50 protein-coding genes, 1 tRNA gene and 2 pseudogenes (1 of these 53 cut by a window edge) are annotated in these 56,785 nt (G+C 67.7%); 24 read left to right on the top strand and 29 right to left on the bottom strand.

Annotated features, from left to right (window positions below; genetic code table 11):
* From alaS to LA521A_RS06375, 5 genes are all read right to left on the bottom strand, one after another.
* On the bottom strand, positions 1-449 hold the start of the coding sequence (alaS, locus tag LA521A_RS06395) for an alanine--tRNA ligase (RefSeq protein WP_281781481.1). Its footprint begins 2,185 nt before the window's first position; the window shows 449 of its 2,634 coding nt (coding positions 1-449); its start codon is at positions 447-449; its stop codon lies off the left edge, out of view.
* A gap of 324 nt (positions 450-773) precedes the next feature.
* On the bottom strand, positions 774-1,280 hold the full coding sequence (gene recX / locus LA521A_RS06390) for a recombination regulator RecX (protein WP_281781480.1): 507 nt from the start codon (positions 1,278-1,280) through the stop codon (positions 774-776).
* Positions 1,281-1,320: 40 nt separating this feature from the next.
* A complete protein-coding gene (gene recA / locus LA521A_RS06385) occupies positions 1,321-2,358 on the bottom strand; it encodes a recombinase RecA (RefSeq protein ID WP_281781479.1) in 1,038 nt (345 codons plus the stop codon).
* A 242-nt stretch (positions 2,359-2,600) separates the two neighbouring features.
* Positions 2,601-3,257 carry a transcriptional repressor LexA gene (gene lexA / locus LA521A_RS06380; RefSeq protein WP_281781478.1) on the bottom strand — a complete coding sequence of 219 codons (657 nt, stop codon included), beginning with the start codon at positions 3,255-3,257 and terminating at the stop codon, positions 2,601-2,603.
* Positions 3,258-3,332: 75 nt separating this feature from the next.
* Positions 3,333-3,833, bottom strand: a complete 501-nt coding sequence (locus LA521A_RS06375; protein ID WP_281781477.1) for a CinA family protein — start codon at positions 3,831-3,833, stop codon at positions 3,333-3,335.
* A gap of 128 nt (positions 3,834-3,961) precedes the next feature.
* On the opposite strand from LA521A_RS06375, the gene mutS reads away from it, so the two are divergent.
* From mutS to LA521A_RS06360, 3 genes are all read left to right on the top strand, one after another.
* A complete protein-coding gene (gene mutS / locus LA521A_RS06370; RefSeq protein WP_281781476.1) occupies positions 3,962-6,538 on the top strand; it encodes a DNA mismatch repair protein MutS in 2,577 nt (858 codons plus the stop codon).
* A 444-nt stretch (positions 6,539-6,982) separates the two neighbouring features.
* Complete coding sequence (locus tag LA521A_RS06365; protein WP_281781475.1) at positions 6,983-8,500, top strand: catalase; 1,518 nt, start codon at positions 6,983-6,985, stop codon at positions 8,498-8,500.
* A 142-nt stretch (positions 8,501-8,642) separates the two neighbouring features.
* Complete coding sequence (locus LA521A_RS06360; RefSeq protein WP_281781474.1) at positions 8,643-9,254, top strand: DUF937 domain-containing protein; 612 nt, start codon at positions 8,643-8,645, stop codon at positions 9,252-9,254.
* Between the two features lie 22 nt (positions 9,255-9,276).
* Here LA521A_RS06360 and LA521A_RS06355 read toward each other — a convergent pair whose 3' ends face one another.
* Positions 9,277-9,687: an Hsp15 family ribosome-associated heat shock protein gene (locus tag LA521A_RS06355; protein WP_281781473.1), complete on the bottom strand. Its 411-nt coding sequence runs from the start codon at positions 9,685-9,687 to the stop codon at positions 9,277-9,279.
* A gap of 153 nt (positions 9,688-9,840) precedes the next feature.
* Between LA521A_RS06355 and LA521A_RS06350 the strand changes: the two genes are divergently transcribed.
* Positions 9,841-11,307 carry an MATE family efflux transporter gene (locus LA521A_RS06350; protein ID WP_281781472.1) on the top strand — a complete coding sequence of 489 codons (1,467 nt, stop codon included), beginning with the start codon at positions 9,841-9,843 and terminating at the stop codon, positions 11,305-11,307.
* A 9-nt stretch (positions 11,308-11,316) separates the two neighbouring features.
* On the opposite strand, the gene LA521A_RS06345 is transcribed toward LA521A_RS06350, so the two are convergent.
* The 6 genes from LA521A_RS06345 to ffh all read right to left on the bottom strand — a co-directional run bounded on the left by LA521A_RS06345 (position 11,317) and on the right by ffh (position 16,359).
* Positions 11,317-12,291 (bottom strand): Mut7-C RNAse domain-containing protein, encoded by a 975-nt coding sequence (locus LA521A_RS06345; RefSeq protein ID WP_281781471.1) that lies wholly within the window; start codon positions 12,289-12,291, stop codon positions 11,317-11,319.
* A 169-nt stretch (positions 12,292-12,460) separates the two neighbouring features.
* Positions 12,461-12,856: a 50S ribosomal protein L19 gene (rplS, locus tag LA521A_RS06340; RefSeq protein ID WP_281781470.1), complete on the bottom strand. Its 396-nt coding sequence runs from the start codon at positions 12,854-12,856 to the stop codon at positions 12,461-12,463.
* A gap of 83 nt (positions 12,857-12,939) precedes the next feature.
* Positions 12,940-13,767: a tRNA (guanosine(37)-N1)-methyltransferase TrmD gene (gene trmD, locus LA521A_RS06335; protein WP_281781469.1), complete on the bottom strand. Its 828-nt coding sequence runs from the start codon at positions 13,765-13,767 to the stop codon at positions 12,940-12,942.
* Positions 13,768-13,893: 126 nt separating this feature from the next.
* Complete coding sequence (gene rimM, locus LA521A_RS06330) at positions 13,894-14,433, bottom strand: ribosome maturation factor RimM (protein ID WP_281781468.1); 540 nt, start codon at positions 14,431-14,433, stop codon at positions 13,894-13,896.
* Positions 14,434-14,468: 35 nt separating this feature from the next.
* Positions 14,469-14,726 (bottom strand): 30S ribosomal protein S16, encoded by a 258-nt coding sequence (gene rpsP / locus LA521A_RS06325; protein WP_115840765.1) that lies wholly within the window; start codon positions 14,724-14,726, stop codon positions 14,469-14,471.
* Between the two features lie 265 nt (positions 14,727-14,991).
* Entirely contained in the window at positions 14,992-16,359 is a 1,368-nt protein-coding gene (gene ffh / locus LA521A_RS06320; protein WP_281781467.1) for a signal recognition particle protein, read from the bottom strand.
* 118 nt (positions 16,360-16,477) lie between these two features.
* On the opposite strand from ffh, the gene LA521A_RS06315 reads away from it, so the two are divergent.
* The 8 genes from LA521A_RS06315 to LA521A_RS06280 all read left to right on the top strand — a co-directional run bounded on the left by LA521A_RS06315 (position 16,478) and on the right by LA521A_RS06280 (position 24,461).
* Complete coding sequence (locus tag LA521A_RS06315) at positions 16,478-17,269, top strand: cytochrome C assembly family protein (protein ID WP_281781466.1); 792 nt, start codon at positions 16,478-16,480, stop codon at positions 17,267-17,269.
* 100 nt (positions 17,270-17,369) lie between these two features.
* Complete coding sequence (locus tag LA521A_RS06310) at positions 17,370-17,828, top strand: MarR family winged helix-turn-helix transcriptional regulator (RefSeq protein ID WP_281781465.1); 459 nt, start codon at positions 17,370-17,372, stop codon at positions 17,826-17,828.
* Positions 17,829-17,872: 44 nt separating this feature from the next.
* On the top strand, positions 17,873-19,336 hold the full coding sequence (locus LA521A_RS06305) for an efflux transporter outer membrane subunit (RefSeq protein WP_281781464.1): 1,464 nt from the start codon (positions 17,873-17,875) through the stop codon (positions 19,334-19,336).
* The gene (locus LA521A_RS06300) at positions 19,333-20,532 is read left to right on the top strand and encodes an HlyD family secretion protein (protein ID WP_281781463.1); all 1,200 of its coding nucleotides are present in this window, start codon (positions 19,333-19,335) and stop codon (positions 20,530-20,532) included. The genes LA521A_RS06305 and LA521A_RS06300 overlap by 4 nt, the downstream gene beginning before the upstream one ends.
* A gap of 205 nt (positions 20,533-20,737) precedes the next feature.
* Entirely contained in the window at positions 20,738-22,294 is a 1,557-nt protein-coding gene (locus tag LA521A_RS06295; protein WP_281782036.1) for a DHA2 family efflux MFS transporter permease subunit, read from the top strand.
* Positions 22,295-22,551: 257 nt separating this feature from the next.
* Entirely contained in the window at positions 22,552-23,403 is an 852-nt protein-coding gene (gene purU / locus LA521A_RS06290; protein WP_281781462.1) for a formyltetrahydrofolate deformylase, read from the top strand.
* Between the two features lie 50 nt (positions 23,404-23,453).
* Positions 23,454-23,900, top strand: a complete 447-nt coding sequence (locus LA521A_RS06285; RefSeq protein ID WP_281781461.1) for a hypothetical protein — start codon at positions 23,454-23,456, stop codon at positions 23,898-23,900.
* Between the two features lie 75 nt (positions 23,901-23,975).
* Positions 23,976-24,461: a hypothetical protein gene (locus tag LA521A_RS06280; protein ID WP_281781460.1), complete on the top strand. Its 486-nt coding sequence runs from the start codon at positions 23,976-23,978 to the stop codon at positions 24,459-24,461.
* A 10-nt stretch (positions 24,462-24,471) separates the two neighbouring features.
* Here the strand turns inward: LA521A_RS06280 and radA are convergent, their stop codons facing one another.
* The 9 genes and pseudogenes from radA to murJ form a co-directional block, all read right to left on the bottom strand.
* Positions 24,472-25,872, bottom strand: coding sequence for a DNA repair protein RadA (radA, locus tag LA521A_RS06275; RefSeq protein ID WP_281781459.1), 1,401 nt, complete (start codon positions 25,870-25,872; stop codon positions 24,472-24,474).
* A 73-nt stretch (positions 25,873-25,945) separates the two neighbouring features.
* Complete coding sequence (locus tag LA521A_RS06270; protein WP_281781458.1) at positions 25,946-26,233, bottom strand: hypothetical protein; 288 nt, start codon at positions 26,231-26,233, stop codon at positions 25,946-25,948.
* A gap of 455 nt (positions 26,234-26,688) precedes the next feature.
* Positions 26,689-27,180 (bottom strand): annotated as a pseudogene (locus LA521A_RS06265) (pyridoxamine 5'-phosphate oxidase family protein); the annotation flags it as partial.
* A 134-nt stretch (positions 27,181-27,314) separates the two neighbouring features.
* A tRNA-Thr gene (locus LA521A_RS06260) sits at positions 27,315-27,390 on the bottom strand.
* A 96-nt stretch (positions 27,391-27,486) separates the two neighbouring features.
* Complete coding sequence (ispH, locus tag LA521A_RS06255; protein ID WP_281781457.1) at positions 27,487-28,437, bottom strand: 4-hydroxy-3-methylbut-2-enyl diphosphate reductase; 951 nt, start codon at positions 28,435-28,437, stop codon at positions 27,487-27,489.
* A 10-nt stretch (positions 28,438-28,447) separates the two neighbouring features.
* On the bottom strand, positions 28,448-28,954 hold the full coding sequence (gene lspA, locus LA521A_RS06250) for a signal peptidase II (RefSeq protein ID WP_281781456.1): 507 nt from the start codon (positions 28,952-28,954) through the stop codon (positions 28,448-28,450).
* Positions 28,954-31,767 carry an isoleucine--tRNA ligase gene (gene ileS, locus LA521A_RS06245; RefSeq protein WP_281782035.1) on the bottom strand — a complete coding sequence of 938 codons (2,814 nt, stop codon included), beginning with the start codon at positions 31,765-31,767 and terminating at the stop codon, positions 28,954-28,956. Before ileS ends, lspA begins: the two co-directional genes overlap by 1 nt.
* Before the next feature lie 72 nt (positions 31,768-31,839).
* A complete protein-coding gene (locus LA521A_RS06240) occupies positions 31,840-32,790 on the bottom strand; it encodes a bifunctional riboflavin kinase/FAD synthetase (protein WP_281781455.1) in 951 nt (316 codons plus the stop codon).
* 54 nt (positions 32,791-32,844) lie between these two features.
* Complete coding sequence (gene murJ, locus LA521A_RS06235) at positions 32,845-34,437, bottom strand: murein biosynthesis integral membrane protein MurJ (protein WP_281782034.1); 1,593 nt, start codon at positions 34,435-34,437, stop codon at positions 32,845-32,847.
* 137 nt (positions 34,438-34,574) lie between these two features.
* On the opposite strand from murJ, the gene rpsT reads away from it, so the two are divergent.
* Positions 34,575-34,844 carry a 30S ribosomal protein S20 gene (rpsT, locus tag LA521A_RS06230; RefSeq protein ID WP_115840781.1) on the top strand — a complete coding sequence of 90 codons (270 nt, stop codon included), beginning with the start codon at positions 34,575-34,577 and terminating at the stop codon, positions 34,842-34,844.
* Between the two features lie 121 nt (positions 34,845-34,965).
* Here the strand turns inward: rpsT and obgE are convergent, their stop codons facing one another.
* The 3 genes from obgE to rplU all read right to left on the bottom strand — a co-directional run bounded on the left by obgE (position 34,966) and on the right by rplU (position 36,823).
* Positions 34,966-36,051, bottom strand: a complete 1,086-nt coding sequence (gene obgE, locus LA521A_RS06225; RefSeq protein ID WP_281781454.1) for a GTPase ObgE — start codon at positions 36,049-36,051, stop codon at positions 34,966-34,968.
* A 192-nt stretch (positions 36,052-36,243) separates the two neighbouring features.
* Entirely contained in the window at positions 36,244-36,498 is a 255-nt protein-coding gene (gene rpmA, locus LA521A_RS06220; protein WP_115840783.1) for a 50S ribosomal protein L27, read from the bottom strand.
* A 16-nt stretch (positions 36,499-36,514) separates the two neighbouring features.
* Complete coding sequence (gene rplU, locus LA521A_RS06215) at positions 36,515-36,823, bottom strand: 50S ribosomal protein L21 (RefSeq protein ID WP_281781453.1); 309 nt, start codon at positions 36,821-36,823, stop codon at positions 36,515-36,517.
* A gap of 642 nt (positions 36,824-37,465) precedes the next feature.
* Between rplU and LA521A_RS06210 the strand changes: the two genes are divergently transcribed.
* The 4 genes from LA521A_RS06210 to LA521A_RS06195 all read left to right on the top strand — a co-directional run bounded on the left by LA521A_RS06210 (position 37,466) and on the right by LA521A_RS06195 (position 44,239).
* Positions 37,466-39,544: a S8 family peptidase gene (locus LA521A_RS06210; protein WP_281781452.1), complete on the top strand. Its 2,079-nt coding sequence runs from the start codon at positions 37,466-37,468 to the stop codon at positions 39,542-39,544.
* A gap of 78 nt (positions 39,545-39,622) precedes the next feature.
* Positions 39,623-40,480: an OmpA family protein gene (locus LA521A_RS06205; RefSeq protein ID WP_281781451.1), complete on the top strand. Its 858-nt coding sequence runs from the start codon at positions 39,623-39,625 to the stop codon at positions 40,478-40,480.
* 241 nt (positions 40,481-40,721) lie between these two features.
* Entirely contained in the window at positions 40,722-43,715 is a 2,994-nt protein-coding gene (uvrA, locus tag LA521A_RS06200; RefSeq protein ID WP_281781450.1) for an excinuclease ABC subunit UvrA, read from the top strand.
* Between the two features lie 137 nt (positions 43,716-43,852).
* Entirely contained in the window at positions 43,853-44,239 is a 387-nt protein-coding gene (locus LA521A_RS06195; RefSeq protein WP_281782033.1) for an acyl-CoA thioesterase, read from the top strand.
* A gap of 211 nt (positions 44,240-44,450) precedes the next feature.
* Here LA521A_RS06195 and LA521A_RS06190 read toward each other — a convergent pair whose 3' ends face one another.
* A complete protein-coding gene (locus LA521A_RS06190) occupies positions 44,451-44,873 on the bottom strand; it encodes a copper chaperone PCu(A)C (RefSeq protein WP_281782032.1) in 423 nt (140 codons plus the stop codon).
* 116 nt (positions 44,874-44,989) lie between these two features.
* On the opposite strand from LA521A_RS06190, the gene LA521A_RS06185 reads away from it, so the two are divergent.
* Positions 44,990-45,763 (top strand): enoyl-CoA hydratase/isomerase family protein, encoded by a 774-nt coding sequence (locus tag LA521A_RS06185; protein WP_281781449.1) that lies wholly within the window; start codon positions 44,990-44,992, stop codon positions 45,761-45,763.
* A gap of 89 nt (positions 45,764-45,852) precedes the next feature.
* On the opposite strand, the gene LA521A_RS06180 is transcribed toward LA521A_RS06185, so the two are convergent.
* From LA521A_RS06180 to LA521A_RS06165, 4 genes and pseudogenes are all read right to left on the bottom strand, one after another.
* Complete coding sequence (locus tag LA521A_RS06180; protein ID WP_281781448.1) at positions 45,853-47,187, bottom strand: substrate-binding domain-containing protein; 1,335 nt, start codon at positions 47,185-47,187, stop codon at positions 45,853-45,855.
* Between the two features lie 110 nt (positions 47,188-47,297).
* Positions 47,298-48,161: a sulfurtransferase gene (locus LA521A_RS06175; protein ID WP_281781447.1), complete on the bottom strand. Its 864-nt coding sequence runs from the start codon at positions 48,159-48,161 to the stop codon at positions 47,298-47,300.
* Positions 48,158-48,975, bottom strand: a pseudogene (locus tag LA521A_RS06170) (CoA pyrophosphatase). The gene LA521A_RS06175 and the pseudogene LA521A_RS06170 overlap by 4 nt, the downstream one beginning before the upstream one ends.
* 330 nt (positions 48,976-49,305) lie before the next feature.
* Positions 49,306-49,989 carry an FKBP-type peptidyl-prolyl cis-trans isomerase N-terminal domain-containing protein gene (locus tag LA521A_RS06165; RefSeq protein WP_281781446.1) on the bottom strand — a complete coding sequence of 228 codons (684 nt, stop codon included), beginning with the start codon at positions 49,987-49,989 and terminating at the stop codon, positions 49,306-49,308.
* A gap of 220 nt (positions 49,990-50,209) precedes the next feature.
* On the opposite strand from LA521A_RS06165, the gene LA521A_RS06160 reads away from it, so the two are divergent.
* The 6 genes from LA521A_RS06160 to pstS (LA521A_RS06135) all read left to right on the top strand — a co-directional run bounded on the left by LA521A_RS06160 (position 50,210) and on the right by pstS (LA521A_RS06135) (position 56,490).
* Positions 50,210-50,992, top strand: a complete 783-nt coding sequence (locus LA521A_RS06160) for an enoyl-CoA hydratase/isomerase family protein (protein ID WP_281781445.1) — start codon at positions 50,210-50,212, stop codon at positions 50,990-50,992.
* The gene (locus tag LA521A_RS06155; protein ID WP_281781444.1) at positions 50,992-51,384 is read left to right on the top strand and encodes a hypothetical protein; all 393 of its coding nucleotides are present in this window, start codon (positions 50,992-50,994) and stop codon (positions 51,382-51,384) included. Before LA521A_RS06160 ends, LA521A_RS06155 begins: the two co-directional genes overlap by 1 nt.
* Positions 51,381-52,097 carry an endonuclease III gene (nth, locus tag LA521A_RS06150; RefSeq protein WP_425494573.1) on the top strand — a complete coding sequence of 239 codons (717 nt, stop codon included), beginning with the start codon at positions 51,381-51,383 and terminating at the stop codon, positions 52,095-52,097. The genes LA521A_RS06155 and nth overlap by 4 nt, the downstream gene beginning before the upstream one ends.
* A 380-nt stretch (positions 52,098-52,477) precedes the next feature.
* Complete coding sequence (locus tag LA521A_RS06145) at positions 52,478-53,764, top strand: OprO/OprP family phosphate-selective porin (RefSeq protein WP_281781443.1); 1,287 nt, start codon at positions 52,478-52,480, stop codon at positions 53,762-53,764.
* A gap of 339 nt (positions 53,765-54,103) precedes the next feature.
* Positions 54,104-55,066 (top strand): phosphate ABC transporter substrate-binding protein PstS, encoded by a 963-nt coding sequence (pstS, locus tag LA521A_RS06140; protein ID WP_281782030.1) that lies wholly within the window; start codon positions 54,104-54,106, stop codon positions 55,064-55,066.
* A 326-nt stretch (positions 55,067-55,392) separates the two neighbouring features.
* Entirely contained in the window at positions 55,393-56,490 is a 1,098-nt protein-coding gene (gene pstS / locus LA521A_RS06135) for a phosphate ABC transporter substrate-binding protein PstS (protein WP_281781442.1), read from the top strand.
* Positions 56,491-56,785 lie beyond the last annotated feature (295 nt).

Genomic DNA, 56,785 nt, shown 5'->3' with positions numbered 1-56,785 from the left:
CGCTCCGGCGGCACGCCGATCTTCCTGTTCCAGATTTCGTAGGCTTCGTCGTCGGTGTGGTAGACCGTGACGGTCAGGCGGTCGGCAGGCAGCGCCCAGACCTTCGTCAACAGCTCCCAGGCCCAGGTAATGGCGTCTTCCTTGAAGTAGTCGCCGAAGGACCAGTTGCCCAGCATTTCGAAGAACGTGTGGTGGCGCGCGGTGTAGCCGACCTGGTCGAGGTCGTTGTGCTTGCCGCCGGCACGCAGGCAGCGCTGCACGTCGGCTGCGCGCACGTAGCCGGGCTTCTCGCTGCCGAGGAAGACGTTCTTGAACTGGACCATGCCCGAGTTGGTGAACAGCAACGTCGGGTCGTTGGCCGGCACCAGCGGCGCCGACGGGACGATGGTGTGGGCCTTTCCACGGAAGAACTCGAGGAAATCGCTGCGGATTTCGGTAGTGGTTTTCATGCCTGGCGCGCGAAGTCGGTGACAGGGACGGCCTGCCCGACCGGCCCATGCCCTCACTAGTGGGGGCGTCGACAGGAGCAGGCAACCCGAACCCGAAAGCCGGTTAGCGTAGCAGGCCCGCCGGCCTCGCGCTTGGCAGCGTCGACATGCGCCCCGCGGGGTTCTGCGGGCCGCAAACGCGCTTCACGGTATTCCGACATGGCGAGGTTGCCGGACCCATCGTTGGCTCGTGGCCACAACGCGCGCGATCGAGGAAGGCGCGGGATGAGGTGCTCGCGACCGAGCCGGCAACGTCGATGCCGAATCCACCCGGGTGCCGGGGCGTCAGTCGTCCAAATCGAGCCGGGTCGCAGCGCGCACGCTGTCGCCATCGAAGCCGCGGCGGATCAGGAAATCGGCTGCTTTCCGGCGTTGCGCAAGCTCCTCCAGCGCTTTGCCGAACCGCCGACGGACCAGATCCCGGGCACTCTCCTTCCAGTCGCCCTCGAAGGTCGCCATGGCGCGGGCGATGGCCTCACCGTCCAGCCCGTGGGTCGAAAGCTCCGCACGAATCCGCAACGGTCCGTAGCCGCTGGCCGCCCGGCTGCGCACCAGGCTTTCGGCGAAGCGGGTGTCGTCCTGCCAGCCCTCGCCGGCCAGACGGTCTACCGCGGCCTGGACTTCCTCCGCATCCAGCCCGCGCGAGGTCAATTTGCGGTTGAGCTCCTTGCGGGAATGCTCGCGACGCGCCAACAACCCCAGTGCACGCTGCACCGGGGTCTGCTCGCGGACGCGACGGCGGCGGCCCGGGGCTTCCCCGGGATCGCCGCCACCACCCCGATCGTCATGCATGGCGCGCGTCCATCGTCAGCCGATCAGCGAGCCAGCACGATCAGTCGTCCTGGCCTTCGTCGTCGCCCTCGCTGCGGTTGGCTTCCGCCGGGACGAACTTCTCGCGCAGGGCGGCTTCCAGGCGCGCGGCGACCTGCGGGTTTTCCTTCAGGTACTGGCGCGCGTTCTCCTTGCCCTGGCCGATGCGCTCGTCGTACGCGCTGTACCAGGCGCCCGACTTCTCGACCAGCTTGGCGTCCACGCCCATGTCGATCAGCTCGCCCTCGCGCGAGATACCCTCGCCGTACAGGATTTCGGTCACGACCTGCTTGAACGGCGGCGCCAGCTTGTTCTTCACGACCTTGATGCGGGTCTGGTTGCCGATGATCTCGTCGCCCTTCTTGATCGAACCGATGCGGCGGATGTCCAGGCGCACCGACGCGTAGAACTTCAGCGCGTTGCCGCCGGTCGTGGTTTCCGGGCTCTGGCCCGGCATCATCACGCCGATCTTCATGCGCAGCTGGTTGATGAAGATCACCAGGCAGTTGGAGCGCTTGATGTTGCCGGTGAGCTTGCGCAGCGCCTGGCTCATCAGGCGGGCCTGCAGGCCCGGGAGCTGGTCGCCCATCTCGCCTTCGATTTCGGCCTTGGGCGTCAGCGCGGCGACGGAGTCGACCACGACCATGTCGATGGCGGCCGAGCGCACCAGCATGTCGGCGATTTCCAGCGCCTGCTCGCCCGTGTCGGGCTGGCTGACCAGCAGGTCGTCGACGTTGACGCCGAGCTTGGCGGCGTAGATGGGATCGAGCGCGTGCTCGGCGTCGATGAAGGCGCAGGTGCCGCCGGCCTTCTGGCACTGGGCGATGGCCTGCAGCGTGAGGGTGGTCTTGCCCGAGGATTCCGGACCGTAGATCTCGACGACGCGGCCCTTGGGCAGGCCGCCGATGCCCAGCGCGATGTCGAGCATCAGCGAGCCGGTGCCGATGACTTCCGTCGCCTCGATCGTGCGATCGCCCATGCGCATCACCGAGCCCTTGCCGAACTGCTTTTCGATCTGGCCCAGCGCGGCTGAAAGGGCGCGCTTCTTGTTGTCGTCCATCGTGGTGTTTCCTTCAGTGTCAGTGGCGGAAGTCGTTGCTCGGGATGCAATCTAGCGGTCGCGTATCGCATGGGCTGAGACGCGCCCGCGACCGTGTCCAGATTGCGTGGGCGATGGCCCGTCGACCATGAGGGGTGTCCGGGACAGGGTGTGGGGAAACCCCGCACCCTGCCCCGGAACGCCACTGACGACGGTCCGGAATTCGCCCGGAAATTGATCGGTCATCTCTGACCCGTTGCGCTTCACCGGTTCGGTCTCACCAGCCCGCAGTACAGGCCTTCGATCGCGAAGTCCTGGCCGGGCTCGACCTCGATGGGCGCGTAGTCGGGATTGCGCGGCAGCAACCGGATGCGGTCCTTGCCGATCTTCAGCAGCTTGACGGTGATCTCGTCGTCGATGCGCGCGACCACGATCTGGCCGGAGCGCGCATCGCGGGTGCGGTGCACGCCGATGAGGTCGCCGCTGAAGATGCCCTCGTCGCGCATCGAATCGCCCTTCACCTTGAGCAGGTAGTCGGGCGTGGGGGAGAAGAACACGCGATCGAGGAGGACGAAGTCGTCCGAGCCGATGTCGGCCCCGATCGGCCGACCCGCGGCGACCTGCCCGAGCACCGGAAGGCGCAGCGCGTCGTTGGCGGCATCGGCTGCCTCGACCGGGCGGACGGAAAACGCCTCGGACACCGGTTCGACCGTCGCGCACAGGCGGATGGCGCGCGCCCGGCCCGGCATGCGCTGGATCGCGCCCGCCTGCTCCAGCGCTTCCAGGTGGTACTGGGCGGCGCGGACGCTGCTGAAGCCCATCGCCCGGGCGATCTCGGTCTGCGACGGCGGAACGCCCTCGGCCTCGATGCGCTCGGCGATGAGGGCGAGGATGGCGCGCTGGGTGTCGGTGATATCCATTAGTAGCAATACTACTAACGGCGAATCGAGAGTCAAGAGGAACGGGGAACGAATCCCGGCCCTGTGTCCTATGACCTACGCCATCAGTTCGGCCAGCCCGTGCAGCGCCGCGGCGACCGTCTGCCGGCGCACCGCGTCGCGGTCGCCGTCGAAATGGAAGGTCACGGCGGTGGGATACCCGCCGCGCCGCTTCCAGGCGATCCAGACCGTGCCGACCGGCTTGTCCTCGGTGCCGCCGCCCGGCCCGGCGATGCCGGTGACCGCCACGGCCAGCGTCGCACCCGAGTGCACCAGCGCGCCCGACACCATCTCGATCACCGTCTCGCGGCTCACCGCGCCATGCGTTTCCAGCGTCTGCGGACGCACGCCCAGCAGGGCCTGCTTGGCCTCGTAGCTGTAGGCGGCCATGCCGCATTCGAACCAGTTCGAGGAACCGGGAATGTCGGTCAGCATCTTCGCGATCCACCCGCCGGTGCAGCTTTCGGCGGTGACCAGGGTCTGGCGATGGGCGCGGGCGGCTTCGGCGACCTGCTCGGCCAGGCGCAGCAGGGAGGCATCGGTGACGTCGTTCTTCATGGGGCGATGATACCGGGTCGCCCCGCCGGCTTCGGTGACATCGCGCGGGTCCACCAACATCGCCCGCGGCTGCTAGCCTAATGCCCCTTTCGCCGGCCCCCGGCACCGTCAACGCAGATCCACGATCCATGAGCCAAGCCGAACGGCCGCAGGAACACACGCCCCTGATGAAGCAGTTCTTCGCCGCGAAGGCGGAGCATCCGGACGTGCTGCTGTTCTTCCGCATGGGCGACTTCTACGAGCTGTTCTTCGACGACGCCCGCAAGGCGGCGCGCCTTCTGGACATCACGCTGACCCAGCGCGGCCAGTCCGCGGGGCAGCCGATCCCGATGGCCGGCGTTCCGCACCATTCGGCCGAAGGCTACCTGGCGCGCCTGGTGGCGCTGGGCGAATCGGTGGCGATCTGCGAACAGATCGGCGATCCCGCGCTCGCCAAGGGCATCGTCGAACGCAAGGTGGTTCGAATCGTCACGCCGGGCACGGTGACCGACGAAGCGCTGCTCAACGAACGCCGCGACACGCTGCTGCTCGCCGTCGCGCGCGGCAAGACGGGCTACGGCCTCGCGTGGGCGGACCTCGCCGGCGGGCGGTTTCTCGTCAACGAAGTCGCGAACGAGGACGCGCTCGAAGCCGAGATCGCGCGCCTGGAACCCGCCGAAACGCTGATCGCCGACGAGGACGGCTGGCAGCCGTGGATCGCCGAGCGGACCGGCGTGCGTCGTCGCGCGCCGTGGCTGTTCGACGCCGACAGCGGTCGTCGCCAGTTGCTGCGTTTCTTCAACCTGCACGATCTCTCCGGTTTCGGCCTGGAAGACAAGCCGCTTTCGACCGCCGCTGCCGCGGCGCTGCTGGGCTATGTCGAGGAAACGCAGAAGCAGCGGTTGCCGCACCTGACGTCGATCGCGGTGGAATCCGGCGACGGCGCCATCGCGATGAACGCCGCCACGCGCCGCCACCTTGAACTCGACACCCGCGTGGACGGCGACACGCGCCACACGTTGCTGGGCATCCTCGATTCGACGATCACGCCGATGGGCGGCCGCCTGCTGCGCCGCTGGCTGCATCGTCCGCTGCGCGACCGCAGCGTGTTGCGCCATCGCCAGCAGGCGGTCGCCACGCTGATCGAATCCCGCTGCGGCGACACGCTGCGCGAAGGCTTCCGCGCGCTCGGCGACCTGGAACGCATCCTGTCGCGCATCGCGTTGCGCAGTGCGCGCCCACGCGACCTGTCCACGCTGCGCGACGGACTGGGCATGCTGCCCGACGTGCGCGCGACGCTGGCGCCGCTCGATTCGCCCTGCCTTGCGGAACTCGCGGCGGAACTCGGCGAACACGACGCGCACGCGCACCTGCTGAAGGCGGCGATCGTGCCGCAGCCGCCGGTGCTCGCACGCGATGGCGGCATCTTCGCCGAAGGCTACGACGCCGAACTCGACGAACTGCGCACGCTGTCGACGAACGCCGACCAGTTCCTCATCGACCTGGAAGCGCGCGAGAAGGCCGCCACCGGCATCGCGACGCTGAAGGTCGGCTACAACCGCGTGCACGGGTACTACATCGAAATCAGCAAGGGCCAGTCCGACAAGGCGCCGACGCATTACACGCGCCGCCAGACGCTGACCGGCGCCGAGCGTTACATCACCGAGGAACTGAAGCAGTTCGAGGACAAGGTGCTGTCCGCACGCGAGCGTTCGCTTGCGCGCGAACGCCTGCTGTACGAGCAGCTGCTGGACACGTTGAACGAGCGCCTGCAGCCGCTCAAGCGCTGCGCCGCCGCAATGGCGGAACTGGACGTGCTCGCGTGTTTCGCCGAACGCGCGCAGTCGCTGGACTGGTCGCAGCCGCAGCTCGTGGACGAACCGGGCATCCGCATCGAACGCGGCCGCCATCCGGTGGTCGAGGCGGTGCGCAACGACCCGTTCGAGCCCAACGACCTGGTGCTGGACGAAAACCGCCGGATGTTGGTGATCACCGGCCCGAACATGGGCGGTAAATCGACCTACATGCGCCAGAACGCGCTGATCGTGCTGCTCGCGCACATCGGCAGTTTCGTGCCGGCCTCGCGCGCGGTGATCGGCCCGATCGACCGCATCCTCACGCGCATCGGCGCGGGCGACGACCTCGCGCGCGGGCAGTCGACCTTCATGGTCGAGATGAGCGAGACCAGCTACATCCTGCACCACGCAACGTCGCAGTCGCTGGTGCTGATGGACGAGATCGGGCGCGGCACGTCGACCTACGACGGCCTCGCGCTCGCCGATGCGTGCGCGCGCCATCTGGCGCATCACAATCGCGCCTATACGCTGTTCGCCACGCACTATTTCGAACTCACGCGCCTGGCCGAGCCGGGCAGCGGCATCGCGAACGTGCACCTGGACGCGGTGGAACACGGCGACCAGCTGGTCTTCATGCACGCGGTGAAGGACGGCCCGGCCGATCGCAGTTTCGGTTTGCAGGTCGCGGCGCTGGCAGGCTTGCCGAAGGCGGTCGTGCAGCAGGCACGCGGGCGATTGGCCGAGCTGGAACGACAGAGCCGCGATGCACCCACGCCGTCGCTCGCACCGGTCGCGCTGGATGCGCCGCAGCAGTTCGGGCTCTTCGCGCCCTCCTCCGCCGCGCTGGAAGCGCTGGCGTCGATCGATCCGGACGACCTCACCCCGAAGCAGGCGCTTGAAGCGCTGTATCGCCTGAAAGCGCTGTCCTGATTCCGCTCGCCCAACGCGGGTAAACGAGCCGGAAGGCGAATGCACCGCGACGAACCGCGGCTGCGCTTCGCGATCTCCACGCTTCGCAATCTCCCCAGGACCGCTGATGCGTTCGTGGGGGATCGCCCTCACCCGAATGGGCGAAGCGCCCCCCAGCCAGCCGCCCTATGCTCGCTGGCGCGTCTTGGATGCGGATGCAGCAGGCTGCCCTGCGCGACGTCACATCGGCGAAATGACACGGGGTCCATGCTCGCGAGCGGCGGACCGCAAGCATCCGCTCGACCCGATGCGCGGTTGCGCATCGGAGACATTGCGCCGGCAGCCCTTCCCCGCGCCCAGACCGATTCCATAGTCGGTCGCTATCGAAACGTTCGCAATAAACGATTTTCCCCGATCGTCGACGTTACTTAGTCTCTGACTCCTCACGACAAGAACGGAGTTCCCATGAGCCAGCCCACGGACAAGCCCGCCAAGACCCCGCTGACCACCGCCTTCGGCGCGCCGGTCATCGACAACGACAACAGCATGACGGCGGGCCCGCGCGGGCCGCTGCTGATGCAGGACGTCTGGCTGATCGAACGACTCGCCAACCTCAATCGCGAAATCATTCCCGAACGCCGCATGCATGCGAAAGGTTCGGGCGCGTTCGGCACGTTCACCGTCACGCAGGACATCACGAAGTACACCCGCGCGAAGATCTTCGAACACGTGGGCAAGCGCACCGAGATGTTCGCGCGCTTCACCACGGTCGCAGGCGAGCGCGGCGCGGCCGATGCCGAGCGCGACATCCGCGGCTTCGCGCTGAAGTTCTACACCGAGGAAGGCAACTGGGACCTGGTCGGCAACAACACGCCGGTGTTCTTCGTGCGCGATCCGCGCAAGTTCCCGGACCTCAACAAGGCCGTGAAGCGCGACCCGCGAACCAACCTGCGCAGCGCGCACAACAACTGGGATTTCTGGACCAGCCTGCCCGAAGCGCTGCACCAGATCACCATCGTGATGAGCGATCGCGGCATTCCGGCCAGTTACCGCCACATGCACGGTTTCGGCTCGCATACGTACAGCTTCTACAACGACAACGGCGAACGGTTCTGGGTGAAATTCCACATCCGCACGCAGCAGGGCATCAAGAACCTCACCGATGCCGAAGCGCAGGAACTGATCGGCCGCGACCGCGAAAGCCACCAGCGCGACCTGTTCGACGCCATCGCCCGCGGCGACAACCCGAAGTGGACGATGTACATCCAGGTCATGCCGGAGACCGATGCGGACAAGGTGCCCTACCACCCGTTCGACCTCACCAAAGTGTGGCCGCACAAGGACTACCCGCTGATCGAAGTGGGCGTGATGGAGCTCAACCGCAACCCGGAGAACTTCTACGCCGACGTCGAACAGAGCGCATTCGCGCCGAACAACCTGGTGCCGGGCATCAGCGTGTCGCCGGACAAGATGCTGCAGGCGCGACTGTTCGCGTATTCGGATGCGCAGCGCTACCGCCTGGGCGTCAACCACCACCAGATTCCGGTGAACGCGGCGCGCTGCCCGGTGCACAGCAACCATCGCGACGGCGCGATGCGCGTCGACGGCAATTACGGCTCGAACGTGCATTACACGCCCAACAGTTACGGCCAGTGGGAGGCGCAGCCGGAGTATCGCGAGCCGCCGCTGAAGATCAACGGCAACGCGGATTTCTGGAACTTCCGCGAGGACGACGCCGACTACTACAAGCAGCCCGGCGACCTGTTCCGCCTGATGACGCCTGCACAGCAGCAGGTGCTGTTCGAGAACACCGCACGCGCGATGGGCGACGCGCCGGATTTCATCAAGCAGCGCCACATCGCCAACTGCAACAAGGCCGATCCGGCGTATGGCGCCGGCGTGGCGAAGGCGTTGAACCTGGAGGCGTCGAACGTCGCGCACGTCGACAGCGGCACGGTGAACCACCCCGTCGAAGCGGGCTGACGATGCGGACTGCGCGCCCTCCTGGCGTTTGCCGGGAGGGCGACGTCCATGCCGGTTTCGAGAGAGAAATTTCCGTCTTCACCCCATCACGACGATTGAACGCCGCGGCGATAGCATCGAGCCCCCACCTGGAGCCGCCCCCATGAACACGCCTCTCACCAACGACCTGCTCGGCCAATTGCAGGGACAACCGCTGGCCGACATCAGCAACCAGCTCGGGCTCTCGCCGTCGCAGACAGAGAACGCGGTGTCGGCCGCGCTGCCGCTGCTGCTGGGCGCACTCGGTCGCAACGCTAGCCAGCCGCAAGGCGCCGAAGCGTTGTTCGGTGCCCTGCAGCGCGATCACGCGGGGCTCGGCATCGGCAGCGTCCTGGGCTCGGTGCTCGGCGGCGGCGGACAAGGCGGTTCGATCCTCGGCCACGTGCTGGGCGGTCGCCAGAATACGGCCGCGCAAGGCCTCGGCGCCGCGACGGGCCTGGGCCAGGGACAAGCGAGCTCACTCTTGCAGATGCTCGCCCCGCTGGTGATGGCCTACCTCGCCAAGCGCATGTTCGCCGGCGGCGGCGCCGGCCAGGCCGCTTCGCCGCAACACCTCGGCGACGTGCTCGGCCAGGAGCATCAATCGATCGCGCAACAGGGCGGCGTCGGCGGCTCGCTGATGGGCGCCGTGCTCGATCGCGACGGCGACGGCGATACGGACTTTTCCGACCTGATCGGGCTGGCCGGATCGTTCCTCGGCGGCGGGCGACGCTGATACACGCCGCCCCTTCGACGCCTTACATCGCGTCGATGTCGCCCAGCGCGCGGATGAGACGCCGCGCGCGCTTGTCGGGCTTCGTCTCCGGCGCGCGATACCCGGTGCGTTCGGCGGCACGCAACGCACGCGCCGCCTCGCGCGCTTGCCTGGAGGCGTCGCTTTCCTGATAGAGGCCCTGCGCGACGCTGGCCGGACCGCGTGTATCGCTCAGCCCGCGTACTTCGACCTCGAAGATTTCCTCGCCGCGCACGATGCGAAGCGCGTCGTTCACGCGCACCGCACGCGACGGCTTGGCGCGCTGGCCTCCGATCTCGATCTTGCCCGTGTCGATCGCGTGCTTGGCCAGCGAGCGCGTCTTGAAGAACCGCGCCGCCCACAACCACAGGTCCAGGCGCACGGTGGGTGCGGAAGATTCGGCTACGTCGCTCACTGCAGGGTCCGGTGGTGCCATCGGGTCGTCTTGGGTGTACCGGATTATCGCAGGGTCGATGTCGTCGTCGCGCGTGCGATCGGACATGGCGCGCCGTTCGCATCGACGGTGCTACCGTGCCGCGTCTTCACGTCACCGGATCGCCGGCTGCGCATGTCGCCCACGTCGCACAACCTCACCGAAGGCCCGATAGGCCGCAACCTGTTCGCCTTCGCGCTGCCGATCCTCGCCGGCAACGTCGCCCAGTCGCTGAACGGTTCGGTCAACGCCGTCTGGGTGGGTCGTTTCCTCGGCGAGGAAGCGCTCACCGCGACGGCGAACGCCAACAACATCATGTTCTTCCTGATCGGCTCGGTGTTCGGCATCGGCATGGCGGCCACCATCCTGATCGCGCAGGCGATGGGTGCGCGCGACCTGACGCAGGCGCGCCGCGTGATGGGCACCAGTGCGACGTTCTTCATCGGCCTGTCGGTGGTGATCGCGGCGTTCGGCCAGTGGCTCTCGCGGCACCTGCTGGCCGCGATGGGCACGCCCACGGCGTCGCTGCACCTGGCGGAGGATTACCTGCGCGTGATCTTCCTTGCGATGCCGGCGCTGTATGCGTTCGCGTTCCTGTCGGCCGCGCTGCGCGGCGCGGGAGACGCGCGCACGCCGTTCCGCTTCCTGCTGATCGCGGTGCTGCTGGACATCGTGCTTAATCCGCTGCTGATCTTCGGCGTCGGACCGTTCCCGCGGCTCGGCATCGCGGGCTCCGCGTGGGCGACGCTGATCGGGCAGACCACCACGCTCATCGCCCTGCTTTTCTATCTGCGCCACAAGCGTCACGTGCTGTGGCTCGGCCGGCAGGACGCGCGCTATTTCCGCATCGATGCGACGATCCTGCGCTCGCTTATCGTCAAGGGCGTGCCGATGGGACTGCAGATGGTGCTGATCTCGCTGGCGATGATCGCGATGATGACGATGGTCAACCAGCACGGCACGCAGACCACCGCCGCCTACGGCGCCGCGCTGCAACTGTGGACCTACGTGCAGATGCCGGCGATGGCGGTCGGCGCGGCGTGCTCGTCGATGGCGGCGCAGAACGTCGGTGCGCATCGATGGGATCGCGTGTCGGCGACCGCGCGCGCGGGCGTCGTCATGAATTTCCTGATGACGGGCGCATTGATCATCCCGTTGATCGTGTTCGATCGCTGGACGCTGTCGCTGTTCCTGCCGTCGGGCAGCGACGCACTGGAGGTCGCGCGTCATCTGAACCACATCGCCGTGTGGTCGTTTCTCTTCTTCGGCATGACGTTCGTGGTGTCGGGCGTGGTGCGCTCGACCGGCGCGGTCGTGCCGCCGCTGATCATCCTGGTGATCGCGCTGTGGGGCATCCGCGTCCCCTTCGCGGATTTCATGCAGCCGCGCATCGGCGTCGATGCCATCTGGTGGAGCTTCCCGATCAGCGCGCTGTGTTCGATGGTGATGGCGCTGGCGTATTACCGGTTCGGCAACTGGCGCAAGGCGCGGATGCTGGTGCCGGATCGGCACGAGGTCGCGGTGCCAGCCGAAGTGCCGGCCACGCCGCCATCGCCGGTGGCCGATCCGAGCGCGGAGCCGGACGACGCGCTGGTGCGCTGACGCGTCGGCTCAGATCGCCACGCCCACTTCGGCCAGGCGCTGCCGCAATCGCGTGAGATGGCTGCCGGGCCAGTAGATCTGGCCGCAGTCGCGGCATCGGCTGAGCGCATCCGCATGGCCGGCCAGCACGTTGGAAGGAACGGCGCTCATCGCGCTGCCGTGCTTCTCCGGTTTTGGACGCGAGGGGTCGCGGATTTCCGGCGGTGCGTCTGGATCGTGTTCGAGCGGCGCGTGGCCAGGATCGCGGCGCGCCGGTTCGCCCGGATCGGGGTCACGACGTCCGGGCTCACCGGGCGACGGGTCGCGCTCCTTGGGCGGCTCGCGATCCGGATCGTGTTCGTCCGGCATCGCAGCGAGCGACTGAACCTTCCCGTTGCAGCGCGCGCAGCGCGAGAACGGCGCGATGCGCGCATCGAGCTGGAAACGGTCGAGCACTTCGCGCAGCTGCCGGCGGGGATCGGTCTGGTGGAGGAACGCCCCATGCGTGATCGCCGAGCGCTTCAGCAGTCCGGTGTCGCGCGTGAGCAGGATGCGGTGCTCGTCGCGGGAGATCGCCTGCAGCTCATCGTCGTCGTAGTCGTTGCGATACAGCGTGTCGAAACCAAGCAGGCGCAGGTACGAGGCAAGCCGCCCCAGGTGCACGTCGAGCACGAAACGCGGCTCGCGCAGCGGCGTCGGGCGCAGGTGGTTGGCTTCGCCCAGTTCGAAGCGTTCGAACATCGGATAGACGGCGACGCGTTCGCCACCGGTGAGGCGATGCGAGAACGGCACGGGCTCGCCATCGACGAGGATCAGGTCGACCTCGGTGTGCGGCACGCCCAGCGACTCGATGCGATCCTTCACCGAGGGCGTACCGTCGAAGGCGTGCACGAAGCTGCGTTTGCGCCGTTCGGGCGCCAGGAAATCGCCAAGCTCCTCGTAGAAGCGGAACTCGCACGTCGATTGCGGACTGCGATGAAGCAGGCTGGCCACGTCGATGCCCATGACGACGCGATCACGGCGATCGCATCGCGAACGCTACGCGCAGGCGCGTAGGCGCGGCGGGAAGACGGTGTCGCGCGCGGCTTTGCACGCAGATTCGAGGCTCAGAAACGACAACGGCCGCCCGGAGGCGGCCGTCGGTACGCACGGGCGCAAGGCCCGCAGCGCGGAATTACTCGGCGGACTTGTCGGCCGACTTGGCGTAGGCAGCCAGGTCTTCCTTGATGCGCGCCTTCTTGCCCTGCAGACCACGCAGGTAGTACAGCTTGCCCGCGCGCACCTTGCCGCGACGCTTCACGTCGACCGAGGCGATGGTGGCGCTGTGGGTCTGGAACACGCGCTCGACGCCGTAGCCGTGCGAGATCTTGCGCACGGTGAACGAGGAGTTCAGGCCGGCGTTCTTGATGCCGATGACCACGCCTTCATAGGCCTGGACGCGCTCGCGGTTGCCTTCCTTGACCTTCACGTTGACGACGATGGTGTCGCCCTGGCTGAAGTCGGGAAGCTGGCGCTGGATCTGCTCGGCTTCGAAGTTCTGGACGAGCGTGTGGATGGAGGGCTTGTTCATGGCGTTTGGCCTGTTGGAGTCGTTGTAGCGCGAGTGCACGTGGACCCGCGTCTGGCATGGGTGGAACGAACGGAAGCCGCGGATTATAGCGGGTTTTTTCCGGGCATGGCTAGCGGCTGCGGGGCCTCGGCCCGTGCCGGGGCTGCTTCCGCGGGTGCCTGGCCGGCTTGGGCGGTCGCCCGGGCGGCCCGATAGGCGTCCAGGAGCTTGCGGTCGGCCTTCGACAGGGTGGCCTCGTCCAGCAGGTCCGGGCGACGCTCCCAGGTCCGGCCGAGCGACTGCATCCGGCGCCACTTGGCGATTTCCGCGTGGTTGCCGGACATCAGCACCTCGGGGACGCTGCCCAGTTCGTGCTCGACCGGCCGCGTGTAGTGCGGGCAGTCCAGCAGGCCGTCCTCGAAGCTGTCCTGCACCGCCGACTCGGCGTCGCCCAGCACGCCTTCGCGCAGCCGGGCCACGGCATCCACTATCACGGCCGCCGCGAGTTCGCCGCCGGACAGCACGTAATCGCCGATCGAGATTTCCTCGTCGACCTCGGCACGGATCAGGCGCTCGTCGATGCCCTCGTAGCGGCCGCACAGCAGGATCAGGCGCTCGTGCGTCGCGAATTCGCGCACCTTCGCCTGGGTCAGCGGCGCACCCTGCGGGCTCATGTAGACGACCTTCGCCGGCGCCGGATCGGCGTCGCGAGCGGCGCGCAGGCTCGCACGCAGCGGATCGATCAGCATCACCATGCCGGGGCCGCCGCCGAAGGGACGGTCGTCGACACGACGGTAATTGCCTTCCGCGTAATCGCGCGGATTGAAGCCGTGCACCGACAGCAGCCCGCGCTCGGCCGCCCGGCCAACCACGCCGAACGCCGCGCATTGCGCGACGAAATCGGGGAAGAGGCTGACGATGTCGATGCGCATGGTTGCGGGGAATTGGCGATGGAGAATGGAGAATCGTAAAGCTCACGGGTGCGGCGAGAAGAACGGGGCATCACGCAACGAGTGCCTGTTCCCAATGGCCTGTTCCGATGGTCCGTTCCCGGCTTTTCAGAACTCCGGATCCCAGTCCACCGTCACCACGCCCGCGTCGAAATCGACGGACGTGACGTATTGCGGCTGGACGAAGGGAATCATGCGTTCGCGCTCTTCGTCGCGCGCGACCAGCACGTCGTTCGCGCCCGTGGAAAACAGGTGCGAAACGGTGCCCAGCGACACGCCGTCGACCGTCACCACGCGCAGGCCTTCCAGGTCGACCCAGTAGTACTCGCCCTCGCTCGGGGGCGGGAGCGCCGAACGCGGGACGTAGATCTCCGTGCCACGCATGGCCTCGATGGCGTCGCGGTCGGTGATGTGCGGAAACGTGGCGACGGTGTACTTGCCGCTCTGCTTTCCGCGCACGCCGCGCAGTTCCGTCTCGTTGCCCTGCGCATCGCGCAGGATCCAGGGCTGGTAGCGGAAGATCGCGTCGCGCGGTTCCGTCCAGGATTCCAGTTTTGCTTCGCCCCTGATGCCAAAAGCGCCGGCAATCCTGCCTAACAGGATCCGGCGCTCTTGGGATCCGGTGCGCTCCGAGGAGGCGCCCGTCATATCGATCTGGCCGCGCGCGGGGCGCGGCCCGCGGATCAGGCGGCGGTCGCGGCCTTCGCCGCTTCCTTGTAGAGCACGGCGACCTTGTCGGTCAGCTGCGCGCCATTCTTGATCCAGTGCTGCACGCGCTCGACGTTGAGCTCGACGCGCTTCTCGGCGCCCTGGGCGACCGGGTTGTAGAAGCCCACGCGCTCGATGTTGCGGCCGTCACGGGCGTTGCGGCTGTCGGTGACGATGACGTGGTAGAAGGGACGCTTCTTGGCGCCGCCGCGAGCGAGACGAATCTTGACCATGGTTCGGTAGTTCCTGTGTTGCCCAGCTGCCGGAATGGCAGGGTAAGCCGGCAAGTATAAAGGGTTGATCGGACTCGGGAAACCCCGGCCTCCAGCCCGTTCAGGGCCTCAGAACCAGCAGACTTGGCCCGAACTTTGGCGACAACGCCGTTTCCAGCCCCTGGTTAGGGGCGACTCGTGCCCGAGGCACGAATGGGTATGAAAGCGCGCCGCGGGGCCCTAGGCTTGCTGCGCGACCCGAGGGATTTCCGGCGAAGCCGGAAAATCAGCGGAACGGCATGCCCCCGCGAGCCCCCATCATGCCCTTCATGCCGCGCATCAGGCCCTTCATGCCGCCGCCGGCCAGCTTGGACATCATCTTTTCCATCTGCTGGTACTGCTTCATCAGCTTGTTGACGTCGGCCGGGGTGAGGCCGGCGCCCTTGGCGATGCGCGCACGGCGCGAGCCGTTCAGCAGGCCCGGGTTGCGGCGCTCCTTCTTGGTCATCGAATTGATGATCGCGACCATGCGCGGCACTTCCTTGCCGGTGACCTGGTTCTTCACCGAGTCGGGGATCTGGCCCATGCCCGGCAGCTTGTCCATCAAGCCGTGGATGCCGCCCATGTTCTGCATCTGCTCGAGCTGGTCCTTCATGTCGTTCAGGTCGAACTTCTTGCCCTTGGCGACCTTCTCGGCGAGCTTCTGCGCCTTGTCCTTGTCGACCTGCGATTCGACCTGCTCCACCAGCGACAGCACGTCGCCCATGTCGAGGATGCGGCTGGCGATGCGGTCGGGATGGAAGACGTCCAGACCGTCGGGCTTCTCGCCCACGCCGATGAACTTGATCGGGCGCTGCGTGATGTAACGCACCGAGAGCGCCGCGCCGCCGCGCGCGTCGCCGTCGGTCTTGGTGAGCACCACGCCGGTCAACGGCAGCGCCTCGCCGAAATGCTTGGCCGTCACTGCGGCGTCCTGGCCGGTCATCGAGTCCACGACGAACAGCGTTTCGGCCGGATTGACCGCTGAATGCAACGCCTTGATCTCCGCCATCATCGCGTCGTCGATGCTGGTGCGGCCGGCGGTGTCGACCAGCAGCACGTCGACGAAGGACTTCTTCGCGTCGTCGATGGCGGCACGGACGATGGCTTCGGGCTTCTGGTCCGCGCTCGACGGGAAGAAGATCACGTCGACCTGCTGGGCGAGCGTCTTGAGCTGTTCGATCGCCGCCGGACGGTAGACGTCGGCGGACACCACCATGACCTTCTTCTTGCGCTTTTCCTTCAGGTGCTTGGCGAGCTTGCCGACGGTGGTCGTCTTGCCCGCGCCCTGCAGGCCGGCCATCAGGATGACCGCCGGGGCGGGCACGTTGAGGTTCAGGTCGGACGCCTGCGAACCCATGACGGCCGTCATTTCGTCGCGCACGACCTTGATCAGCGCCTGGCCCGGCGTGAGCGACTTGAGCACTTCCTGGCCGACCGCGCGGACCTTGATGCGTTCGATGAGCGCCTGCACGACCGGCAGCGCGACGTCGGCTTCCAGCAGGGCGATGCGCACTTCGCGCAACGACTCGCGGATGTTTTCCTCGGTCAGGCGGCCGCGGCCGCGCAGGCGCTCGATGGTGCCGGAAAGACGCTGGGTCAGGGATTCGAACATGCGGGCGCGACCTGGCGGAAGCAGAAAACTGGGCCGCGAAGTATAGCCTTTCGCGCACTGCGACCCGGTGCGCATCCCGCCGGTGCGGTTCGTCTCGCCGCTGTGCGACACTGCCGCGATGACAATCGTTCTCATCGCCATCGTCCTGTATCTGGTCGCCGCCGCCCTGCTCATCGGCGGCGTTCGACAGGACCCCACCCGCCCGTCGCGCCTGTGGCTGCTGCCGGCGGTCGGTGGCGTGGCGCTGCACGCGCTCGCGCACCTGCTGGCGTGGCACGCCAGCGGCGGGGCCGACATGCACTTCTATGCCGCGCTGTCGCTGGTGGGCCTCGGCATGGCCGCGCTGACGGCGCTGGTCGGCGCGAGCGGTCGGATGGCGGCGCTGGGGGTGATCGTGTTTCCGATCGCCGCCCTGGCGCTGTTCGGTTACCACCGCCACGGGCACGTGCTCGGCGAACAGCTCGACTGGCGCCTGCAACTGCATGCCTGGCTCGCGCTGCTGGCGTACGCGACGCTGGCGATCGCCGCCCTGCTGGCGGTGATGCTCTGGGCGCAGGAACGCGCCCTGCGCCGGCGCGAATTCCACCGCTGGCTGCGCGCCCTGCCGCCGCTGGTGGAACTGGAAACCCTGCTCTTCCGCACCATCGCCGTGGGCTTCGCGCTGCTCACCGCGACGCTGCTGACGGGGTTGCTGTTCGTCGAAAACCTCTTCGCGCAGCACCTGGTCCACAAGACGGTGCTGAGCGTCCTGTCCTGGCTGCTGTTCGGCGGGCTGCTCGCCGGCCGCTGGCGCTACGGCTGGCGCGGCGCGGTCGCGGTGCGCTGGACGCTGGCCGCGATGGTCCTGTTGATCCTCGCCTTCTTCGGCAGCAAGTTCGTCCTCGAACTCGTCCTGCGCCCCCCCTCCTGAGTCCCGTTCAGGCTGTTCCGTTCACTGGGCCAGTCCGTTTCATTTGCTACAACAATATTTGCATTGACAAATATTGCCCGGGCGAAGAAGATGCGCCCCCATGTCCTCTTCCCGCCCCCTCGCTCCGTGCAGCGGCTCGACGCTCGGCCTGCTTTTCCGGCAAGTCCGCGACGCCATGTGGTCGCGCATGGAGCACGAACTGGCCGCTGCCGGCCATGAGCTGACCTTCAGCCAGTACATCGCGCTGAAGAAGCTCTCCGACGGTCCGCACGGCGTCACCGACCTCGCCCGCGCCGCCGAGCTGAACCCCGGCGCGATGACCCGCCTGCTCGACAAGCTCGAAGCGCGTGGACTCCTCGCGCGCGAAGCCGATCCGGCCGACCGCCGCGCGGTGAACATCCAGCTCACCGACGCGGGCCGCGCGATGTGGCTGGACGTGAACCAGTGCGGCCAGCGCGTACGCGAGCGGGCGATGCAGGGCATGAGCGACGCCGAGCGCGAGCAGCTCACCCGGATGCTCGAGCAGGTCCGCGACAACCTTTCCCTTTCCGACACCTGACCATGGCCCATTCCTTCCCTCGCCCGCTCCGCGGGCTGAAGCCCGTGTCTTCGCAGGCCACCCGCACCCTGGCGGTTGCGCTGGCGAGCGCGCTCGTGTTGGCCGGCTGCGCGAGTTCGCGCGGCCTCGCGCCCGAAGGCCGTCCGCTGGAAGCCGACAGCCTGCAGGCGCAGCGCTCGCTGTCCGGCGCCGTCGTCTCCGACGCCGCGTTCCCGACGCAGGACTGGTGGACGACGCTCGGCGACGCGCAGCTCAACGCCCTGGTGGGTGAAGCGCTGCAGGGCACGCCGAACCTCGCCGCCGCCGATGCGCGCGTGCGCCAGGCCGTCGCGCAGGCGGGCCTCGCCGATGCCGCACGCAAGCCGACGCTCGGCGCCAGCGCCCAGTACTCGGGCATCCAGTTGCCGCAGACCGTCGCGCCCGAACCGCTCGGCGGCTCGTATCAGGGCGTCGGCCTGCTCAGCCTGAACTTCAAGTACACCTTCGACCTGTGGGGCGGCGAACGCGCCCGCTGGCAGGCGGCACTCGGCCAGGCGCGCGCGGCGGAAGTCGACGCGCAGGCCGCGCGCCTCACGCTGTCCTCCAGCATCGCCCGGGCCTACGTCGCGCTTGCGCAGGCGTTCGATGCGAACGACGTCGCGAAGGCGGATTTCGAACGCGCCAGCGGCCTGCTCCAGCTCGGCCGCCAGCGCGTCGCCGCGGGCCTCGACAACCAGCTGCAGATCCGCAATGCCGAAAGCGCGGTGGCGAGCGCGCAGCAGCAGATCCAGGCCAGCGAGCACGAGATCGAAATCACGCGCAACGCCCTCGCGGCGCTGCTGGGCAAGGGCCCGGACCGCGGTCGCGACATCGCGCGTCCGACGATCCTGCAGGCCGCGACGCCGACGCTGCCGTCGGTGCTGCCGAGCGAACTGCTGGGCCATCGCCCCGACGTGGTCGCCGCGCGCTGGCGCGTGGAAGCCGCGCAGCAGGGCATCAAGGCGAGCAAGGCCGCTTTCTATCCGACGATCAACCTCAGCGCGATGGCCGGCCTTGCCGCCGGCAACCTCGGCGACCTGTTCGGCAGCGATGCACTGCTGCTGCAGGGCGGCCCGGCGATCAGCCTGCCGATCTTCGACGGCGGCCGCCTGCGCAACAACCTCGCCAGCAGCGACGCGACCTACGACCTCGCGGTGGCCAACTACAACCAGTCGCTGGTGACGTCGCTGCGCGAAGTCGCCGACGCCGTGCACGCCGCGCGCTCGCTCGACGCGCAGATCGCCTCGGCGACGCAGGCGCGCGATGCCGCGCGCAGCGCGTGGGACATCGCGACGCAGCGCTACAAGGCGGGCCTGGGCACGCAGCTCGACGTGCTCGCCGCGCAGCGTCCGCTGCTCGACAGCGATCGCCAGCTGACCGTGCTGCGCGCGCAGCGACTGGCCGCTTCCATCGACCTGGACCGCGCCCTCGGCGGCGGCCTGGTCCTGACTTCCCCTGAATCCGACATCGCCAAGGTCTCCACGCCATGACCACCGAACCCAATCCGAACGCCAACGCGAAGGCTGCGGCGGCACCGCAATCCAACGGCAAGCGCAAGAAGGCGCTGATGACGCTCGGCGCCGTCGCGGTCTTGGCCGGCATCGGCTGGACGGCGTGGTACCTGCTCGTCTCGCGTTTCCACGAAGACACCGACGACGCCTACGTGCAGGGCAACGTCGTCAGCATCGTCCCGCAGACGCAGGGCACGGTGGTGAGCATCGACGCCGACGACGGCATGAAGGTCGAAGCCGGCCAGCCGCTGGTGCACCTGGATCCGAACGATGCGCAGGTCGCCTACGACCAGGCCGTCGCGAACCTCGCCAACACCGTGCGCCAGGTGCGCGGCCTGTACAGCGCGGTCGACGCCGGCGCCGCCGATCTCGCCGCGCGCGAGGCGCAGGTCGCCCGTGCGCGCGCCGACCTGAAGCGTCGCGAAGGCCTCGTCGGCAACGGCGCGGTGTCGGCCGAAGAACTCGCGCACGCGCGCAACGAACTCGCCGTGCTCGAAGCCGGCCTGCGCGCGTCGAGCGGCAATCTCTCGCGCAACCGCGCGCTGGTCGACGCCACCGACGTCGGCACGCAGCCGCAGGTCGCGGCTGCCGCATCGCAGCTGCGCCAGGCGTATCTGAACCTGCAGCGCACCGCGATCGTCGCGCCGGTGTCGGGCTACGTCGCCAAGCGCCAGGTGCAGCTGGGCCAGCGCGTGCAGCCGGGCGTCAACCTGATGACGATCGTTCCGCTGGAACAGCTGTGGATCGAGGCGAACTTCAAGGAAACGCAGCTGGCGAAGATGCGCATCGGCCAGCCGGTGAAGGTGCACGCCGACCTGTACGGCGGCGACGTCGAATACGACGGCAGGGTCGCCGCGCTCGGCATGGGCACGGGCAGCGCGTTTTCGCTGCTGCCGGCGCAGAACGCCAGCGGCAACTGGATCAAGATCGTGCAGCGCGTCCCGGTGCGCATCGAGGTCGAGCCCAAGCAGCTGGCCGAGCATCCGCTGCGTCTTGGCCTGAGCATGGCGGTGGACGTCACCGTGCGCGACCAGGCCGGCCCGGTGCTCGCCGCGCCGCGCAAGGACGACAAGCCGCTGCTGACCACCGCCGCGTACGAAAAGCAGCTCAACGATGCGAACGCGCTGATCGACAAGGTCATCCGCGAGAACCTGCCGGGCACGCGCCACGGTTGATCCGCGCGCGGTGCTCCGCGCAACGCTCCACGTCTTTGCCGTCATCCCCGCGAACGCGGGGGCCTGCCGACCGATCCCTCCCCCGAACGTCGCAGGATTCCCGCCATCGCGGGAATGACGGCCCTTCTCCCACGACGCGCCGCAACCGGCGCGTCGCACACCTCCAGACGACGCCATGTCCACCATCGCGCAACAGGAAGAGGAAATGGGCCTGCCGGTCACGCCGGAACCGCCCAAGGCCGGCTTCCGTCCGCCCAACCTCGCGTTGACGACCGTCGGCCTCGCGCTGGCGTCGTTCATGCAGGTGCTCGACACCACCATCGCCAACGTCTCGCTGCCGACCATCTCCGGCAATCTCGGCGCGAGCGCGAACCAGGCGACGTGGGTCATCACGTCCTTCGCCGTGAGCAACGCGATCGCGCTGCCGCTCACGGGCTTCCTCACGCGCCGCTTCGGCGAGCGCAAGCTGTTCACGTGGGCGACGCTCGCGTTCGTGATCGCCTCGCTGCTGTGCGGCCTGGCCAACTCGATGGGCCTGCTGGTCGCTGCGCGCGCGCTACAGGGTTTCGTCGCCGGCCCGATGTATCCGGTCACCCAGGCGTTGCTGATCTCGATCTATCCACCGCACAAACGCGGACAGGCGATCGCGCTGCTGGCGATGGTGACGGTCGTGGCGCCAATCGCCGGCCCGATCCTCGGCGGCTGGATCACCGACAACTACAGCTGGGAATGGATTTTCTTCATCAACATTCCCATCGGCATCTTCTCCAGCATCGTGGTCGGCCGGCAGCTGAAGGAACGCCCGGAACGCCTGGAAAAGCCGAAGATGGATTACATCGGCCTGGCGACGCTGGTGCTTGGCGTGGGCGCGCTGCAGATCATGCTCGACCTGGGCAACGACGAGGACTGGTTCAACTCGACCAAGATCGTGTGGCTGACGATCGTCGCGGTGATCGCGCTGGCGGTGTTCGTGATCTGGGAACTCACCGAGAAGGATCCCATCGTCAACCTGCGCCTGTTCCGCCATCGCAATTTCGCCAGCGGCACGGCGGCGATGGTGATGGCGTACTCGGCCTTCTTCAGCGTCGGCCTGCTAGTGCCGCTGTGGTTGCAGCGCAACCTGGGCTACACGCCGATCTGGGCGGGTTTCGCCAGTGCGCCGATCGGCATCCTGCCCGTGCTGCTGACACCGCTGGTGGGCAAATACGCATCGAAGTTCGACCTGCGCATGCTGGCGACATTCGCGTTCATCGTGATGGCCGGCACGAGCTTCTATCGATCCGGCTTCAACCTCGATGTCGACTTCGCGCGCGTGGCCGAGGTGCAGCTATGGCAGGGCCTGGGCGTCGCGCTGTTCTTCATGCCGGTGCTGACGATATTGCTGTCGGACCTGGAGCCGCATGAGATCGCCGCGGGCTCGGGCCTGGCGACCTTCGTGCGAACGCTCGGCGGCAGCTTCGCGGCGTCGTTGACGACGTGGGCCTGGAACCAGCGCAGCACGATCCATCATGCGCGGCTGACCGAGAACATCGGCGCCTACGACCCGGCGATCCAGCAGACGGTGACCTCGCTTGGCCAGGGCGACCTGCAGCGCGGCGCGGTGGTGATGAACCAGATGATCTCGCAGCAGGCGGTGCAGATCGGCTTCAACGAGATCTTCCACCTGCTGGGCATCCTGTTCCTGGTGGTGATCGCGTTCGTCTGGTTTGCCAAGCCCCCGTTCTCGGCGAAGGTCGGCGGCGCGGCGGCGGGCGGGCATTGAGGCTGGCGCGCTTGTAGGCGTCGTAGCCGTCCTAGCCCGGGTAAGCGAAGCGCACCCGGGTTCGGAGAAGTGGATGCGCCCCGGGTGCGCTGCGCTTACCCGGGCTACAAGAGCGCAGCGATCGCTGTTGCAGCCGAAGGACGGGACTTGTGAACCCCAAGACGTTCACAGCTCGCCAACGCACAAGCGCCTCCGGCAAGAGGCCGCCCACGCAGACTTCCCCCGTTGTAACCGTCATCGGACCCTACCCCACCCCGATGCCCCACTACGTCCTCACGCTCTCCTGCCCGGATCGCCCGGGCATCGTCAACGCGGTCACCGGCCATCTGTTGCGTTTCGAGGGCAATATCCTCGAAGCCCAGCAGTACAACGACCGCGAGACCGATCGTTTCTTCATGCGCACCGTGTTCGCGCTCGCGCCCGAATCCCTCCCGCAGGCGCGCGAAGGCTTCGACGCACTGGCGCGGGCGTTCGGGATGGACTGGTCGTTGCGCGACCGCAGCGTGCCGCGACGCGTGATGCTGCTCGCGTCGAAGTTCGACCACTGCCTTGCCGACGTGCTGTACCGGTGGCGCATCGGCGAACTGCCTATGGCGATCACTGCGGTCGTCGCGAATCATCCGCGCGAAACCTACCGGCACCTGGATTTCGACGGCATCCCGTTCCACTACCTGCCCGTCGAAAAGACGCGCCGGCACGAACAGGAAGTGCAGCTCGCCGGACTGATCGAAGACACGGGCACGGAGCTCGTCGTCCTCGCGCGATACATGCAGGTGCTGTCGGCGGAACTCGCGCGCACGCTCGCCGGACGCTGCATCAACATCCATCATTCGTTCCTGCCGGGATTCAAGGGCGCGCGGCCGTATCACCAGGCGCACGCGCGCGGCGTCAAGCTGATCGGCGCGACGGCGCACTTCGTCACGGCCGATCTGGATGAAGGCCCGATCATCGAGCAGGACACGCAGCGCGTGAGCCACCACGACACGCCAGACGACCTCATCCGCATCGGCCGCGACATCGAACGACGCGTGCTCGCACAGGCGCTGCGCTACTGGCTCGACGACCGCATCCTGCTCAACGGCCATCGCACCGTGGTGTTCGCGGTGTGAACTGAATACGCATTCGCCGCGCGCACACACGCGCGGCGTAAGGTGCGGCCATGGGCGCCGCGCGATGGATCATCGTGATCTGGCTGGGAACCGTCGTGGTGTCGACGGTCCTCGTCGGCTGGATCGTGCTCTGGCATCGCCTCGTCGTGCAGCGCGACGCCATGCGATTGCAGGCGGCATTCGACGCGTTGTGCTTCCCCACACCGGTCGGCCCGGTCATGGGCGACGCGCTGACCGTGGTCAAGATCGCCTACCAGCTCGACGGGCACGATCCGGACAACCGCACGCGCGCCGGGCCGGCGCACTGGGATTCGCTCTGGTACGCGGCGGGCCCGGGGCCGAGCTATTTCCTGGCGATCTGCACCTTCGATGCGCGAACCTCGGGCATGACGCCGCGGTGGGCCGTGCGCTGCATCGATGAAGCCCGCATGCGCGCCGCGCTGACGGACGATGTCCGCGCGCAGATGCTGGCGTTCGGGGAGGCGATCGAGGCCTGACCGCGCGCATGGTGCATCGGACGCGGCACCGCCCTACCATCGCACCGTCGCAGTACGCGACGGGGGGCAGGACGAATGCGACATCGATTCTCGGGCAGGCTCATCGCCAGCCTGCACGTTCTCGCGCTTACGGCGATCAGCGTTGTTTTCGCGAAGAACGGCGCGATGTGGGCACCCGTGGCGCTGTATCTGTCCGGCGCCGTCCTGCTCTGGTTCGCCAGCCTGCCGGGGACGCAGCGCCTCCACGGCCCCCGCTGGATCAACCGTGATCTCGCCCGCGGACTCGCCCGGCACGGTGCCGGTCACGGGGGTTACGCACGCCGGCGCGACTGGGACAGGGCGGGCCTGAACGCGCGCCTCCTGCTGCAGTTCGTCTGCCTCGTCTGCACCGGGCTGGCGCTCATCGTTGCGTCGGGCTCTAGCCTTCTGCTGGCGTTCCTCGCCGGCGCGTCGTTTTCACTCGGCGTGGAGGGCGGCTTCGCCGCATTCGGCACGGGCGATGAAGCCGTGCTGCGACGCCACCGCCGCTCCGTCGTCGCACCCGACCACGGCGAGCCGTAACCGAGCTGCCTCACGCCCTTTCGAGGGCGTCCGCCAGACGTTCCACCGCGATCACTTCCATCTCGCCGATGCGTCCGCTGCGCGGCGCGTTGGACTTCGGCACGATCGCGCGCTTGAAGCCGTGCGTGGCGGCTTCCTTCAGGCGCTCCTCGCCGTTCGGCACCGGGCGGATCTCGCCCGAGAGACCGACTTCGCCGAACGCAACGGTCTGCTCGGCCAACGGCCGATCGCGCAGCGACGACAGCACGGCGAGCAGCACCGGGAGGTCGGCCGCGGTTTCCTGCACGCGGATACCGCCGACGACATTCACGAACACGTCCTGGTCGCCCACGCCGATGCCGCCGTGGCGATGCAGCACGGCGAGCAGCATCGCGAGGCGATTGCCTTCCATGCCCACCGCGACGCGGCGGGGGTTCGACAGCGGCGATGCATCGACCAGCGCCTGCACTTCGACCAGCAGCGGACGCGTGCCTTCGCGCGTCACCATCACGCAGCTGCCCGGTTGCGGGCGTTCGCTGCCGGAAAGGAAGATCGCCGAGGGATTGGGCACTTCGCGCAGGCCCTTCTCGCCCATCGCGAACACGCCCAGTTCGTTCACCGCGCCGAAGCGGTTCTTGAACGCACGCAGCACGCGGAAGCGGCTGCCGCTTTCGCCTTCGAAATACAGCACGGCGTCGACCATGTGTTCGAGCACGCGCGGACCGGCGATGCCGCCCTCCTTGGTCACGTGGCCGACGAGGAACACCGCGGTGCCGGTTTCCTTCGCGTAACGCACCAGGCGCGCCGCGCTCTCGCGCACCTGGCTGACCGAACCGGGCGCCGCGCTCAGCTCTTCCGTCCACAGCGTCTGCACGGAGTCGGCGACGATCAGGCCGGGTCGCATTCTCGCGGCATGCTCGAGCACGCGCTCGACCCCGGTTTCGGCCAGCGCATGCACGCCGTCGACCGGCACGCCCAGGCGCGAGGCACGACCGGCGACCTGCGCGAGCGATTCTTCGCCCGTCACGTACAGGCCCGGCAGGGTGCCGGCCATCTTGCTGATTGCCTGCAGCAGCAGCGTGGATTTGCCGATGCCCGGATCGCCGCCGACCAGCACGACCGAACCGTGCACCAGACCGCCACCGAGCACGCGATCGAATTCGCCGATGCCGGTGCTGACGCGGTCTTCCTCGGTGTGCCGCACGTCGCGCAGCGCGGTGACGGCGGGCGCGTCGGCCTTGCCGGCCCAACTGCCGCGACGGCTGGCGGCAACGCTGGCGCCCGCCTTGGCGGCGGGTTCTACGACGAATTCACCCAGCGTGTTCCAGCCGCCGCATTCCCCGCACTGGCCCTGCCACTTGCTGTGGTCGGCGCCGCATTCGGAACACACGTAGGCGGTGCGGGCCTTGGAGGATTTGACGACTTTCGACATGGGGGCGGGCGGCGAGGAACTGCCGGCACTCTACCCGGCCCGCGTCGCGGAAAGCGAGACGCGGGCGAGCCGCTTACGCGGCGATACGCATGTGACGCTCCGGATACACCGCGCCCAGTTCGTGCTGCGGCAGGCCGAGCAGGCCGCCGACGTCGCCGTGCGGCACGATGCTGTAACCGCGCGCGTCGATGTCCTTGACGATCCCCATCCAGTCCAGCTTCGGCACGACGTGGTCGCTGTCCACCGACCACCCGAACCGTACTTCGCCGAGCGCGTCCATCTCGTCGCCGGGAAGCGGTGCACCGCACGGCGCCACCACGAATCCTTCGTTCTGTCCCACCACGAAGACATTGACCTGCATGTTCGACACCTTTCATGCCCCTGTCGAAAAAACTGGCGGCATGGTGGCGATCCGGACGCTAAAAAACGGTGAACATCAGATTGCCGGTAGATGAATCGTTCAGCCGCAACGCGGTGACGAAACATTCATGACGATTGTGCTGCAGCGTGGTGCTGCATCGAACACGCCGCAGCAGCGCAGGCAATGGAGTTGAAGCCCCTCTCCCGCCGCGGGAGAGGGGCTGGGGTGAGGGCGAATCGCGACGCACGGCAGGCATGCACGTCGCGCGCACAAGCCAACAGTCAGCGCGATGTGCGTTTGGCAGCAGCCTTCTTCGCTGTTCCCGTCCGCTTGGCGGTCGCCTTCTTCGCCACCGTCTTTGCCGCCTTTTTCGGCGCTTTCGCCGCGGCGCGCTTCGCCCCGGAACGCGCATCCTTGTGCGATGGCGGCAGGCGCTTGCGCGGACGCTTCTCGCTGAGGTCGACAATGCGGTTCTCGCCCATCACCTCCTCGTTCTTCGTCACGCGCGCAATGATGAAGCTGACCGCCTTGCCGATCCACGAACCCGGGCCGTCCCAGTATTCGACCGAGTGCACGTCCACTTCGAGCAGCGTGAGGTTCGGATCGTTCTTTCCCTTCGGAAAGAACGCCTTCATCGCGTCGTTCCACAACTCCTCGATCATCTCGCGGTCGCGGTTCACCCGCGCGGTGCCGGTCATGGAGATGTAGACGTTCTTGCCCTTGCTCGCGTAGGCGAGGTTGACCTTCGGGTTGCGGCGGATCTCGGCGACTTTCGGGCTGTCGGTCTCGGTGAAGAACCAGACGCGCCGGCCATCGAACCGCGCGTCCTGCGTGGACAGCGGCCGGCTCATCAGGAAGCCGCCCTCGCCCGTCGTCGTCAGCATCGCGATGTCGATCTTCTTGAGCAGTTCGCCGATGCGCTTCACGTTCCTGTCGATGCCCGCCATCGTTCCACTCCACTGGGAAAGTGGGGACTGTTCCATCGACGGCGCGGAGCAGGCGTGAAGGGGCCTCGGCATCGACGCACGCATCCGGCCGCACAAAAAAGAAGCCCCGCCGAAGCGGGGCTTTAAATACAAACTGGTGCCGGAAATAGGAATCGAACCTACGACCTACGCATTACGAATGCGCCGCTCTACCAACTGAGCTATTCCGGCGGATGTTGCTGCGAAGCGCGTGGGCGGGCCGCTCGGGCCGTGCCGCGGAGCGCTCTCCGCGAAGACGGGAATTCTAGGCGCTGGCCGGCAGGCAGGTCAATCGACCAGTTGCAGGCGCAGCTCCTTCGGCAGGGCGAAGACCATGTTCTCCGGCTCGCCGTCCAGATCGGACACGTGCCCGGCGCCCAGCTCGCGCAGGCGGTCGATCACGCCGCGCACGAGGACTTCCGGCGCGGACGCCCCGGCGGTGACGCCGATGCGCTGGCGACCGGCCACCCACTTCGGGTCGATCTCGATGGCGCCGTCGATCAGGTACGCCTCCACGCCCTCGCGCTCGGCCAGCTCGCGCAGGCGATTGGAGTTGGAGCTGTTGACCGAGCCGACCACCAGCACCAGGTCGCAGCGCGCGGCGAGTTCGCGCACGGCATCCTGGCGGTTCTGGGTGGCGTAGCAGATGTCGTCGTTCTTCGGGCCCTGGATGGCCGGGAACTTCGCGCGCAGCGCTTCGATCACGGTGCGGGTGTCGTCCACCGACAGCGTCGTCTGCGTGGTGTAGGCGACGTTTTCGGGCTGGTCGATCTGCAGCGCGGCGACGTCGTCGCTGTCCTCGACCAGGTAGATGCGACCGGCGCCGGCCTCGCGGCGCCACTGGCCCATCGTGCCCTCCACTTCCGGATGGCCCTCGTGGCCGATCAGGATGACGTCGCGGCCAGCACGGCACTGGCGCGCGACTTCCAGGTGCACCTTGGTCACCAGCGGGCAGGTCGCGTCGAATACCTTCAGCCCGCGACGTTCGGCTTCCAGGCGCACCGCACGGGCGACGCCGTGGGCGCTGAAGATCACCGTCGCGTTGTCGGGCACCTCGTCGAGTTCCTCGACGAAGATCGCGCCGCGGTGCTTGAGGTCGTCCACGACGAACCGGTTGTGCACGACTTCGTGGCGCACGTAGATCGGCGCGCCGAGCGTCTCGATGGCGCGCTTGACGATCTCGATGGCGCGGTCGACACCGGCACAGAAACCGCGGGGATTGGCGAGCAGGACGTCCATGAGACTTATTCTACCGGCGCTGCGCGACGGTCGCCGCGGGCTTGCTGAACAGCCCGAACAGGGCGATGCCGATGGCGCCGGCGACGATCGCCGAATCGGCCACGTTGAACGCGGGCCAATAGTGATCTCCCCAGTACCACTGGATGAAATCGACCACGTGCCCGTGCATCAGGCGGTCGATGACGTTGCCCACCGCGCCGCCGATCACCAGCGCGTACGGCAGCGCGCTCTTCCAGTCGCGACGCGGCGTGCGGCTCAGCCACCAGCCCAGCAGGCCGCTGATCGCCACCGCCAGCACGACGAAGAAGTACTTCTGCCAGCCGCCGGCATCGCTGAGGAAACTGAACGCCGCACCGGTGTTGTAGGTGCGGTACCAGTTCCAGAAGCCGTCGATGACCGGGATCGCGGTGTACTCCGGCAGCGAGCTGAGTACCCACAGCTTGGTGAGCTGGTCGAGCACGATGACCACGGCCGAGACGACCAGCCACGGCAGCGCGTTGGGACGGACCGGCGCCATCAGAACCACTCCCGGTGTTCGCCTTCGCCGGCGATGTTGGTGACGCAGCGGCCGCACAGCTGCGGATGCGCCTGGTCGCTGCCGATGTCGCCACGGTACTGCCAGCAGCGCACGCACTTGGTCTTGGTGGTCGGCGTGGCGAGCACGGCGACGTCCTTGATGGCGTCATCGGCCACCACGTCCACGTCGCCGCTGATGAACAGGAAACGCAGCTCATCGGCGAACGGCGCCAGCCAGTTCTGGTCGGCGACGCCGGCCTTGAGGCTGATCTCCGCTTCCAGCGCGGCGCCGATCTCGCCGGCGGCGCGCATCGGTTCCAGCGTCTTGCTGACTTCCTCGCGCAGCGCGAGCAGGCGATCGAAATCCTCCGCCGACAGGGGCGCGTCTTCCGGCAGCAGCGCCAGGCCGTCGTACCACGTCGCGAACAGGACGTTCTCCTCGCGCGGGCCGTGTTCGGTGACGGCCGGCAGATGGCGCCACATCTCGTCGGCGGTGAACGCCAGGATCGGCGCGATCCAGCGCACGAACGCCTCGGCGATGCGGTACATCGCGCTCTGCGCCGAACGGCGGCCGCGCGAGTCTTCCGGCATCGTGTAGAGGCGGTCCTTGGTGACGTCCAGGTACAGCGACCCCAGGTCGACCGAGCAGAAGTTCGACAGCGCCTGCACGATCTCGGCGAAGTCGTAGCGCTCGTACGCACTGGCGATGCGGTCCTGCAGTTCGGCGGCGCGATGCACGATCCAGCGGTCCAGCGCGACCATGTCCTCCAGCGGACGCAGGTGCGTCGCCGGCTCGAACCCGTTGAGGTTCGCCAGCAGGAAGCGCGCCGTGTTGCGGATGCGGCGGTACACGTCGGAGGTGCGCTTGAGGATGTTGTCCGACACCGACATCTCGTTGCGGTAGTCGGTGGAGGCGATCCACAGGCGCAGCACGTCGGCGCCCATCGCGTTGATGACCTTCTGCGGCTCGACCGTGTTGCCGAGCGACTTGGACATCTTCTTGCCCTGCTCGTCCACGGTGAAACCGTGCGTCAGGACCTGGCGGTACGGCGCGACGCCGTCCATCGCCACGCCGGTGAGCAGCGAGGAATGGAACCAGCCGCGATGCTGGTCGGAGCCTTCCAGGTACAGGTCGGCCGGCTTGTACAGGCCGTCGTCCGGTCGCTGCGCGAGCACGCATTCGTGGCTGACACCGGAGTCGAACCAGACATCCAGGATGTCGGTGACCTTCTCGTACTGCGAGGCTTCATCGCCGAGCAGTTCCTCGGCGGTCATCGCGTACCATGCGTCGGCGCCCGCGGTTTCGACCTTCGCCGCGACCTGACGCATCAGTTCGGCCGAACGCGGATGGATCTCGCCCGTCTCGCGATGGAAGAACAGCGCGATCGGCACGCCCCAGTAGCGCTGGCGCGAGATCGTCCAGTCCGGGCGGCCTTCGATCATGTTGTAGATGCGCGCCTCGCCCCACTCGGGCACCCACGCGACCTTGCCGATCTCGCTGAGCGCATCGCGACGCAGGTTGGCCTGCTCCATCGAGATGAACCACTGCGGCGTGGCGCGGAAGATCACCGGCTTCTTGTGGCGCCAGCAATGCGGATAGCTGTGCGTGAGCTTGTGCGCAGCGAGCAGGTGGCCGCTCGCGCGCACCACGTCGACCAGCACGTCGTTGGCCTTCCACAGGAACTGGCCGGCGAGCACGACGCCGTCGGCCGGCGGGGTGGTCGGCAGGTACACGCCCTTGGCGTCGACCGGATTGATCTGCGCGGCGGTGTAGCGATCGATCAGGCCGTACTTCTGCGAGACCGCATAGTCGTCCGGGCCGTGGCCGGGCGCGGTGTGGACCATGCCGGTGCCGTCCTCGGCGGACACGTGGTCGCCGACCAGCACCGGGATATCGCGCTCGGCGTAGAACGGATGCGCCATCAGCGCGTTCTCGAGGTCGCGCCCCAGCGCGCGGCCGAGGATCGTCACCTCGTCGACGCCGTAGCGCGACAACGCCTTGCCGGCGAGCGCTTGCGCCAGCACGAGCAGGCGACGGCCGCCATCGGGCGTGCGCGGGCCTTCGACCAGCACGTAGTCGAGCTCCGGCCCGACGCTGATCGCCAAACTCGCCGGCAGCGTCCACGGCGTGGTGGTCCAGATCGGCATCGCCACGCGCACGCCGTCGTCCACGTCCGCGCCGAAGATCGCGGCGAACCGGCGCGGCTCGCGCGCGTCGTAGGCGACGTCGATCGCCCAGGATTCCTTGTCGGCGTATTCGATCTCCGCTTCGGCCAGCGCGGAACCGCACTCGAAACACCAGTGCACCGGCTTGGCGCCGCGCACCAGGTGGCCGCGTTCCACGATCTTCGCCAGCGACCGCATGATGTCGGCCTCGTAGCGGAAATCCATGGTGCGATACGGGTTTTCCCAGTCGCCGACGACGCCCAGGCGCTTGAAGTCGCGGCGCTGCAGGTCGATCTGCTCGCTCGCGTATTCGCGGCACTTCTGGCGGAACTCGTTGGCGTCGAGCTTCTCGCCGACCTTGCCGAACTTCTTCTCGACCTGGTGTTCGATCGGCAGGCCGTGGCAATCCCAGCCCGGCACGTACGGCGCGTCATAGCCGGCCATGAGCTTGGACTTCACGACGAGGTCCTTCAGGACCTTGTTGACCGCGTGGCCGATGTGGATCGCACCGTTCGCGTACGGCGGGCCGTCGTGCAGCACGAAGCTGCGCTCGCGCTTGCCGACCTTCTCGCGGATCTGCGCGTACAGGCCGTCGGCCTCCCAGCGCGCGAGCGTTTCCGGCTCGCGCTTGGGCAGGTCGCCGCGCATCGGGAAATCCGTGGCGGGCAGATGCAGGGTGGCTTTGTACTGGTTGGGATCTTGGGCGGTCACAAGCGGCGCTCAGGCAAAGGCGTGGTGTTGTTCTTTCGAAAGGATCTCGCGTGCTTGCGCAGCATCGCGATGCATCTGCGCGGTCAACGCCGGCAGATCGGAAAACTTCAGTTCGTCGCGCAGCTTGGCGACGAACTCGACTTCGATGCGGCGCCCGTAGAGGTCGCCATCGAAATCGAAAAGATGCGCTTCCAGCAGCGGCTCGACGCCGTCCACGGTCGGGCGCGTCCCAAGGCTCGACACCGACGCGCGCGGCGCATCGCCGACCCCGTGCACCCACGTGGCGTAGATGCCGGACAGCGCGGGCGTGCGACCGCCGAAGCGCAGGTTCGCGGTGGGGAATCCCAGCGTGCGACCGAGTTGCTTGCCCTGCACCACGTGGCCGGCGATGGCGTACGGACGCCCGAGGAAACGCCCGGCGGTTTCGAAATCGCCCGCGCGCAGCGCCTGGCGGATGCGCGTCGCCGAGACGCGTTCGCCATCGAGCATCACCGGTTCGATCTCGCCGGCGATGAAACCGTTCGCCTGCCCGACCGCCTGCAGCACGTTGATGTCGCCACCGCGCGCCTTGCCGAAGCGGAACTCCGGACCGACCCAGACTTCGCGCGCGGACAGCCGGTGCACGAGCACCTGCTGCGCGAATTCCTCGGCGGTGAGCGAACACAGTCGGCGGTCGAAACGCAGCAGGCCAAGCTGGTCGACGCCCATTTCGAACAGGCGACCGGCCTTGGTACGCGGCAGCATCAGGCGCGGCGGCGGGTCGTTCGGCGCGAAGAACTCGCGCGGCAGCGGCTCGAAACTCAGCACCACGCAGGGCACGTCGAGCGCGCGCGCGCGGGCGAGCGCGTGGCGCACCAGCGCCTGGTGGCCCAGGTGCAGGCCGTCGAATGCGCCGATGCAGACCACACTGCCGTGCGGGCATCGGGGCCCGCCTTCGACGTCACGAAACAGCCTGCTCATCGTTCCGAAGTATAGCCGGGGCGGCGCGGATCCAAGGCTCACCGTATGGTCCGCTCAGTGCTCGCGCAGGTCGCGCGGACGGAAGCCCAGCGCCAGCAGCGCGACGACATACACCAGCCCACCGCCTCCGACGAGCACCGCCAGCCAGCCCAGACGCGCCCATTGGCCGATCTGGGTAAACGTCGGCGCCCACTGCAGTCCGGCCCACAGCGCCGCGGACATCGCCGCGCACGCGACCAGTAACCGCATCAGGTAGCGCAGCCAGCCCGGCTGGCGTTCGTACACGCCGGCCTTGCGCAGCCAGTGCCACAGCAGTGCGAGGTTGAGGTAACTCGCCGCGGCGCTCGCGAAACCCAGCGCGAGGTGCAGGCCGGGCGTCTGTTCCAGCGCGGTGAGCACGCCCTTCGCGCGCACTTCCGGCGTGGTCCACAGCAGGTAGAGCACCCAGAGGAAGGCGATGTTCAGCACCATGTTCGCGATGAGCGAAGCGATGCCCGCCCGCACCGGCGTGCGCGTGTCCTGCCGCGCGTAGAACGCCGGCAGCACGATCTTCACCAGCGCGAAGGCCGGCAGGCCGAAGCTCAGGCCGAACACCGACATCGCCGCCATCTGCGTGTCGAACGCGGTGAACTTGCCGCGCTGGAACAGCGTCGCCACCAGCGGCTCGGCCAGGAACATCAAGCCAAGCATCGCCGGCATCGCGATGAGCAGGGTCGTGCGCAGGCCCCAGTCGAGCGCCTTCGAAAACCCTTCGGTGTCGGTCTTGACGTGGTGCCGCGACAGCGCCGGCAGGATCACCGTGCCCAGCGCCACGCCGAACACGCCCAGCGGCAGTTCGAGGAACCGGTCGGCCTGCGAGAGCCACGTCTGCGAGCCGACGAACAGCAGCGACGCGATCACCGTATCGAGCAGCAGGTTGATCTGCGCCACCGACGAGCCGAACAGCGTCGGCACCATCAGGCGCATCACCTTGCGCACGTCCGGGTGCGTCCAGCCCCACCTGGGCAAGGTCAGCAGGTCGAGCTTGCGCAGCGCCGGCAGCTGGAACACCAGCTGCGCGATGCCGCCGGCCAGCACGGCCCAGCCCAGCGCGAGGATCGGCACTTCCAGATGCGGCGCGAGCCACAGGGCGCCGGCGATCATGAAGAGGTTGAGGATCACCGGCGTGAACGCCGGCAGCCCGAACCGGTGGAAGCTGTTGAGCGCCCCGCCCGCCAGCGCGGTGAGCGACACGAACAGGATGAAGGGGAAGGTCAGCCGTAACAGGTCGACGGTAAGCCCGAACTTGGGCGCGTTGTCGAGCGAGCCCGGGCTGAAGACGGCGGCGATCTGCGGGGTGAAGATCAGCCCCAGCGCCGTCAGCACCATCAGGATCCCGCCCAGCGTGCCGGACACGCGCGCGACCAGTTCCTTGAGGTCCTGGTGCGGCCGGGTTTCCTTGATTTCCGTGAAGACCGGCACGAACGCCGTGGAAAACGAACCTTCCGCGAACAGCCGGCGCATGAAGTTCGGGATCCGGAACGCGACCCAGAACGCATCGGTGCCCGCATTGGCGCCGAACGCCTGGTTGATCGCGATGTCGCGGACCAGGCCCAGCACGCGCGAGACCATGGTCATGCTGCTGAACGACAGCAGCCCTTTCAGCATCTTCGGCGCGCTCAAGCCCGCCCTCCCGCAGTCCGGCCGCCGCCGGCGTTGTTGTTGACGCAACCCACTGAATCCTCCATACTTTCTGGTCTGATTGTCCCCAGACCCCTTTCACTACCAGTTTCCAGGAATTCGCCGTGGCCAACATCAAGTCCGCCAAGAAGCGCGCCAAGCAGACCGTGGTCCGCAATGCCCGCAACGCCAGCCAGCGTTCGATGCTGCGTACCGCCGTCAAGAAGGTGCTCAAGGCCCTGGGCGAGAACGACGCCGCCGGCGCCGAGTCCGCCTTCGCCGTCGCGCAGCCGATCCTCGATCGCTTCAGCTCGCGCGGCCTGATCCACAAGAACAAGGCTGCCCGCCACAAGGCCCGCCTGAACGCCCGCATCAAGGCGCTCAAGGCCGCCTGATCCGGCGGAACGGGGACGGGAGTCCACGACGCGGCGCCGCACGGCGCCTTCGTCGGAGGAACTCCAGGCAGCAAACAAAAACCCGGCCGATGCCGGGTTTTTTGTTGCCTGCGCGAAAGCCTCAGGGTGCTGCATGGCCCTCGCCTGCGCGCTCGGCTTCCAGCGCATCCTCGCGCTGGCGATCGAAGAACGCCATGACGTCGAGCATGATCGGCCAGGTGCCTTCGCGACCGATCGCGGAGACCAGGTACCAGCGATCCTTCCAGCCCAGTTCGTCGACGATCGCCTTCACCGCCGCCTGCTGTTCTTCTTCCAGCAGCAGGTCGGCCTTGTTGAGCACCAGCCAGCGCGGCTTGTTCAACAGTTCGGGATCGTGTTTCTCCAGTTCGCGCTCGATGGCGCGTACCTGGTCGGCGGGACTGACGCCCTCCTCCGCGCCCTCGTCGTACACGCCGCCCGCGGGCGCGATGTCGACCAGGTGCAGCAGCAGGCGCGTGCGCTGCAGATGCTTGAGGAATTGCGTGCCCAGGCCCGCGCCTTCCGCCGCGCCTTCGATCAGGCCGGGAATGTCGGCGATGACGAAGCTGCGATGCGGCTCGACGCTGACCACGCCAAGGTTCGGATAGAGCGTGGTGAACGGATAATCCGCGACCTTCGGCGTCGCCGCCGACACGGCGCGGATCAACGTGCTCTTGCCGGCGTTCGGGAAGCCGAGCAGGCCGACGTCGGCGAGCAGCTTCAGCTCGAGCTTGAGCACGCGCTCCTCGCCCGGCAGGCCCGGAAGCGCCTTGCGCGGCGAGCGGTTCACCGAGCTCTTGAAATGCATGTTGCCCAGGCCGCCCTTGCCGCCCTTCGCAACGAGCAGGCGCTCGCCGTGGCGCGTGAGGTCGCCGATGACCTCGTCGGTCTCGACGTTCATCACCACGGTGCCGACCGGCACGGTGATGACCAGATCGTCGCCGGCCTTGCCGTACATCTGGCGGCCCATGCCGTTCTCGCCGCGCTTGGCGCGGAACTGGCGCTGGTGGCGGAAGTCGACGAGCGTGTTGAGGTTCTCGTCGGCAAGCAGCCAGACGCTGCCGCCATCACCGCCGTCGCCGCCATCGGGGCCGCCGAGCGGGATGAATTTCTCGCGACGGAAACCGACGCAGCCATTGCCGCCGTTGCCTGCAGTTACCTGGATTTCGGCTTCGTCGACGAGTTTCATGGGGGTGCCGGGAATCGGGAATTGGGAATGGGGAAACGTCTGTAGCAGGTGCATCGTGGCCGCGCGGAACAAGGGAGGCAATGAAGCGGCGGAATTCGCTTTTGCGATTCCCGATTCCCCATTCCCGATTTCCCACGGCCCGAAACGAAAAGCCCCGCCGAAGCGGGGCCCTTCGCGGACAGCTGTCGGCGATTACTCGACGACGCTGACGGTGCGACGCTTCTTCGGACCCTTGGTCGAGAACTCGACCTTGCCGTCGACCAGCGCGAACAGCGTGTGGTCGCGACCCAGGCCGACGCCGGCGCCCGGATGGAACTGGGTGCCGCGCTGGCGAACGATGATGTTGCCGGCCTCGATGGCCTGGCCGCCGTAGATCTTCACGCCCAGGTACTTCGGGTTGGAGTCGCGGCCGTTACGGGTGGAACCTACGCCCTTTTTATGTGCCATGGCTGCTTCTCCTCACTTAGCCGGCAATGCCGGTGATTTCGATTTCGGTGTAATGCTGACGGTGACCCATCTGCTTGCGGTGGTGCTTGCGGCGACGGAACTTCACGATGCGCACCTTGTCGGCGCGGCCGTGGCCCACGACCTTGGCGGAGACCGACGCGCCCTTCAGGGCATCGCCGAGCTTCACGCCATCGCTGCCGCCCAGCATCAGGACGTTGTCCAGCTTGATCTCGCTGCCGACTTCGGCATCGAGCAGCTCGACGCGCAGGGTTTCGCCCTGCATCACGCGGTACTGCTTACCGCCGGTGACTACAACTGCGTACATGACCAGATTCCTCTGTAGTTATTTTGGTCGCTGTCGCACCCGAGGCGGGCGGACAGAAGCGGAATTCTAGGGCTTTCAGCGAGTTGGAGCAAGTCCGCCCGCATTCCCGGGAATGCGCCACGGCGGCGCGCTGCCGCGCCCATCGAACGCCGCCGGCAGCCGAACCGCGAACGCCCGCACATTCCGTGGCGCATTCAGCATCGTCGCGATTTCGTGAGCATTATCAAACAGTTGCGCCACTTCGGCGCATCCCTTAACGTCGCTTCGACATGGCGGTTCAGGGCCCGTCCATGTCCCAGCCAACTCGGACGGCCGGCGTGAACGCACGGCCAGGGGGACAGTCGCTGTGCAGTTGCAGGCCCTGACGTCATCGGACGACGCCGTTCCATCCGCAGCCCCGGGCGAACGCGCCCCGGGCCGCCCAGCACGCAACGACCTTCCTGTCGCCCTGCCCGACGCCTGCACATCGGCGGGGCCCGTCGAACCCTTCCTCATCACCGTGCATTCGCAACGCGCCGCCTTGCGCGCGGGCGCATGCGCGAACCCAAGTCGCACGCCGGCCCGAGCCGTCGCGCACTCGCACCGGCGCCGCACAGGGGGAGACGCCGGATGTTCCTGCAGCAGCCAACAAAGGACGTTGTCATGACTCGCAAAGCCCGCACCCTGAAGTGGACCGCCCTCGCCGTCGCCACCGCGCTCATCGCCGCCCCGGCCGCGTATTCCGGCGGGAAGCTTCCCGTCGCCAACAAGGTCAAGGTTTCGACCTTGTCGCCTGCCGCGGCCAAGGCCGCCAAGCAGCAGCCGCAGCAGTTTGACCGCTTCATCGTCACCTACCGCGAAGGCGCGAAGCGCCTGAGTGCCACTGCGGCGACCCAGCAGTTCGCCACCGCGGCGAAGAACCTCAACGTCGGCATCGCGCCGATGCGCACCCTGGCCACGGGCAGTTCGCTGATCCGCACCGATCGCAAGCTCGACAGCGCCGCCACCAAGCAGCTCGCGCTTGAGCTGATGAAGGATCCCAACGTGCTGGCGGTCGAACCCGATCGCCTGCGCAAGCCGCTGATGGTGCCCAACGATCCGCTGTACGCGCAGCAGTGGCACTACAAGAACGGGCCCGGGGGCATCAACGTCGAACCGGCATGGGACCTCTCGACCGGCGACGGCGTCGTGGTCGCGGTGCTCGATACCGGCATCACGCCGCATTCGGAACTCAACAGCCAGACCGTGCCCGGTTACGACTTCATCATCGACACCGAGGTGAGCGTGGACGGTGACGGCCGCGACGCGGACCCGAACGATCCGGGCGACTGGCACGACGGCGAGTGCAACATCTTCGGCATCCCCGAGGACAGCAGCTGGCACGGCACGCACGTCGCGGGCACGGTCGCGGCGGCCACGAACAACAACGCGGGCGTGGCCGGCGTGGCATTCGGCGCGAAGGTGCAGCCGGTACGCGTGCTGGGCAAGTGCGGCGGCTACGAGTCCGACATCATCGATGCGGTGACCTGGGCCTCCGGCGGCACGGTCGCGGGCGTGCCCGCGAATGCGACGCCGGCGGAAGTGATCAACCTCAGCCTCGGCGGCAGCGGCGCGTGCTCGGTGGCCGAACAGGCGGCCTACACCGCAGCGAAGGCGCGCGGCACGACGGTCGTCGTATCGGCCGGCAATTCATCGGCCGACGCGGCGGGTTATTCGCCCGCGAGCTGCAACGACGTCATCACCGTGGCCTCCGTCGGGCCGACCGGCGAGCTGTCGGACTTCTCCAACTACGGCACCGTGGTCGACGTCGCCGCGCCCGGCGGTTCGGGCTACACGCCGGCCGAGGACAACATCCTCTCGACGCTGAACCTCGGCACGCAGGGCCAGGGCGCCGAAGGCTACGCGTGGTACGCGGGCACCTCGATGTCGGCGCCGCACGTTTCGGGCGTGATCGCGCTGATGCAGTCCGTCGCCGCGACGCCGAAGACGCCGGACCAGGTCAAGAAGATCCTGGAAAACACGGCCTACGCATCGGGCGGCTTCGCCAGCGGCTGCAGCTACAACAAGTGGTGCGGCGCCGGCATCATCGACGCGCGCTATGCGGTGGCCGTCGCCAAGGGCGATGAAGCGCTGCCGCCGGACGTCCCGCCGCCGCCGCCGCCGCCGCCGGCCACCGAGCTGGAAAACGGCGTCACCGTGACCGGCATCGAAGTGCTCGCCGGCGATACCGTGCGGTACGAACTGCTCGTGCCCAACGGCGCGTCGAACCTGCTGTTCGCGATGTACGGCGGCACGGGCGATGCGGACATGTACGTGCGTCGCGCCGCCGAGCCGACGACCACCGCGTACGACTGCCGGCCGTTCGCCAGCGGCAACAACGAGAACTGCTTCTTCCCGGCCCCGCAGGGCGGCACGTGGTACGTGACGATCCGCGGTTACAGCAACGCCGCCGGCGTGTCGCTGTACCCGAGCTTCGTCGATGCCAACTGGCCCCGTTCGGTGGAAGCCGAGGCGATCCAGCTGGCCAACCATCGCACCCAGGTCACGCTGGACTGGACGCACGGCAAGAAGAACATCGACATCTACCGCAACGGCGCGATCCTGAAGACCGTGAAGAACAAGGGCACGGCGACGGATACGTTCCGCATCATCGGCAGCGGCACGATGAGCTACAAGCTGTGCAACAACGGCACGCAGCAGTGCGCCGACCCGGTCGAGATCGAATACGCCTCGCACCGTTGAGCGTTCGCTTTCGACTGACGACGTAACGGGAAGGGCCCGGTCCGCCGGGCCCCTCCTCCTTCCCGCGATGGAGTGCCCATGAAGCCAGACCGTTCCATTCCGATGTTGCCGCTGTTGCTGGTTGCGGGCGTTCTCGCGACCACCGCCTGCAATCGCCAGGCGTCGACCACCCCGACGGCCGGCACGCAGTCGCCCGATGCGCCCGCCGCCGAAGCTGTTGCGCAGTTCGACGCGACGCTGAACCTGGTGAACAACAACGGGGCCGTGCACTTCGATGGCATCGTCGGCAGCGAAGCCGCCCGCCAGTCGATCGAGGCCGCGCTGAAGGGCGCGTTCGGCCGCGTCTCCGGCGAGCTGAAGGTCGACCGCGGTGCGCGCCCCGCGCCGTGGCAGCAGGCGCTGCCCAGATTCCTCGAATCCTTCACGCAACCCGGCGCGGCGCTGTCGTTGGAGGGCCGCCGCATCGAACTCCACGGCCACGCCAGCGAAGCCGACCGCAAGGCCCTGCTCGCGCGCGCCGAGCTGCTCTATCCGGGGTACGCCTACACCGGCCTGTTCCAGGGTATCGGCGAGGGCGCGACGGACGACGCCGCATCGGCCGTGCTCGCGCAGGTGAAGCCCGGCACGTCCGGCGCCCCGCTGGTGAAGGCGCTGAACGAGGCCGTGACGCAGACGCCGATCCGCTTCGAGCCCGGCAGCGCGCGCGTCGCGCCCGACAGCCTCGCGCTGCTGAGCAAGGCCGCGCAGGTGATCCAGGCCTCCGGCGACGGCACGCGGCTGCAGATTGCCGGGCCGGCGGCGGACGATCCCTCGCTCGCGCAGCAGCGGGCGGAGGCGATCAAGGTCCAGCTGATCGTCAACGGCGTGAGCCCCGCCGCGCTGGAAACCACCGCGCAGGCCGGCAGCGGCGAGGCGGCGGCGTTCCGGCTGCTGTAAGCGGACGCGACCGCGTCCGTTTCGCGTCCCGACACCTCCATTGCCGCGCAGTGGAGGTTTTACCGTCTCAGCCAGTGAGACGGCGGGTTCAGGAACCCCGGCGTGGAACCCGTCAAAGCGTGCTCCACGCCCCTCCGGCGCGTCTTTGGTTCCGGGCATTTGCCCCCATCTTCGCCTGTCGATACGCTCCCCTGTTCGCCCCGCGCTCCGCGACGGCGACCCTCCCCATGACAGGCAACCGATGGCGCTGGATTACATCCGCATCCGCGGCGCGCGGACGCACAACCTCAAGAACATCGATCTCGACCTCCCCCGCGACAAGCTGATCGTGATCACCGGCCTGTCCGGGTCGGGCAAGTCGTCGCTCGCGTTCGACACGATCTACGCCGAAGGCCAGCGTCGCTACGTCGAATCGCTGTCGGCCTACGCGCGGCAGTTCCTCTCCGTGATGGAGAAGCCCGACGTCGACCACATCGAAGGCTTGTCGCCGGCGATTTCGATCGAGCAGAAGTCGACCTCGCACAACCCGCGGTCGACGGTGGGCACGATCACCGAGATCTACGACTACCTGCGTCTGCTCTATGCGCGCGTGGGCACGCCGCGCTGCCCGGACCACGGCTATCCGCTGGAAGCGCAGACGGTCAGCCAGATGGTCGACCAGGTCGTCGCGCTGGGCGAGTCCGACGCCGGCCGCGAGCAGCGCTACATGCTGCTGGCGCCGGTCATCCGCGAACGCAAGGGCGAGCACGCGCAGGTGTTCGAACAGCTGCGCGCGCAGGGTTTCGTGCGCGTACGCGTGGACGGCGTGCTGCACGAGATCGACGCCGTACCGCCGCTCGCGCTGCGCGTGAAGCACACCATCGAAGCGGTCGTGGACCGTTTCAAGCCGCGCGAGGACATCAAGCAGCGCCTGGCCGAATCGTTCGAAACCGCGCTGAAGCTCGGCGACGGCATGGCGCAGGTGATGTCGCTCGACGACGCCGACGCGACGCCGCTGCTGTTCTCGTCCAAGTACAGCTGCCCGGTGTGCGAATACTCGCTGCCCGAGCTCGAACCGCGCCTGTTCTCGTTCAACTCGCCGGTCGGCGCATGTCCGACCTGCGATGGCCTGGGCGTGGCGCAATTCTTCGATCCCTCGCGCGTGGTCGTGCATCCGGAGCTGTCGCTCTCGGCCGGTGCGGTGCGCGGCTGGGATCGCCGCAACGCGTATTACTTCCAGCTGATCCAGTCGCTGGCGCGGCATTACAGGTTCGACGTCGATGCGCCGTGGCAGTCGCTGCCGAAGAAGGCGCGCGACGCGGTGCTGTTCGGCAGCGGCGATGAAACCATCAGCTTCACCTACCTCACCGAAGCCGGCGGGCGCAGCCAGCGCAAGCACCGTTTCGAAGGCATCGTGCCGAACCTGGAACGGCGCTACCGCGAAACCGAATCGGCCGCGGTGCGCGAGGAACTGGCCAAGTACATCAGCGAGCGCGCGTGCACCGATTGCGGCGGCGCGCGCCTGAACCGCGCCGCGCGCAGCGTGTTCGTCGCCGAGCGTCCGCTTCCGGACATCGTCGTTATGCCGGTGGACGAGGCGCTCGCGTTCTTCAAGGCGCTCAACCTGCCCGGCTGGCGCGGCGAGATCGCGATCAAGATCGTCAAGGAAATCTCCGACCGCCTCCGCTTCCTGGTGGACGTCGGCCTGGATTACCTCACGCTGGAGCGCAAGGCCGATTCGCTGTCGGGCGGTGAAGCGCAGCGTATCCGCCTGGCCTCGCAGATCGGCGCGGGCCTGGTCGGCGTGATGTACGTGCTCGACGAGCCGTCCATCGGCCTGCACCAGCGCGACAACGAACGACTGCTCGGCACGCTCACGCGACTGCGCGACCTGGGCAACACCGTCATCGTCGTCGAACACGACGAGGATGCGATCCGCCTGGCCGATTACGTCGTCGACATCGGACCCGGTGCCGGCGTGCACGGCGGCGAAGTCATCGCGCACGGCACGCTGGACGACCTGCTCAAGTCGCCGCGTTCGCTCACCGGCCAGTACCTGTCGGGCAAGCGCGCCATCGAGGTGCCGAACAAGCGCCACAAGCCCGATGCGAAGACCACCTTCCACCTGCGCGGCGCCACGGGCAACAACCTGAAGAACGTGGATCTCGCGATTCCGTCGGGGCTGTTCACCGCAGTCACGGGGGTGTCCGGTTCGGGCAAGTCGACGCTGATCAACGACACGCTGTTCGCGATCACCGCCAACGAACTCAACGGCGCCTCGCACACGCCGGCGCCGTACCGCGAGCACGAGAACATCGAGCTGTGGGACAAGGTCGTCGACATCGACCAGTCGCCGATCGGCCGCACGCCGCGCTCGAACCCGGCGACGTACACGGGCCTGTTCACGCCGTTGCGCGAGCTGTACGCGCAGGTGCCCGAAGCGCGCGCACGCGGTTATTCGCCGGGGCGTTTCAGCTTCAACGTGCGCGGCGGCCGCTGCGAAGCCTGCCAGGGCGACGGCCTGATCAAGGTCGAGATGCACTTCCTGCCCGACGTGTACGTGCCGTGCGATGTCTGCGGCGGCAAGCGCTACAACCGCGAAACGCTGGAGATCCTCTACAAGGGTTACAACATCAACGACGTGCTGGAGATGACCGTCGAGGATGCGCTGAACCTGTTCGAAAACATCCCGTCGATCTCGCGCAAGCTCGAAACGCTGATGGACGTGGGGCTGAGCTACATCAAGCTGGGCCAGAGCGCGACGACGCTGTCCGGCGGCGAGGCGCAGCGCGTCAAGCTGTCGAAGGAGCTCTCGCGCCGCGACACGGGCCGCACGCTGTACATCCTCGACGAACCGACGACAGGCCTGCACTTCCACGACATCGAGCACCTGCTCACCGTGCTGCATCGCCTGCGCGACGACGGCAACACGGTGGTGGTGATCGAGCACAACCTGGACGTCATCAAGACCGCCGACTGGGTCATCGACCTCGGTCCGGAAGGCGGCCATCGCGGCGGCACGATCCTCGCCTGCGGCACGCCGGAAGACATCGCCGCGCTGTCGAATTCGCACACCGGCCGCTTCCTGGCGCCGCTGCTCGGCACGAAGCCGGAAGCGTCCGTGCGCAAGGCGCGTCCCGCGGCGGCGAAGGCCGATGGCAAGGCGACCACCACTTCGACTGCTTCGAAGCCCACGGCTTCGAAGAAGGCGGCAGCGAAGACCACCACAACCAAGAAGAAGAAATCCGCCGCATGAGCGACACCGCAACACCGAAGCCCCGCAAGTCGCCGGCGCGCAAGCGCAAGCCGGCGACCAAAAAGACCACCGACCGCGCGGCGCCCGCCGCGCGCGAGGTGAGCCCCGCCGTTGAAGCGGATCAAGCGCCCGTCGCACTGATCCGCGTGCCGCTTTCGGTGCGCTGGCGCGACCTGGACGCGTTCAACCACGTCAACAATTCCAAGTACCTCAGCTACCTGGAGGAAGCGCGCCTGCGCTGGATGCTGGGCGTGCCGGGGCAAGGTCTCGACGACCACGTCGCGCCCGTCGTGGCCGCCGCGCATCTCAACTATCGCCGCCCGATCGAATGGCCGGCGGAAGTCGACATCGAGCTGTTCGTCGAACGCCTGGGCAACACCAGCGTGAGCATCGGCCATCGCATCGTCGATGCGAAGGACGACCAGGTGCTCTATTGCGACGGCAACGTCGTGATGGTGTGGATCGACCGCGGTACCGGCCGCGCGGCGGAATTGCCGGTTGCTGTTCGCGAGGCGTGTTCGTAAGGCCGGAAAATTTCAATCCCCCAAAGAAAACGGCGCCTCGGCGCCGTTTTCTTTGGATCGCTCGCGGGATCAATTCGTCATCCCCGCGAAGGCGGGGATCCATGCCCGCATGCATCACGCCCTACGAAGAGCGGAACGTCGTCGGTCAGATGGTTCCCCGCGTTCGCGGGAATGACAGCTGAAAGCTGCAAGGCGGCGCGATACGAGCGCCCTACTCGCCCGCCTTCTTCACCACGAACTCGCCCAGCGCCTTGCCGCCATCCTTCAACTTGAACTCGATGGCGACCTTGCTGCCAGGCTTCAGCGCGGCGCCCGGCTCCATCAGCATCAGGTGCAGGCCGCCGGGCTTGAACACCGCCGATTCGCCGGGCGCGAGACGCAGTTCCGGCACCGCGCGCATGCGGCTGATGCCTTCGACCACGCGCGTCTCGTGCATCTCGACTTCGCCGAACGCCGCGCTGCTCGCACCGGTGATCGTCAACGGCTTCGTGCACGGATTCTCGATGCGACCGAAGCCGGCCATCATCGGCATCGCGGCGGGCGGCAGGCGCACCCAGCCATCGACGACCTTCAGGCTGCATTGCGCGGCGGAAACGGCGGACGATGCCGTCAGCGTGAGGGCCAGCAGGCCCAGTCGGATGCGGGTCGCGTTCATGGGCCTATGATACCCGCGACCGCGTGCGCGGCCGCGACGCTCTCGGGCGTCATTCATGCCGCGCTCCGCCCGAACGCCGCCATCAGGAATCTGCCATGAGCCTTGTCCAATCCCATTCCGCCGACGGCATCGTCGAACTCCGCCTGGCGCGTGCGCCGGTCAACGCGCTCAATCCGCAGCTGTGCGACGACCTCGTCGCGGCGCTCGCGCAGGCGATCGATTCCGGCGCGCAGGGCATCGTGCTCGGCGGCGGCGTGAAGGTGTTCTCGGCGGGTCTCGACGTGCCGCATCTGCTGTCGCTCGGCGACGACCGCGACGCGCTGATGTCGGCATGGGAGCGCTTCTTCCTCGCCGCACGCGCCATCGCCGAATGCCCGGTGCCGGTCGTCGCGGCGATCGGCGGCCACGCGCCGGCGGGCGGTTGCGTGCTGGCGCTGTGCTGCGACTACCGCGTCATGGCGCGCAGCGAGGACCCGGCGAAACCGTTCCGCATCGGCCTCAACGAGACGCAGGTCGGGCTGGTGGTGCCGGTGGGCATCCTGAAGCTGATGCAGCGCGTCGTCGGCACGCATCGCGCCGAACGCCTCGTGGTGGCCGGCGACATGGTCGAAGCCGAACGCGCCGAACGCATTGGTCTGGTCGACGAGCTCGTGCCGCTCGACCAGGTGAATGCCCGTGCGCGCGAATGGCTCGCGCAGCTGCTCCGGCTTCCGCAGCCGGTGATGCGCCAGACCCGCGCGATCGCACGCGCGGATCTGGTTGCCGCGATGCAGCCGGAGCAGATCCAGCTGCCGAAGTTCGTCGCGGCGTGGAGCGATCCGTCCACGCAGGCTGCATTGAAGGCACTCGTGGCGAAGCTCGGGAAATAAGCCCGAGCCTGTGTAGCCCGGGTAAGCGAAGCGCACCCGGGACCTTTCGCACCTCTCGCCGGGCCCCATCGCGGCCCCGGACCGCGACCTCACAGCATCCAGATTTCCACGCGCTCGTTGCGATAACGCGCGGCCACGCTTCCCGTCGTCGCCAGCGGTACCTGCGAACCCATCCCGCGCGCGTGCAGCACCGGCAGGCCGCGCGCCATCAGCTCGTGCGCGACCAGGTCGGCGCGGTCGTTGCTCATCATCGTCGCGGCGACGGAGCTGCCGGGCATGTCGGCGAATCCCACCACCAGCAGGCGGCGGCCGCGATTCACCGGCAGCTGCATGAAGGCGACGATGCGCTCGATGTCGCGAACGGCGCGGCTGTCGTACACGCTCGCCGCGACGCCGCTTTCGTTGTTGCCGGTGAGATTGAAGCGCAGGCTCAGCGGCAGGCGCGTGGCGTTGCCGACGAGTTCGCGATATTCCTTCGGGCCCGCCAACGTCGGCGGCGCATAGCCCGGGCGTAAGGTCACCGCGAAATGCCCGGCGCGCGCTACCGCGTCCTGCCCGCGCTGGCCCATGGCGTAGAGCGCAAAGCTGCGGCTCAGCGCGCCCATCATCTGGCTGCCGTACAGGTAGAAGCGACGCGCGAGCGGATAGTCCTCGCTCTGCACGCCCAGGCGTGTCGGGGCGATCGCGCGACCGCCGTCGGACAACGCGAGCGGACGCACGTTCGCGCCCCACGGCTGGCGCAACGTGACGAAACCGATCGCGCCCGGATCTTTGGCGATCGCGCGCAGCAGCGATTCGCCGTCGGCGTGCAGCTGCGCCGGCGCATACGGCGCACCCTGCATGACGCGTTCGTCGACCAGATCGCGCGCAGAATTCGCGCTGGCCATCATGTGCAGGTGGATCGCGCCGCGACCGCCGACCTCGCGCCAGTCGCGCGCCTGCCCCGACAGCACGCGCCGCAACTGCACTAGGCTCAGCTGCGCCAACGGGTTGTCGCGATGCACGACGACCGCCGCGCCGTCGAGCGCCATCGCGAACTCCTGATCGTGCGACGCGAGATCGCCCAGCTGCCAGCCCGCGTCGAGTTCGGCCGCGGTCGGGCGGCGCGTCATCATCGCGATGTGCGCGTTCCCGTCGATGACGTCCTGGAAGCCTTGGGCGGAACTGCTCGCCTGGATTTCGACGATCAACGGCAGGCCATCGCGCTGCGCGTGGATTTGGGTCAGCGTCGGATTGGGCTGCTCACGACGGATGTCCCCGTACCCTATGTCGCGCAGCCAGGACTCGGCCACCGCCGGCACCAGGCGCGCGGCCATTGTCTGCGACCCGTGGATGCGGACGCGTTCGGCGTCCATCTGCGCGTGCGCGTTCGCGCCCGCCATCGACAACAACACTGCAACACACCAGCCCGCGATGCGTGACATGGCGCACGCCCCCTGTGCGAAATCGCGCAAGGATCGGGGACGTGCATGACGGAGAGATTACGAAGCGCGCGTTTGTGTCGCGCGCGCGGCCAACCAGCCGGTTGGGTACATCACGCGCCGCGTGCGACGGGCCGCGTCGGATCGTCGATCCAGCCGCTCCACGAACCGGTGGACAGCCGCGCGCCCTCGATGCCGGCGTGTTCCAGCGCGAGCAGCACATGGCACGCGGTGACGCCGGAGCCGCACATCGCCACCACGTCGCGTGCGTCACGGCCTTGCAGGATCTGCGCGAACTCCTCCGCGAGTTCCTGCGCAGGACGGAAAACGCCCTCGCGCATCGACAACGCGTACGGACGATTGCGCGCGCCCGGCACGTGACCGGCGACGCGGTCGATCGGCTCGACGTCGCCGCGGAAGCGTTCCGCCGCGCGCGCGTCGAGCAGCATGCCGCCGGCGTCCAGATGCGCCTGCACCTGCCTGGAATCGAGCAGGCGGCTTTCGTCGAACGTCGCGGGGTACGGCGCCGCCGGAGTGGCGACCGGCAAGCCCGATTCGACGGGCAGGCCAAGCGACTGCCAGCGCTGCAAGCCACCATCGAGCACGGCGACGCGCCGGTGTCCCAGCGCGCGCAGCAGGAACCACATGCGTGCGGCGGCCAGCGCTCCGTCGGCCGCGTCGTAGACGACGACCTGATGCTGCGGCGTCACGCCCCAGCGGCCGAGCGCGGCGGTGAAATCCTGCAGCTCCGGCCACGGATGCCGGCCGTCGTGCTGCTTGCGGTGGTCGGACAGATCGCGATCCAGATGCGCGTAGAACGCGCCCGGAATGTGCGCGGCGCGATGCGCGGCTTCGCCCGCCTCGGGTTCGGCCAGGCTGTGGCGCGTGTCGACCACGATGACGTCGTCGCGCCCCAGCGCCGCGGCCAGGTCTTCGGCCGACACCAGCGTGGTCCATGTGGGTTTCGCGTCGCTCATCGGATCGCCTCCAGACGTTGGCGCAGGTTGTAGAGCATCGACGCCGTGGCGCCCCAGATGCGCTGCGCGGGATATCGGTACTCGAAGACCTCGCGCGGACGGCCGCGGAAATCGAGCGTGTGCGTGGCGAGGTTCGCCGGATCGAGCAGGAACGCGAGCGGCACTTCGAACACGTCGGCCACTTCGTTCGGATCGGGCTGCGCGACGTAATCGCTGGCGAGCAGCGCGACGACGGGCTGCACGCGATAGCCGGTGATCGTCGCCAGCGGATCGAGGAACCCCAGCGGCTGGATCTGCCGCGCGCCGACGCCGATCTCCTCGTGCGTCTCGCGAAGCGCGGCCGCAACCGCGTCGGCGTCGTCGGGTTCGATACGACCGCCGGGGAAACTCACCTGCCCGGCGTGCTGGCGCAGTGCATCGGTGCGGCGCGTGAGCAGCACCTGCGTGCCCTCATCGCGCGGGACCAGGCCGACCAGCACCGCGGCTTCGATGCTGACCGTATCGTCGGGCACCAGATCGTGCAGCTCGGCGAGGTTCCAGCCGGGACCGTGCGGGGGTGCGGCGAGCGGATGCAGGGCCGCGGCGATGTCGGGCCAGTCGCGCAACCTGGACGTGGCGGCCATCGCGCTCACCGTCGGCGCGATTCGCGTTCGGGCAATACCGTTTCCATCAGGCGCAGGCGCTCGTCGTCGTTCATCTGCGACCAGCGTGCGATTTCCGCAGTGGTGCGATGGCAACCGCTGCACAGGCCGTCGTCGTCCAGCGAACAGATGCCGATGCAGGGGCTGAGTACGGCGCGGAAGAAGGTATTCATGGATCGGTCAACGTAAGGCGGACGTGCGTTGGATTCAACCTGTCCCGCTGGGGCGATTGCTGGGGCGCCACCGCTTCCTGCAGAACCGTCACCCTGGCGAATGCCGGGCGCCATGCTGGTGCGTTTCAGCGGGAGGTTTGGACGTACTCGATCGCCGTGACTTCGATGCCAGGCTTTCGCGCCGGCGGCCGACCTCAAAAACACATCGAGCCGGCGGGGCCGGCTCGATGGGTGAGGCACGTCTTCAGGCGTTACCGGCCTGGATCCCCGCTTTCGCGGGGATGACGCAATGGCAAAGGCGTCCGCGCGTTGCGCGGACGCGCCATTGCGTCACTTCACGCTGACGAGCTTGACTTCGAACTGCACGGCGACGTTCGGCGGGAACGGCGTACGCGGGTCGGCGCCATAGGCCTTGTCGGCCGGCAGCGTGATTTCCCACTTCGAGCCGGCCGGCATCTGCAGCAGCGCTTCGCGCATGGCGGCCATTTCGATGTCGCTCACCTTGATCGACGGGATCTGCTGCGCCGGACGGGCCTGCTCCGGACGCTCGCCCCAGGCGTAGGGACCGGCGACTTCCAGCTGCACCGTGCTGGCCTGCGTCGGCTTGGCGCCCGAGCCCTTCTCGATCTCGCGGTACTGCACGCCGCTCGGCAGCGACTTCACGCCGGCCTTGGAACGGTTGGCGGCGATGAACTGGTCGCTCTTGGTCTTGTTCTCGGAAGCGGCCTTGTCCCACGCGGCCTTCGCCTTGGTCTGCTGGCGCTGCTGCATGTTCTGCACGGCAGTGCGCAGCTGGTCGACCGGCACCGACGGCTGCTTCTTGCCGTAGCCGTCCTGCAGGCCCTTGATGATGGTGTTGACGTCGACCTGCTCGCCGCTTTCGATGGCGTTGCGGCCCAGGTCGTAACCGAGCGCGTAGCTCAGCTTGCCCTGCTCGGTCGAAGTGTTCTGCGCGGCGGCAGTGCCGGTCAGGGCCAGGGCCGCGACGGCGGCAGCGATCAAACGCAACTTCATTCGAATGAATCTCCGTAATGGATCGGGGCGGGACTACCGCTCCTTAGTGATAAGGCCCGCACCGGTCGAATGGACCCGGATGGACGCGCTAGGATACCGGCGCCCGTGCTTAATCGCCACTGACGCCGAAGGGCTCAGACAGCGCCTTCCGGCCGAAGTTCCAGGCCCCCGAGGCACGACAATTTCCCCCATTTCACCGCCTCCTGGACCCGTCGCCTCCATGTCCGAAACGCCCGTCACCACCGCCAACCGCGGCGCCGTCCGCGTCGTCACCGTCAACCGTCCCGACAAGCTGAACGCGCTCAACGCCGCCACCCTGGACGCCCTGCTGGCGGCCTTCGAGGCCGCGGCCAACGATCCGTCGGTCCGATGCGTGGTGCTCACCGGCGCCGGTCCGAAGGCCTTCGTCGCCGGCGCAGACATCGCCGAGATGAACGGGCTCACGCCGGTGCAGGGGCGCGACTTCTCGTTGCGCGGCCAGAAGCTCATGCGCCGGGTCGAGAAAATGCCCAAGCCGGTGATCGGCATGATCAACGGCTTCGCCCTCGGCGGCGGCCTGGAGCTGGCGATGGGCTGCCATCTGCGCATTGCGGCCGACACGGCGAAGGTCGGCCAGCCCGAGATCAACCTCGGCCTGATCCCCGGTTTCGGCGGCACCCAGCGCCTGCTGCGCCTGGCCGGTCGCGCCGCGACGCTGGAGCTGTGCCTGGTCGGCGCGCCGATCGACGCCACCCGTGCGCGCGAGCTCGGCATCGTCAACCGGGTCGTGCCGGCGGCGGAGCTGGAGGCCGAGACGATGAAGCTCGCCGAACAGATCGCGAACTCCGCACCGCTCGCGCTGCGCGGCGTGCTGGACTGCGTCAACGTCGGCGGCGAATGCGGCATCGAGGAAGGTCTGGAATACGAGACGGCGCAGTTCGGCCTGATGTTCGCCACGCAGGACATGCGCGAAGGCACGACCGCGTTCCTCGAACGCCGCAAGCCGAATTTCAGCGGCCAGTGATGCACGAGGCGCCCGCCGCCTGCGTGTGCGGTTGCGTGGACCCGCATGGCGCGGTCGCGCACACGATCGTCGCCGCCCTGCGCGTGTACGACGTCGACGGTGCGATCGACGCAGGGCTGCTCGATCGCGGCATCGAATGCACCTCATGCGATGACGCGTGCCGCGCGCAACTGCATGCCGCGCGCACCGCACGCATCGGCGCACTCGCCGCGCGCGAACGCTACCGCGCACGCAACGCGCGGCTCGAACGTCGCGCACGCGAACGCGCCGAGAAGCGTGCCGCACCGCCGGTGAGCGAGGTCGCGACGCCCACGCCTTCCGCCCTGCCCTCGGCCGCCGCCGCCGCACTCGCACGTGCGCGCGCGAAGGCGGCGCAACGCCACAAACCATGACGCCCGCCGCACCGAAGAAAAAGACCGCAAGCAAGCGCGCGCGGCGCATCAGCCGCCTGTCCGCCGCGGAGATCGAGGCGATGTTCGCGCGGTTGAAGGCGCTCAATCCCAAGCCGACGACCGAACTCGAGTTCACCACGCCCTACGAGCTGCTCGTCGCCGTGACGCTGTCCGCGCAGGCGACCGACGTCGGCGTCAACAAGGCCACGCGCAAGCTGTTTCCGGTCGCGAACACGCCGCAAGCCATCGCGAAGCTCGGTGTCGAAGGACTCAAGCCGTACATCTCGACGATCGGCCTGTACAACACGAAGGCCGCGAACGTGGTCGCGATGGCGCAGCAGCTGATCGCGCTGCACGGCGGCGAAGTGCCGCGCGAACGCGAGGCGCTCGAAGCGCTGCCGGGCGTCGGCCGCAAGACGGCGAACGTCGTGCTCAACACCGCGTTCGGCGAGCCGACGATGGCGGTGGACACGCACATCTTCCGCGTCGCGAACCGAACGGGGCTGGCGCCGGGCAAGACGGTGCGCGCGGTCGAGGACGGGCTGGTGAAGGTCGTGCCGCCCGACTACCTGCTCGATGCGCACCACTGGCTGATCCTGCACGGCCGCTACGTCTGCAAGGCCCGCCGGCCCGACTGCCCGCATTGCGTCATCCGCGACATCTGCCGGTATCCGGACAAGACGCCGGGGGAGCCGGAGCCGGTGGCGACATAGCGGTGTTGTAGCCCGGGTAAGCGGAGCGCACCCGGGTTACCGCGCCGGATACCCCGTGATGGCTCCCGGGTGCGCTTCGCTTACCCGGGCTACAAAGTCTCTGCTGGCACCTCTGACCAGAGGCATGACGCACTCACGGCTGGATCCCCGCCTTCGCGGGGATGACGGTGTGGTGGTTCGCCGTACCAGAGCACCCGAGTCATCAGCCTGGGACCCGGCGTTCGCCGGGATGACGTCCAGGTTCTGTAACGACGCCGGTCGCTGTCGTTTTCGTCGTCATCACCCGGTCATCCCGGCGAAATAAGTCAGCGCTGTCACATTTACGCAACTTTCACGACCTAGCCTGCGCAGCGTCTTCTCACGCCCCAGGGCCATCGTCCATGAAACTGTCCCGCAGCACCCTGTCCGTCGCGCTGCTCGCCGCTCTCGTCGCGCCTGCCGCGCATGCCGAAATCGCGCTCGATGTGATCGGCAACTCCGAGGTTTCCTTCGAAGGCCTGGTCCAGGCCGACTACAACTACTTCGACAGCGACTTCACCGACCTCAACGTCGGCGGCGACCAGCTGGACGGCCGCGACAGCGACAACGAACTGCGCCGCGCCGAGCTGGTGCTCAAGGGCAAGGGCCCGGGCAACTTCGAGTGGGTCGTCGGTTACGACGCCAAGGCCGACAAGTGGCTCGACGTGAACGCCAAGTACAAGATCGGCGGCAATTCGAACCACTTCTTCCAGCTGGGCCAGTTCAAGCAGCCCAACAGCCTGGAAGAGCTGTCCTCGACCAAGAACAACGACTTCATCTCCAAGGCGATGGTCACCAACACCTACGGTGTGGCCCGCCGCCTCGGCGCGCAGTACGGCATCGGCGACAACAACTGGTCGCTGACCACCAGCTTCTTCACGCGTGAACTGACCGAGCACCCGGCGCCGACGCCGCACGGTCCGGGCTGGGGCGTGCGCGGCACGTTCGCGCCGATCAACGAGTCCGGCAACATCGTGCACCTCGGCCTGTCGTACGTGAACTACGACAGCTTCCAGGACACCGTGCGCATCCGCACCCGTCCGCAGGCTGATCTGGCCGGTACGCGCCTGGTCGACAGCGGCAACATGACCAACGTCGACCGCCAGGCCACCATCGGCGGCGAAGCGATGTGGATCACCGGTCCGTTCAAGCTGCAGAGCGAGTACATGCAGTCGACGGTCGAGCGTTACGACAACGGCAATCCGCGCCAGTCGAAGGATTTCGACAGCAGCAGCTGGTACGTCAGCGGCCTGTGGAACATCACCGGCGAGACCTGGGGCTACAAGGGCGGCGTGCCGACCACCGGCCTGCCGGACGAACCGGCCAGCGGCATGTGGCAGCTGGGCGCGCGCTTCGACTCGATCGACCTGGACGACGGCGTGATCATCCCCGCCGCCAACCCGACCGCCGCGGCGGCCGTGGACGGCGTCCTCGGTGGCCAGATGGACAGCTGGACGGTCGGCGTGAACTGGTACTGGCGCTCGAACTTCAAGTTCATGCTGAACTACGTGATGGTCGACAGCTCGCGCTTCTACGCGCGCACGCCGGCGACGGGCCTGGTCGATCCGGCCGACCAGGGCCAGCTCGTCAACCGCAAGGTCGACGACAACCCGAACGTCATCGAAGCGCGCGTCCAGTTCTACTGGTAATCGATTCGACGGTTTCTGTTTCCCTCCCCTAGTGGAACTCCGGGCGCGGTCGGTTGGCCGCGCCTTTTTTTGGTTTGTGATTCGTGATTCGTGATTCGTGATTCGAAGAAGCGGGCCGCCGCTCTTCGCTCTTCGCTTTCACGAATCACCAATCACCAATCACGAATCACGAGTCAAGAATCACGTAACAGCGCTGTCACATCCCCGCCTCCGCGCTGTCATCCAACGGTTATCAAATGCGCCACGCACGGGCACGGCCCGTCGTCACTCCAGGAGAGCATCGTGTTCAAGTCCATCCAGTTCCGCCTCGCCGCGCTCGCGCTGGCCGGCACCGTCGCCATGAGTGCGCAGGCCGCCGACGTCACCGGCGCCGGCGCGTCGTTCGTGTATCCCGTGATGTCGAAGTGGTCCGCCGACTACGCCCGCGCGAGCGGCAAGAAGGTCAACTACCAGTCGATCGGTTCCGGCGGCGGCATCGCGCAGATCAAGGCCGCGACGGTCGACTTCGGTTCCTCCGACGCCCCGCTGAAGCCGGAAGAACTGGCGCAGGCCGGCCTGGCGCAGTTCCCGTCGGTCATCGGCGGCGTGGTGCCGGTGGTCAACGTGCCGGGCGTGGCCTCGGGCGCGCTGAAGCTGGACGGCGACACGCTCGCCAACATCTTCCTGGGCAAGATCACCAAGTGGAACGACCCGGCGATCGCCGCGCTCAACGGTGGCGTGCAGCTGCCGGACCGCAAGATCACCGTCGTGCATCGTTCGGACGGTTCGGGCACCACGTTCAACTTCGTCAACTACCTCGCGAAGGTGTCGCCGGAGTGGAAGACCAAGGTCGGTGAAGGCACGTCGGTCAAGTGGCCGGTCGGCATCGGCGGCAAGGGCAACGAAGGCGTCGCGGCCTACGTGAAGCAGATCGTCGGCGGCATCGGCTACGTCGAGCTGTCGTACGCGCTGCAGAACAAGATGTCGTACTCGCGCCTGAAGAACGCCGCCGGCAACTTCGTGCTGCCCTCGGACGAGAGCTTCTCGGCCGCCGCCGCCAGCGCCGAGTGGGGCAACGCGAAGGACTTCTACCTGGTGATGACCAACGCCCCGGGCGCGAACTCCTGGCCGATCACCGCCACCAACTTCATCCTGATGTACAAGCAGCCCAAGAACGCCGCCGGCGCCAAGAACGCCAAGGAATTCTTCCGCTGGGTCTACGCCAACGGCGACGCGCAGGCCAAGGCGCTGGACTACGTCCCGCTGCCGGACGCGCTGGTGAAGCAGATCGAGACCTACTGGTCGACGAACATGAACTACTGATCCGCTCGCGGCTTCAGGTGGATCGAAGTTCAGGTGGATCGAAGGCGGGCCTAGTGCCCGCCTTCTTCGTTCAAGCGCCCCGGGTCGAGAGGGGTTGGGGTGAGGGCGAACGGCGAGCGTCCCATCCTCATCGCCCTCATCCGCCTGCCGGCACCTTCTCCCGCTCGCGGGAGAAGGGTCGCTCCAGCAGCACACGAGGAGCGGCTCAAGCAGTGTCGCCCGCTCATTGCAGATATGTGACGACTGGATGTCATAGCGCTGTAACAAAAAGATCATCAAATGGCGCAGCCGGCCAGCAGGCCAGATCCTTCCTCTCGGAGTTGCGCATGAACCCGTCGTCGGCCCGCATTGCCGCCCTCGCCTTCGCCATCGCCCTGTCCGCCGCGGCCTGCAAGCCCGCCGGCGACACCAACGCACCGGCCACCGCCGCCGACGCCGGCGCGCCCGCCGCGAACGCTCCCGCGGGCGACAAGGTCGCCGCGCAGATCACCGGCGCCGGCGCCACGTTCATCTATCCGCTGATCTCCAAGTGGTCGGACGACTACAACAAGGCCACCGGCGCGAAGGTCAACTACCAGTCGATCGGTTCCGGCGGCGGCATCGCGCAGATCAAGGCCGGCACGGTGGACTTCGGTTCGTCCGACAAGCCGCTGGCGTCCGACGAACTCGCGACCGCGGGCCTGGGCCAGTTCCCGTCGGCCATCGGCGGCGTGGTGCCGGTGGTGAACATCGAAGGCATCGAGCCCGGCAAGCTGCGCCTCACCGGCCCGCTGCTGGCCGACATCTTCGCCGGCAAGGTCGCGACCTGGAACGATCCGGCGATCGCCGCCGTGAACCCGGGCGTGAACCTGCCGTCGACCAAGATCAACATCGTCCACCGCTCCGACGGTTCGGGCACGACGTTCAACTTCACCAACTACCTGTCGAAGGTGTCGCCGGACTGGAAGTCGAAGGTCGGCGAAGGCACCTCGGTGCAGTGGCCGGGCGGCGTGGGCGGCAAGGGCAACGAGGGCGTTGCCTCGTACGTGAAGCAGATCAAGGGTTCGATCGGTTACGTCGAACTGGCCTACGCGCTGCAGAACAAGATGGCGTTCGCATCCTTGCAGAACGCCGCCGGCAACTGGGTGCAGCCGAGCGCCGAAACCTTCCAGGCCGCCGCCGCGGGCGCCGACTGGGCGAGCGCGAAGGACTTCAACCTGGTCGTCACCAACGCAGCCGGCGACCAGGCCTGGCCGATCACCGCGACCAATTTCATCCTGATGTACAAGACGCCGAAGGACGCCAAGCGGTCGGCCGACACGCGCGAGTTCTTCAAGTGGGCCTTCGAACAGGGCCAGTCGCAGGCGCAGGCGCTGGACTACGTCCCGCTGCCGCCGGAGCTGGTGAAGCAGGTCGAAGCCTACTGGGCAGCCGAGTTCAAGTGACGCATCGGCGCGCTCGCGCAACGCGCGAGCGCCTTTGCCGATGCGTCATCCCGGCGAAAGCCGGGATCCAGGCTGACCACGCAGCAGGGGTCATTCGTCAAGCGTGACGCGGCGGACAGATGGACTCCCGCCTACGCGGAAATAACGGCAAAGAGCAAGAGCAAAACCTCGCTCCCGCCCGCACGGGAATGACGGCAGGAAACACCGCAATACGCATCAAAGCGTCACCGTCATCCCGCGAAACGCGGAGAACCCATGAACGCATCGCCGGCCCGCTCTCCCTCTCTCTCCCGGC

This window comes from Lysobacter auxotrophicus (assembly GCF_027924565.1).
Taxonomy (GTDB): domain Bacteria; phylum Pseudomonadota; class Gammaproteobacteria; order Xanthomonadales; family Xanthomonadaceae; genus Lysobacter_J; species Lysobacter_J auxotrophicus.
This window is presented reverse-complemented; position numbering and strand designations above follow the sequence as displayed.

What these genes read in the sequence shown, in the direction of transcription:
- recX (WP_281781480.1), bottom strand. Translation starts at nt 1,280, where the DNA reads ATGCATGACGATCGGGGTGGTGGCGGCGATCCCGGGGAAGCCCCGGGC.
- recA (WP_281781479.1), bottom strand. Translation starts at nt 2,358, where the DNA reads ATGGACGACAACAAGAAGCGCGCCCTTTCAGCCGCGCTGGGCCAGATC.
- lexA (WP_281781478.1), bottom strand. Translation starts at nt 3,257, where the DNA reads ATGGATATCACCGACACCCAGCGCGCCATCCTCGCCCTCATCGCCGAG.
- LA521A_RS06375 (WP_281781477.1), bottom strand. Translation starts at nt 3,833, where the DNA reads ATGAAGAACGACGTCACCGATGCCTCCCTGCTGCGCCTGGCCGAGCAG.
- mutS (WP_281781476.1), top strand. Translation starts at nt 3,962, where the DNA reads ATGAGCCAAGCCGAACGGCCGCAGGAACACACGCCCCTGATGAAGCAG.
- LA521A_RS06365 (WP_281781475.1), top strand. Translation starts at nt 6,983, where the DNA reads ATGAGCCAGCCCACGGACAAGCCCGCCAAGACCCCGCTGACCACCGCC.
- LA521A_RS06360 (WP_281781474.1), top strand. Translation starts at nt 8,643, where the DNA reads ATGAACACGCCTCTCACCAACGACCTGCTCGGCCAATTGCAGGGACAA.
- LA521A_RS06350 (WP_281781472.1), top strand. Translation starts at nt 9,841, where the DNA reads ATGTCGCCCACGTCGCACAACCTCACCGAAGGCCCGATAGGCCGCAAC.
- LA521A_RS06345 (WP_281781471.1), bottom strand. Translation starts at nt 12,291, where the DNA reads ATGGGCATCGACGTGGCCAGCCTGCTTCATCGCAGTCCGCAATCGACG.
- rplS (WP_281781470.1), bottom strand. Translation starts at nt 12,856, where the DNA reads ATGAACAAGCCCTCCATCCACACGCTCGTCCAGAACTTCGAAGCCGAG.
- trmD (WP_281781469.1), bottom strand. Translation starts at nt 13,767, where the DNA reads ATGCGCATCGACATCGTCAGCCTCTTCCCCGATTTCGTCGCGCAATGC.
- rimM (WP_281781468.1), bottom strand. Translation starts at nt 14,433, where the DNA reads ATGACGGGCGCCTCCTCGGAGCGCACCGGATCCCAAGAGCGCCGGATC.
- rpsP (WP_115840765.1), bottom strand. Translation starts at nt 14,726, where the DNA reads ATGGTCAAGATTCGTCTCGCTCGCGGCGGCGCCAAGAAGCGTCCCTTC.
- ffh (WP_281781467.1), bottom strand. Translation starts at nt 16,359, where the DNA reads ATGTTCGAATCCCTGACCCAGCGTCTTTCCGGCACCATCGAGCGCCTG.
- LA521A_RS06315 (WP_281781466.1), top strand. Translation starts at nt 16,478, where the DNA reads ATGACAATCGTTCTCATCGCCATCGTCCTGTATCTGGTCGCCGCCGCC.
- LA521A_RS06310 (WP_281781465.1), top strand. Translation starts at nt 17,370, where the DNA reads ATGTCCTCTTCCCGCCCCCTCGCTCCGTGCAGCGGCTCGACGCTCGGC.
- LA521A_RS06300 (WP_281781463.1), top strand. Translation starts at nt 19,333, where the DNA reads ATGACCACCGAACCCAATCCGAACGCCAACGCGAAGGCTGCGGCGGCA.
- LA521A_RS06295 (WP_281782036.1), top strand. Translation starts at nt 20,738, where the DNA reads ATGGGCCTGCCGGTCACGCCGGAACCGCCCAAGGCCGGCTTCCGTCCG.
- purU (WP_281781462.1), top strand. Translation starts at nt 22,552, where the DNA reads ATGCCCCACTACGTCCTCACGCTCTCCTGCCCGGATCGCCCGGGCATC.
- LA521A_RS06285 (WP_281781461.1), top strand. Translation starts at nt 23,454, where the DNA reads ATGGGCGCCGCGCGATGGATCATCGTGATCTGGCTGGGAACCGTCGTG.
- LA521A_RS06280 (WP_281781460.1), top strand. Translation starts at nt 23,976, where the DNA reads ATGCGACATCGATTCTCGGGCAGGCTCATCGCCAGCCTGCACGTTCTC.
- radA (WP_281781459.1), bottom strand. Translation starts at nt 25,872, where the DNA reads ATGTCGAAAGTCGTCAAATCCTCCAAGGCCCGCACCGCCTACGTGTGT.
- LA521A_RS06270 (WP_281781458.1), bottom strand. Translation starts at nt 26,233, where the DNA reads ATGCAGGTCAATGTCTTCGTGGTGGGACAGAACGAAGGATTCGTGGTG.
- ispH (WP_281781457.1), bottom strand. Translation starts at nt 28,437, where the DNA reads ATGGACGTCCTGCTCGCCAATCCCCGCGGTTTCTGTGCCGGTGTCGAC.
- lspA (WP_281781456.1), bottom strand. Translation starts at nt 28,954, where the DNA reads ATGGCGCCGGTCCGTCCCAACGCGCTGCCGTGGCTGGTCGTCTCGGCC.
- ileS (WP_281782035.1), bottom strand. Translation starts at nt 31,767, where the DNA reads ATGCGCGGCGACCTGCCCAAGCGCGAGCCGGAAACGCTCGCGCGCTGG.
- LA521A_RS06240 (WP_281781455.1), bottom strand. Translation starts at nt 32,790, where the DNA reads ATGAGCAGGCTGTTTCGTGACGTCGAAGGCGGGCCCCGATGCCCGCAC.
- murJ (WP_281782034.1), bottom strand. Translation starts at nt 34,437, where the DNA reads ATGCTGAAAGGGCTGCTGTCGTTCAGCAGCATGACCATGGTCTCGCGC.
- obgE (WP_281781454.1), bottom strand. Translation starts at nt 36,051, where the DNA reads ATGAAACTCGTCGACGAAGCCGAAATCCAGGTAACTGCAGGCAACGGC.
- rpmA (WP_115840783.1), bottom strand. Translation starts at nt 36,498, where the DNA reads ATGGCACATAAAAAGGGCGTAGGTTCCACCCGTAACGGCCGCGACTCC.
- rplU (WP_281781453.1), bottom strand. Translation starts at nt 36,823, where the DNA reads ATGTACGCAGTTGTAGTCACCGGCGGTAAGCAGTACCGCGTGATGCAG.
- LA521A_RS06210 (WP_281781452.1), top strand. Translation starts at nt 37,466, where the DNA reads ATGACTCGCAAAGCCCGCACCCTGAAGTGGACCGCCCTCGCCGTCGCC.
- LA521A_RS06205 (WP_281781451.1), top strand. Translation starts at nt 39,623, where the DNA reads ATGAAGCCAGACCGTTCCATTCCGATGTTGCCGCTGTTGCTGGTTGCG.
- uvrA (WP_281781450.1), top strand. Translation starts at nt 40,722, where the DNA reads ATGGCGCTGGATTACATCCGCATCCGCGGCGCGCGGACGCACAACCTC.
- LA521A_RS06185 (WP_281781449.1), top strand. Translation starts at nt 44,990, where the DNA reads ATGAGCCTTGTCCAATCCCATTCCGCCGACGGCATCGTCGAACTCCGC.
- LA521A_RS06180 (WP_281781448.1), bottom strand. Translation starts at nt 47,187, where the DNA reads ATGTCACGCATCGCGGGCTGGTGTGTTGCAGTGTTGTTGTCGATGGCG.
- LA521A_RS06175 (WP_281781447.1), bottom strand. Translation starts at nt 48,161, where the DNA reads ATGAGCGACGCGAAACCCACATGGACCACGCTGGTGTCGGCCGAAGAC.
- LA521A_RS06165 (WP_281781446.1), bottom strand. Translation starts at nt 49,989, where the DNA reads ATGAAGTTGCGTTTGATCGCTGCCGCCGTCGCGGCCCTGGCCCTGACC.
- LA521A_RS06160 (WP_281781445.1), top strand. Translation starts at nt 50,210, where the DNA reads ATGTCCGAAACGCCCGTCACCACCGCCAACCGCGGCGCCGTCCGCGTC.
- LA521A_RS06155 (WP_281781444.1), top strand. Translation starts at nt 50,992, where the DNA reads ATGCACGAGGCGCCCGCCGCCTGCGTGTGCGGTTGCGTGGACCCGCAT.
- nth (WP_425494573.1), top strand. Translation starts at nt 51,381, where the DNA reads ATGACGCCCGCCGCACCGAAGAAAAAGACCGCAAGCAAGCGCGCGCGG.
- LA521A_RS06145 (WP_281781443.1), top strand. Translation starts at nt 52,478, where the DNA reads ATGAAACTGTCCCGCAGCACCCTGTCCGTCGCGCTGCTCGCCGCTCTC.
- pstS (WP_281782030.1), top strand. Translation starts at nt 54,104, where the DNA reads ATGAGTGCGCAGGCCGCCGACGTCACCGGCGCCGGCGCGTCGTTCGTG.
- pstS (WP_281781442.1), top strand. Translation starts at nt 55,393, where the DNA reads ATGAACCCGTCGTCGGCCCGCATTGCCGCCCTCGCCTTCGCCATCGCC.